Source organism: Parabacteroides hominis (assembly GCF_014287585.1).
GTDB classification, from domain to species: domain Bacteria; phylum Bacteroidota; class Bacteroidia; order Bacteroidales; family Tannerellaceae; genus Parabacteroides; species Parabacteroides hominis.
The window spans coordinates 1-57,671 of sequence record NZ_JACOOJ010000009.1 but is presented as its reverse complement, the minus strand read 5'-3'; the positions used below and the strand labels follow the sequence as shown (position 1 = coordinate 57,671).

Annotated in this window: 47 protein-coding genes, 2 tRNA genes and 1 pseudogene (1 of these 50 running past the window's edge); 17 read left to right on the top strand and 33 right to left on the bottom strand. The window is 45.5% G+C overall.

Annotated features, from left to right (window positions below):
* Both H8S65_RS07240 and H8S65_RS07235 read left to right on the top strand, forming a co-directional pair.
* Positions 1-288, top strand: the 3' portion of a protein-coding gene (locus H8S65_RS07240; protein ID WP_186929319.1) for an RNA polymerase sigma factor. Its footprint begins 249 nt before the window's first position; the window shows 288 of its 537 coding nt (coding positions 250-537); the start codon falls outside the window, past its left edge; it ends in the stop codon at positions 286-288.
* 16 nt (positions 289-304) lie between these two features.
* On the top strand, positions 305-631 hold the full coding sequence (locus tag H8S65_RS07235; RefSeq protein ID WP_186929318.1) for a DUF5056 domain-containing protein: 327 nt from the start codon (positions 305-307) through the stop codon (positions 629-631).
* 504 nt (positions 632-1,135) lie between these two features.
* Here H8S65_RS07235 and H8S65_RS07230 read toward each other — a convergent pair.
* From H8S65_RS07230 to H8S65_RS07165, 14 genes are all read right to left on the bottom strand, one after another.
* Positions 1,136-1,208: transfer RNA gene (locus H8S65_RS07230), tRNA-Thr, on the bottom strand.
* 39 nt (positions 1,209-1,247) lie between these two features.
* The gene (locus tag H8S65_RS07225) at positions 1,248-1,709 is read right to left on the bottom strand and encodes a hypothetical protein (RefSeq protein ID WP_186929317.1); all 462 of its coding nucleotides are present in this window, start codon (positions 1,707-1,709) and stop codon (positions 1,248-1,250) included.
* 68 nt (positions 1,710-1,777) lie between these two features.
* The gene (locus H8S65_RS07220; protein WP_186929316.1) at positions 1,778-2,809 is read right to left on the bottom strand and encodes a DUF6340 family protein; all 1,032 of its coding nucleotides are present in this window, start codon (positions 2,807-2,809) and stop codon (positions 1,778-1,780) included.
* Between the two features lie 90 nt (positions 2,810-2,899).
* Positions 2,900-3,751, bottom strand: coding sequence for a sugar phosphate isomerase/epimerase family protein (locus tag H8S65_RS07215; protein ID WP_186929315.1), 852 nt, complete (start codon positions 3,749-3,751; stop codon positions 2,900-2,902).
* A 184-nt stretch (positions 3,752-3,935) separates the two neighbouring features.
* On the bottom strand, positions 3,936-5,915 hold the full coding sequence (locus H8S65_RS07210) for a tetratricopeptide repeat-containing sensor histidine kinase (RefSeq protein WP_186929314.1): 1,980 nt from the start codon (positions 5,913-5,915) through the stop codon (positions 3,936-3,938).
* A 19-nt stretch (positions 5,916-5,934) separates the two neighbouring features.
* A complete protein-coding gene (locus H8S65_RS07205; protein WP_186929313.1) occupies positions 5,935-8,562 on the bottom strand; it encodes a valine--tRNA ligase in 2,628 nt (875 codons plus the stop codon).
* 129 nt (positions 8,563-8,691) lie between these two features.
* Positions 8,692-11,349: a glycoside hydrolase family 2 TIM barrel-domain containing protein gene (locus tag H8S65_RS07200; RefSeq protein WP_186929312.1), complete on the bottom strand. Its 2,658-nt coding sequence runs from the start codon at positions 11,347-11,349 to the stop codon at positions 8,692-8,694.
* A 92-nt stretch (positions 11,350-11,441) separates the two neighbouring features.
* Positions 11,442-13,049, bottom strand: a complete 1,608-nt coding sequence (locus H8S65_RS07195; protein WP_186929311.1) for a RagB/SusD family nutrient uptake outer membrane protein — start codon at positions 13,047-13,049, stop codon at positions 11,442-11,444.
* 12 nt (positions 13,050-13,061) lie between these two features.
* Positions 13,062-16,382: a TonB-dependent receptor gene (locus tag H8S65_RS07190; protein WP_186929310.1), complete on the bottom strand. Its 3,321-nt coding sequence runs from the start codon at positions 16,380-16,382 to the stop codon at positions 13,062-13,064.
* A 383-nt stretch (positions 16,383-16,765) separates the two neighbouring features.
* Positions 16,766-17,746, bottom strand: a complete 981-nt coding sequence (locus H8S65_RS07185) for a FecR family protein (RefSeq protein ID WP_255489064.1) — start codon at positions 17,744-17,746, stop codon at positions 16,766-16,768.
* A 58-nt stretch (positions 17,747-17,804) separates the two neighbouring features.
* Positions 17,805-18,347, bottom strand: coding sequence for an RNA polymerase sigma-70 factor (locus tag H8S65_RS07180; RefSeq protein WP_186929309.1), 543 nt, complete (start codon positions 18,345-18,347; stop codon positions 17,805-17,807).
* Positions 18,348-18,452: 105 nt separating this feature from the next.
* The gene (locus H8S65_RS07175) at positions 18,453-18,848 is read right to left on the bottom strand and encodes a hypothetical protein (protein WP_186929308.1); all 396 of its coding nucleotides are present in this window, start codon (positions 18,846-18,848) and stop codon (positions 18,453-18,455) included.
* Between the two features lie 429 nt (positions 18,849-19,277).
* Positions 19,278-19,880, bottom strand: a complete 603-nt coding sequence (locus H8S65_RS07170) for an HU family DNA-binding protein (protein ID WP_186929307.1) — start codon at positions 19,878-19,880, stop codon at positions 19,278-19,280.
* 70 nt (positions 19,881-19,950) lie between these two features.
* Entirely contained in the window at positions 19,951-20,202 is a 252-nt protein-coding gene (locus H8S65_RS07165) for a hypothetical protein (protein WP_186929306.1), read from the bottom strand.
* Between the two features lie 84 nt (positions 20,203-20,286).
* Between H8S65_RS07165 and H8S65_RS07160 the strand changes: the two genes are divergently transcribed.
* The 4 genes from H8S65_RS07160 (at position 20,287) to mazG (ending at position 25,215) form a co-directional block, all read left to right on the top strand.
* The gene (locus H8S65_RS07160; protein ID WP_222616254.1) at positions 20,287-21,222 is read left to right on the top strand and encodes an Abi family protein; all 936 of its coding nucleotides are present in this window, start codon (positions 20,287-20,289) and stop codon (positions 21,220-21,222) included.
* Positions 21,223-21,325: 103 nt separating this feature from the next.
* Positions 21,326-22,237, top strand: coding sequence for an RluA family pseudouridine synthase (locus tag H8S65_RS07155; RefSeq protein ID WP_186929305.1), 912 nt, complete (start codon positions 21,326-21,328; stop codon positions 22,235-22,237).
* 17 nt (positions 22,238-22,254) lie between these two features.
* Positions 22,255-24,345, top strand: coding sequence for a protein-disulfide reductase DsbD family protein (locus tag H8S65_RS07150; protein WP_186929304.1), 2,091 nt, complete (start codon positions 22,255-22,257; stop codon positions 24,343-24,345).
* A gap of 84 nt (positions 24,346-24,429) precedes the next feature.
* On the top strand, positions 24,430-25,215 hold the full coding sequence (mazG, locus tag H8S65_RS07145) for a nucleoside triphosphate pyrophosphohydrolase (protein ID WP_186929303.1): 786 nt from the start codon (positions 24,430-24,432) through the stop codon (positions 25,213-25,215).
* 95 nt (positions 25,216-25,310) lie between these two features.
* Here mazG and H8S65_RS07140 read toward each other — a convergent pair whose 3' ends face one another.
* Genes H8S65_RS07140 through H8S65_RS07130 form a run of 3 tightly spaced genes read right to left on the bottom strand, consistent with a single transcriptional unit; the run spans position 25,311 to position 26,817 of the window.
* Positions 25,311-25,781 carry a hypothetical protein gene (locus tag H8S65_RS07140; RefSeq protein ID WP_186929302.1) on the bottom strand — a complete coding sequence of 157 codons (471 nt, stop codon included), beginning with the start codon at positions 25,779-25,781 and terminating at the stop codon, positions 25,311-25,313.
* A gap of 48 nt (positions 25,782-25,829) precedes the next feature.
* Positions 25,830-26,219 carry a hypothetical protein gene (locus tag H8S65_RS07135; protein ID WP_186929301.1) on the bottom strand — a complete coding sequence of 130 codons (390 nt, stop codon included), beginning with the start codon at positions 26,217-26,219 and terminating at the stop codon, positions 25,830-25,832.
* A 46-nt stretch (positions 26,220-26,265) separates the two neighbouring features.
* Entirely contained in the window at positions 26,266-26,817 is a 552-nt protein-coding gene (locus H8S65_RS07130) for an RNA polymerase sigma factor (RefSeq protein ID WP_186929300.1), read from the bottom strand.
* Between the two features lie 487 nt (positions 26,818-27,304).
* Between H8S65_RS07130 and H8S65_RS07125 the strand changes: the two genes are divergently transcribed.
* Positions 27,305-28,432 carry a hypothetical protein gene (locus tag H8S65_RS07125; RefSeq protein ID WP_186929299.1) on the top strand — a complete coding sequence of 376 codons (1,128 nt, stop codon included), beginning with the start codon at positions 27,305-27,307 and terminating at the stop codon, positions 28,430-28,432.
* 53 nt (positions 28,433-28,485) lie between these two features.
* Here the strand turns inward: H8S65_RS07125 and H8S65_RS07120 are convergent.
* From H8S65_RS07120 to H8S65_RS07110, 3 genes are all read right to left on the bottom strand, one after another.
* A tRNA-Leu gene (locus tag H8S65_RS07120) sits at positions 28,486-28,567 on the bottom strand.
* 367 nt (positions 28,568-28,934) lie between these two features.
* Positions 28,935-29,510 (bottom strand): hypothetical protein, encoded by a 576-nt coding sequence (locus tag H8S65_RS07115; RefSeq protein ID WP_186929298.1) that lies wholly within the window; start codon positions 29,508-29,510, stop codon positions 28,935-28,937.
* A gap of 159 nt (positions 29,511-29,669) precedes the next feature.
* Entirely contained in the window at positions 29,670-31,484 is a 1,815-nt protein-coding gene (locus tag H8S65_RS07110; RefSeq protein WP_186929297.1) for a helix-turn-helix domain-containing protein, read from the bottom strand.
* Between the two features lie 227 nt (positions 31,485-31,711).
* Between H8S65_RS07110 and H8S65_RS21315 the strand changes: the two are divergent.
* Positions 31,712-32,017 (top strand): annotated as a pseudogene (locus H8S65_RS21315) (transposase); the annotation flags it as partial.
* 116 nt (positions 32,018-32,133) lie between these two features.
* On the opposite strand, the gene groL reads toward H8S65_RS21315, so the two are convergent.
* From groL to H8S65_RS07060, 9 genes are all read right to left on the bottom strand, one after another.
* On the bottom strand, positions 32,134-33,771 hold the full coding sequence (groL, locus tag H8S65_RS07100; protein ID WP_186929296.1) for a chaperonin GroEL: 1,638 nt from the start codon (positions 33,769-33,771) through the stop codon (positions 32,134-32,136).
* Between the two features lie 41 nt (positions 33,772-33,812).
* On the bottom strand, positions 33,813-34,082 hold the full coding sequence (locus H8S65_RS07095) for a co-chaperone GroES (RefSeq protein ID WP_186929295.1): 270 nt from the start codon (positions 34,080-34,082) through the stop codon (positions 33,813-33,815).
* Positions 34,083-34,305: 223 nt separating this feature from the next.
* On the bottom strand, positions 34,306-35,736 hold the full coding sequence (locus H8S65_RS07090; protein ID WP_186929294.1) for a glycoside hydrolase family 30 protein: 1,431 nt from the start codon (positions 35,734-35,736) through the stop codon (positions 34,306-34,308).
* Positions 35,737-35,798: 62 nt separating this feature from the next.
* Positions 35,799-37,154: a histidine--tRNA ligase gene (hisS, locus tag H8S65_RS07085; RefSeq protein WP_186929293.1), complete on the bottom strand. Its 1,356-nt coding sequence runs from the start codon at positions 37,152-37,154 to the stop codon at positions 35,799-35,801.
* A gap of 46 nt (positions 37,155-37,200) precedes the next feature.
* On the bottom strand, positions 37,201-37,887 hold the full coding sequence (locus tag H8S65_RS07080; protein WP_186929292.1) for a zinc metallopeptidase: 687 nt from the start codon (positions 37,885-37,887) through the stop codon (positions 37,201-37,203).
* A gap of 123 nt (positions 37,888-38,010) precedes the next feature.
* On the bottom strand, positions 38,011-39,282 hold the full coding sequence (locus H8S65_RS07075; RefSeq protein ID WP_186929404.1) for an adenylosuccinate synthase: 1,272 nt from the start codon (positions 39,280-39,282) through the stop codon (positions 38,011-38,013).
* Between the two features lie 28 nt (positions 39,283-39,310).
* Positions 39,311-39,769 carry a Fur family transcriptional regulator gene (locus H8S65_RS07070; RefSeq protein ID WP_186929291.1) on the bottom strand — a complete coding sequence of 153 codons (459 nt, stop codon included), beginning with the start codon at positions 39,767-39,769 and terminating at the stop codon, positions 39,311-39,313.
* A gap of 105 nt (positions 39,770-39,874) precedes the next feature.
* A complete protein-coding gene (locus H8S65_RS07065) occupies positions 39,875-40,558 on the bottom strand; it encodes a DNA alkylation repair protein (protein WP_186929290.1) in 684 nt (227 codons plus the stop codon).
* Between the two features lie 8 nt (positions 40,559-40,566).
* Positions 40,567-42,630, bottom strand: coding sequence for a dipeptidyl-peptidase 3 family protein (locus H8S65_RS07060; protein ID WP_186929289.1), 2,064 nt, complete (start codon positions 42,628-42,630; stop codon positions 40,567-40,569).
* A gap of 545 nt (positions 42,631-43,175) precedes the next feature.
* Here H8S65_RS07060 and H8S65_RS07055 point away from each other — a divergent pair.
* From H8S65_RS07055 to H8S65_RS07020, 8 genes are read left to right on the top strand one after another with little or no spacing between them, the layout of a single operon-like run.
* Positions 43,176-43,400 carry a 2TM domain-containing protein gene (locus H8S65_RS07055; protein WP_186929288.1) on the top strand — a complete coding sequence of 75 codons (225 nt, stop codon included), beginning with the start codon at positions 43,176-43,178 and terminating at the stop codon, positions 43,398-43,400.
* Positions 43,397-43,771: a DUF2141 domain-containing protein gene (locus tag H8S65_RS07050; RefSeq protein WP_186929287.1), complete on the top strand. Its 375-nt coding sequence runs from the start codon at positions 43,397-43,399 to the stop codon at positions 43,769-43,771. The genes H8S65_RS07055 and H8S65_RS07050 overlap by 4 nt, the downstream gene beginning before the upstream one ends.
* Positions 43,772-43,775: 4 nt before the next feature.
* Positions 43,776-46,154 carry an outer membrane beta-barrel family protein gene (locus tag H8S65_RS07045; RefSeq protein WP_186929286.1) on the top strand — a complete coding sequence of 793 codons (2,379 nt, stop codon included), beginning with the start codon at positions 43,776-43,778 and terminating at the stop codon, positions 46,152-46,154.
* Positions 46,155-46,206: 52 nt separating this feature from the next.
* Positions 46,207-46,797 carry a hypothetical protein gene (locus H8S65_RS07040; protein WP_186929285.1) on the top strand — a complete coding sequence of 197 codons (591 nt, stop codon included), beginning with the start codon at positions 46,207-46,209 and terminating at the stop codon, positions 46,795-46,797.
* Entirely contained in the window at positions 46,782-47,066 is a 285-nt protein-coding gene (locus H8S65_RS07035; protein ID WP_186929284.1) for a winged helix-turn-helix domain-containing protein, read from the top strand. Before H8S65_RS07040 ends, H8S65_RS07035 begins: the two co-directional genes overlap by 16 nt.
* A 43-nt stretch (positions 47,067-47,109) precedes the next feature.
* Positions 47,110-48,186, top strand: a complete 1,077-nt coding sequence (gene mnmA / locus H8S65_RS07030; protein WP_186929283.1) for a tRNA 2-thiouridine(34) synthase MnmA — start codon at positions 47,110-47,112, stop codon at positions 48,184-48,186.
* A gap of 59 nt (positions 48,187-48,245) precedes the next feature.
* Entirely contained in the window at positions 48,246-48,479 is a 234-nt protein-coding gene (locus tag H8S65_RS07025; RefSeq protein WP_186929282.1) for a hypothetical protein, read from the top strand.
* Positions 48,476-48,757 (top strand): type II toxin-antitoxin system YafQ family toxin, encoded by a 282-nt coding sequence (locus tag H8S65_RS07020; protein ID WP_186929281.1) that lies wholly within the window; start codon positions 48,476-48,478, stop codon positions 48,755-48,757. The genes H8S65_RS07025 and H8S65_RS07020 overlap by 4 nt, the downstream gene beginning before the upstream one ends.
* 3 nt (positions 48,758-48,760) lie before the next feature.
* Here the strand turns inward: H8S65_RS07020 and H8S65_RS07015 are convergent, their stop codons facing one another.
* From H8S65_RS07015 to H8S65_RS07000, 4 genes are all read right to left on the bottom strand, one after another.
* Complete coding sequence (locus H8S65_RS07015) at positions 48,761-51,358, bottom strand: DUF5916 domain-containing protein (protein WP_186929280.1); 2,598 nt, start codon at positions 51,356-51,358, stop codon at positions 48,761-48,763.
* 123 nt (positions 51,359-51,481) lie between these two features.
* Complete coding sequence (locus tag H8S65_RS07010; RefSeq protein ID WP_008152474.1) at positions 51,482-52,423, bottom strand: ribose-phosphate pyrophosphokinase; 942 nt, start codon at positions 52,421-52,423, stop codon at positions 51,482-51,484.
* A gap of 133 nt (positions 52,424-52,556) precedes the next feature.
* Positions 52,557-54,248: an alpha-amylase family protein gene (locus H8S65_RS07005; RefSeq protein ID WP_186929279.1), complete on the bottom strand. Its 1,692-nt coding sequence runs from the start codon at positions 54,246-54,248 to the stop codon at positions 52,557-52,559.
* Positions 54,249-54,305: 57 nt separating this feature from the next.
* A complete protein-coding gene (locus H8S65_RS07000) occupies positions 54,306-55,145 on the bottom strand; it encodes a patatin-like phospholipase family protein (RefSeq protein WP_186929403.1) in 840 nt (279 codons plus the stop codon).
* A 180-nt stretch (positions 55,146-55,325) separates the two neighbouring features.
* On the opposite strand from H8S65_RS07000, the gene H8S65_RS06995 reads away from it, so the two are divergent.
* A complete protein-coding gene (locus H8S65_RS06995; RefSeq protein WP_186929278.1) occupies positions 55,326-57,530 on the top strand; it encodes a sodium-translocating pyrophosphatase in 2,205 nt (734 codons plus the stop codon).
* The last annotated feature ends 141 nt before the right edge of the window (positions 57,531-57,671 follow it).

The following is a 57,671-nucleotide window of genomic DNA, read 5'->3' as shown; positions in this document are numbered from 1 at the left end:
GATTATGTCCGTAGCCGGAACCTGCCAGCCGAAGTAGATATCGAAACATTGGGTAACATCCATGCCGCCGAAGGGAAAGACAAAGATTTCGGAATCGACCTCACCCGTGCTCTTTTGCTGCTGCGGACGGATGAACGGACGGTTGTCCTTCTGTTCTATATGGAAGATAAATCAGTCGAAACGATTGCCGGAATCATGAACATTCCGCTTGGGACGATCAAATCGCACTTGTCACGGGGAAAGAAAAAGCTAACGGAATATTTTAAAAGTACGGAGTATAATATATAATGTAATAGTTTCAATCATGTCAGAGGATAAAAAATTATATGATTTTTTTCATGCGAACAAAGCAGAGTTCGCCGATACCGATTTTCCGGAACAGGTAATGAAGCGGCTTCCCAAACGAAACAGCTTGTTGCCCCCAATTATCATTTCCATTTGCCTGTTACTCGGAATACTCCTGACCGTCTGGCTGCAAGGAGGATCTTTGCTTTTTGAAGGAATACAAAGCTTGGGAATCTCGTTCGCTCATGCACAGCTCCCTCCCGTTTCGGCAATCATCGACTACCTGATATTTTTATTGTTAGCCGGCAGCATCAGTATCAGTACGTTTTATTTTTATGAAAGATAAAAGCGAGCCTGCAGGAAAGGGCTTGCAGGGATATTCCGCGATGCTTTCCTGTCGGAAAAAGAATCGTTATTCGTTTGGAAAAAGATAGGGACTCCTTCTGGAAAAAGTATGCACCTTTTCACCAATGGGTCGGCATCTTTTCCTGAATAGCCTATAGGCTGTAAAAACATGCTTATAAGAGGTTTTACATAAATTGGATTCACCTTCACATCGCTTATAACCTGCTAAATATCTGTCAGTTGCTGTGAACCCTGTGAAAGCATCGGCTAATTTTTGGAGTAAGCATCCCTCACAAGCCCCTTACACAAGCCGCATTCACAGGGTTCACAGCAAATCATTGTATATAAGTCATTTACAAACATTGTGAACGTGAACCTCAACTTTGCATTATAGGTACACAGGTAGATGATAAGGCGTTTCATCCGGTATTCGGCAGCGGTTACGCAGTCTGAAAATAGCAATAAAAAAGGCAACCATCGTAAAGATGATTGCCTTTTGTTTGTGAGCCGAAAGCCGGACTTGAACCGGCGACCTACGCATTACGAATGCGTTGCTCTACCAACTGAGCTATTTCGGCAACATTTACTTCCTGAATGCGGGCGCAAATATAAGAACTCTATTTGACATCTGAAAGAAGTTTTGCTAAAAAATCATCTAAATCTGCATCCAAATCTTTTAAAAGAGGATCATCCAAACGAAGATTTTCATCATCCAGGAACAGAAGTTCCTCAATAACAGAGAAATCCTCGTCAGTCAGGCTTACCGAGAACGGTTTCAGAAAACAAGGGTTATCAAAAACTTTTTTTGTAACCAGAACGGCAAGCACGGCTTTCAAAGTTGCAGAAACCTGCTGAGTGAACTTATCGTCATCACATGTCGTATTCACCCAATCGAAAATGATAGTCTTTTCAACCAGCGCATCCTCTTCATCATAAATAAGCAGCTCTCCGCTTTCAGCATCTACCTGCACGTATAAATCGCTGTAACAGTTGCCAGCTTCGTTCGCAGCAAGTTTATTGATGGCCGAATTGAAAGTCGTTTCTATGACAGCCTGAATCTTTGCATTATTTGCACTCATATTTTATTATTTATTCTTTATTCGAAACGTCTGCCAAAAGTAATAATAATTCAGAGAATATAAGATTATTATTCTCCAAATTGCTTATTTAGTTTTTGATCTGAACGGATACGCTTGCTAAGGGCCTCTACATACAGCCGTTGCATTTTCGTGTAATTGTAGTCTTCTCCTTTTTTATTATTAAAAATCTCGTAAGATTTAGCAGCCCAGTTGTAGGCATCCTTCAACTGAGTATTCATTTCACAATACAAAGCCAAGTTCGATGCTGCCTTTGCCCGCTCTTTCCAGCGCGAAGAATTGTGATAGACATCTTTCCAGCGCGAGGCCGCTTCCTCCCATTTGTCGGACAAGGCATAGGCGGTCGCTTCTTTCCAACGCGCTCCTTCTCCTTTGTAGAACCAGCGGCTCTCATTATCCCAGTGAGGAACAAAGTTCGGAGTAACCTTCGTACCGATATACTGCCCGGCAGCCCGCAAAGCTTCATCCGGCGACGGCAGGTAAAGTTTCAATTGCTCCATATTGTCCGCGCTTTCAGACCAGAAAATGCTATCCTGCACGTAGACGGTGGCCAACGGCCTGTCGCGTCCGGGAAGATATCCGCGGACGACTCCCGTAATTTCAACATCGACACCTCCTACGACAAAACCTTCGGCAAAAGCGACGACATTCTTTTCCATCCGGAACAGCAGGCGATCGAGCGAAATAATAGCGTCCGTCCCTGTCTCCCGGCACAATTCTTTCACCGCTTCGGGCGTCAACTGTACATCCACCAGATATTTCGCATCCTGACGGGTTCCGTCATGATAGAGAAGGACATCATTGAAGAAAGAAACATCCACTATCGATTTGCCTAAGGAGTGGCAGGCATCATACAAGGCGCTATCCGCATGGGCGCGGGCCGTATCTTGCACAGTCCCGTATAAATTATAGGTATAGCCGACATCGCCGGGCTGGGGAACGGCGTTATTAACGATCAAAACCTTGCCGACATTCTTCGGGAAAGTAATCTCGGCAGGGTTGTAAGTTTCTATTCCGATATACTCAATGGTGCTGCACGCCGAAAACAGGCAGGCCATTAACAGATACAACGTTGTTCTCATCTTTACATTTATGATTTATAATTTATGAATTATGCTTCACAACTTGTGCTTCATAAATCATAAATCACAAATCATAAATCATAATTCTTATCATGCCATATCGCTAACGGCTTTGAAATAGCCGATAGACTCTGCGATACCGAGGAAAGGATCTTTCATATCCTTTTCGAATTCAAGACTGCACATTCCTGTATAGTTCACTTCGCGCATCATACGAATCAATGCGGGGAAGTCTATCTTTCCGCGCCCGATCTCGATACCGCGTCCGGCTTTGGAAGAATCCGTCACATCCTTAATGTGCATATCGAACACACGGGTATGATATTTCTTCAAGTCGGCAACAGGATCGCAACCGTTACGCAAGTCGTGACCGACATCCAGGCACATACCGATACGCGGGTCCAGATCTTTCGTATGTTCCCAAACATCCGTCGCATCCGGATAAGTCTTGATATCAGGCCCGTGCAAATGAATTGCATAATTGAAGTCGTACTCTTTTACTTTCTTGTCCACATAGGGCAAAAGTTCGTAATTCGGCACGCCGACAATCGTTTTCACGCCTACTCGCTTCGCATATTCAAAACCACGATCGATTTCAGCCTCGCTCTTCATATAGATAGGACCGACTGCATATCCGGTCACGCCATAAGAAGCGCATTTGTCGTGGAAAGCCTTGATCTGTTCTTCATTGCTATCCAACGGCAGGTGGAAATCCTTGATACAAAGATAATGAATATCCAGACGCTGCAAAGTTTTTAACGTAGTTTCCAAGTCAAAGTTCACAAATGTGTACCCGGCCATACCCAAATGAAAAGGATTTACAGCCTTGGCTGCCTTAGGCTTCACGGGATCGGGCAATCCGGCCTTAGCTACGCTTGCCGTACCCAGCAGAATAGCTCCTGCCAGCCCCTTCTTAAAAAAGGATCTTCTTGATTTCTCCATGATATTAAATTAAAATGATGTGTTTGTATTATTATGACAGCAAATATAATCTTTTTTCAGTGTGTACGATAACATTTGAAAAGAAAATAGAAGACTTTGCTGTAATTAATCCATTTATACACGAGGCAGCTTCACATAGAAGACGGAACCTTCACCGACTTTCGAAGTCACACGGACGGTTCCATTATGCCTTCTGAATGGGTAGAGTAACGTAAAAGACAGAGCCAACTCCCAATTTGGAAGTAACGGCAATCGTTCCTCCCATTTTTGAAATCAGTCCCTTGCAGATAGCGAGCCCCAATCCGACTCCTTTGCTCCAGTCGCTCAACTGTACAAAACGGCTGAAAATGCTTTCCAGCTTATCCTCCGGTATGCCCTCGCCTGTATCTTCGACAAAGAACTTTATCTCCGTCTCCAATATATCATACCCAAAACGGATAAATCCTTTTTCCGTATGCTTTATCGCATTGTTCAGCAAGTTAGTAATGATTTGCGTAAGACGCATGCGATCCGTATAAAAATTTATCGCGGGACATTCTTTTAACTCCAAAACGACGCCTTCAGGCATACGGAGCTGTGTCGAACGAAAGATCTCATCCATCATTTCCGGCAAGTAGATGTTGAAAAAGGAGAATGTCATCGAGTTGGATTCTATCTTCGACAAATCCAACACATCATTTACCAGCCGTTGCAACAGCTCATTATTGTTTTGGATTATTTTCAAGTATTCCAGACGGACTTCCGCATCATCCTCATCCACCAATACTTGCGAAAAACCGACTATGGCATTCAGCGGCGTACGGATTTCGTGGTTCATATTGGCGAGGAACGCCGATTTCATCCGGTCGGCTTCTTCCGCCTTCTCTTTGGCCAACTTCAACTGTTTGCTATACTGATGGCGCGAATAGGAAATGATAGCAAGTGTGCCGCAAGCCAGCAAAAGGAGAATCAACCCGCCTCCCATCAATAAGATTTGCGCGTGTGTTTCAGAAGCTTCCAGCGCCATCTGCTTATTTTTCAGTTCCAGCTTATCCACATCGTGCTGGGTACGCCAATAGGCAAGTTCATCGTAATACTTGGCGGATGTGACCGAGTCTTTCAGTGCAATAAACTCTTCATACGTTTCGGCAGCCTTCATTCCGGCCCCCAACCGGATATAGGTTTTCGCTTTTTGTTCCAATATGTCCAGGTAACCGACCGGTCGGTTTGAATCCTTGAAGTTTTTCAACAATTTTTCAATTATAGCGAGAGCGCCCTCATTATCCCCGACCAACCGGTAATAATAGAGCCGGATATTATCCAAAGTCATCTCTTCCCTGGACATATTATTCTTTTTCACCAACGCTTCCGCCTTTGCCAAGTATTCTTTTGCCTCTTCGGGATTTTCATTGATGCAAGCATCCGCAGCCAACGTCCGGTAATAAACATACCAGCAATAATCGATAGAGATTTCCGCATCCAACATCGTAATGCCTTTTTCCGTGCATTCCGTCAGGCAAGCCTTCATCCTTTCCAAAGCCCGCATGTGGGCTTCATTGGGAATCGAACTGTTCAACAGTGACCGCAGGATATTGAACCGTTTGATGATCGGCGCGTTCCGTTTCTCCATGTGGTTCAATACTTCTTCATATAAATCCGCCCCTTCTTTCTTCAACCCGTGACTCAGATAATAATTAGCCAATGCCTGGTTCGCCATTTCTTCCCCTTCGGGAAAATCCAGTCGACGGGCCAGTTCCACCAATTCACGGGTAGCCGGCAAAATGGCATCCTGCGCTCCTTCGGAAGACAACATGTAAATATTCCAGGCTTTCATCCGGAACAATTCTTCATATCGTTTCTCTTTCAGGAACAGAGGTTCTGCTTCGGCCAGATAATAGCGCATGCTGTCCGGTTTCTTGGCATAATAATAACGGACGAGGTGAAAAAGAGCATTCGGCAGATATTCTTCATTCTGCTGTTCCGTCACTTCCTTGTAAAACCACTTGGGATACATCCCTCCACCTTGGTCATAATACACACTTGCCAGTTCATTCAGCCTGGCGAGCCTCTCCTCTGCCGGAAGGGCTTTCAAGACAAGACGCAAACTATCCGTTCCGGTTTCTGCCTTCACCGGAACAGTAGCTTGCGTCAATAATAATAAGGTTAACCAGAAGAGCTGCTTCATCTGATTATATTTTGGAAGCCTACTTCTTCAAAGCTGCGATACTTTCTTCGATAGACTTGATTTTACTTTCTGCATCAGCCTGTTTCTTGCGTTCCATTTCAATGACTTTGGCCGGTGCTTTACTTACAAAACTTTCATTACTTAGTTTTTTCATCACAGAAGTCAGGAAGCCTTGCTGGTATTTCAGTTCGTCCTGAAGTTTAGCCAACTCCTCTTCCACGTTGATCATATTACCCAATGGGACAGCATATTCCGTCGTACGCACCAGGAAGGAAGCAGAACCGGCTGCTTTTTCTTCCGTACGGATGATGGACGACAGGTTGCACATCTTGGCGATTACGGCATTGAAGTGATCGTTATGCTCACCCAAAACCTGTAAATCCAATGTTTCCTTATTCGGTATATTTTTCTGGAGACGTATCGTACGCACTCCACCCACTATTTCTTTTGCAATTTCGAAGTCTTCCAGATATGCGTTATCAACAGGTGCAACCTCCGGTATCAATGCGACCATCAGGCTCTCGCCTTCCTTACGCGGCTCCAATGCTTGCCACAATTCCTCTGTAATAAAGGGCATAAACGGATGGAGCAGGCGGAGCAGGGCATCGAAGAAGCCAAGTGTCGATAAGTAGGTAGACTTATCAACAGGTTGTTGATAACCCGGTTTAACCATCTCCAAGTACCAGGAAGAGAACTCATCCCAGAAGAGTTTGTAAACAGCCATCATCGCTTCGCTCAGGCGGTATTTGCCGAACAGGTCGTCCATTTCGGCGATCGTCTTGTCCAACTGCATCTTAAACCATTTGACGGCTGTAGCTGCCGCTTCGGGCTGGCCGATATTTTCGTCGACCGTCCATCCTTTGATCAGACGGAAGGCATTCCAAATCTTATTGTTGAAGTTACGTCCCTGTTCGCACAACGCATCGTCGAAAGGAATGTCGTTTCCGGCAGGCGCCGCCATCATCAATCCCATACGCACGCCGTCGGCGCCATATTGTTCGATAAGTTGCAGCGGGTCGGGAGAGTTTCCTAACGACTTTGACATCTTACGGCCCAGTTTGTCACGCACGATACCGGTGAAATAAACGTTCTTGAACGGCATCTTGCCGCGATATTCGTAACCGGCCATAATCATGCGGGCTACCCAGAAGAAGATGATATCCGGTCCCGTCACCAGGTCGCTCGTCGGATAGTAGTAGTCGATCTCCTCGTTGTCCGGATCGTTGATGCCATTGAACAGAGAGATCGGCCACAACCAGGAAGAGAACCAGGTATCCAGCACGTCTTCGTCCTGGCGCAGATCGGCCATCGTCAGAGAGGCGTTGCCGGTCTTTTCCTTTGCCATTTCCAATGCTTTCTCCGGTGTTTCGGCCACGACATAACCGCCTTCGGGCAGGAAGTAAGCCGGAATACGGTGTCCCCACCACAACTGGCGGCTGATACACCAGTCCTTGATGTTTTCCATCCAGTGGCGATAGGTATTCTTGAACTTCGGAGGATAGAACTTGATGTCGTCCTTCATCACCGGTTCCAAAGCGATCTGCGCGAGATGCTCCATCTTCAGGAACCATTGCATGGACAGCTTCGGTTCGATAGGCACATTGGTACGTTCGGAGAAACCGACTTTGTTTTCATAGGCTTCCACCTTTTCTATCAGTCCGGCTGCTACCAAGTCTTTCTCGATCTGTTCGCGCACATCGAAACGGTCCATGCCGACATACAGGCCGCCCGCCTCGCTGATCGTACCGTTATCGTTGAAAATATCGATAGAAGGCAAGTTGTATTTCTCACCCAACATATAGTCGTTCACATCGTGTGCCGGAGTCACTTTCAGGCAACCGGTTCCGAACTCGATATCCACATAATCGTCTTCGATCACAGGGATCACGCGGTTTACCAGCGGAACGATCACTTTCTTCCCTTTCAACCAAGTGTTCTTCGGGTCGTTCGGATTGATACACATAGCCGTATCTCCCATGATCGTCTCCGGTCGGGTTGTCGCGACAACCGCATAGCGGCCTTCCGGATCTCCCTCCACCTTGTAGCGAAGGTAATAGAGCTTGCTGTGCTCTTCCTTATATATAACTTCCTCATCGGACAGGGCTGTCAATGCTTTCGGGTCCCAGTTTACCATACGGACACCGCGATAGATCAGTCCTTTTTCGAACAGGTCTACAAAAACTTTGATTACGCTTTCGGAACGCAGTTCATCCATTGTGAAAGCCGTACGGTCCCAGTCGCAGGACGCTCCTAACTTACGCAACTGTTTCAGAATGATGCCTCCGTGTTCTTCCTTCCATTCCCAAGCATGTTTCAGGAAGTCTTCACGTGTCAGGTCAGTCTTCTTAATCCCCTGCTGTGCAAGGCGATTCACAACTTTTGCTTCGGTTGCAATAGAAGCGTGGTCCGTTCCCGGAACCCAGCAAGCGTTCTTCCCCTGCATACGGGCACGGCGGATCAGAATATCCTGAATGGTATTGTTAAGCATGTGTCCCATATGAAGCACGCCAGTGACGTTTGGGGGCGGAATGACGATTGTGTACGGCTCACGGCCGTCGGGTTTCGACTTGAAAAAGCCGTTATCCAACCAATACTGATACCACTTACCCTCTACTTCTGCGGGATTGTACTTACTTGCAATTTCCATATCGTTTCGTTATAATTATATCTATGTTCGGCACAGACAAAAGAAGTCCGCCATTTTCAGACGCAAAAGTACAAAAATAATATAGATAAGTACATAAGAGCTAAATTTTATATTACTTTGCATTTAAACTCAATCATTAATGCCAACCCCGAACTGCGTCTGTTGCTTTTCTACTTCTCTTACTTTTAATTGATTCAATTCTTTACGCAAACGTTCGTTTTCCCTCTCCAAATCGTTCTTATTTACAACACTTTTCATCTTGGATCGTGACTTACCACCAATTAACAATTCTTCTTGTGAAAAGATTTCTTTTTGATCGTTTGCCACCGTCTCAAACTCCAAGACGCCTTCCAACGGACGAGATTGTCCCGGATTTTGCATAGACGCAATAATTCTCACCTTGCCTGGCTTTGTCGTCGATTGCACCAAAACAGGCGCCGATCCCCAAATTACCGGAACCGGATTCGCACCTACGGAAGCATCTCCCAGCAGTCTGCCTTCTCCCTGAATGTCAAAACGGACGTGCGAATTATTCAACCGTTTCACCGTTCCGCGCTTGTCCACCACTTCGGCAATGACGGTCACCACATCGGAACCATCCGCTTTCAAAGATACATGCTCGTCATCCAGGCGGACGATCAGATGATCGGCTTGTCCGGAAGGGTAGCGTTTATGGCTGACAACGACTTTCCCGCCGATCAACCCCTCCGCCAGTAAATAAGCATCATCCTGCTTTCCGGCACGCGCCATCGCTTTCCATTCCATAAAATGATAAGCGTCTTTAAAGGTGACGATCGGCGAAGGCATACCTTTATGGCTCGGATCTTTCTTATAGACATATTCTTTTCCGCCTTTAAACACGGTCAGACGGACTTCTTCGCAATTCGAATAGACTGTCACGTCCGCCGGCGAGAAAGGCGTGATCTCATGGGCGATGTGAATCATAGGCCCATTGTCGGCAATCAAGTCACTCTTTTCGGGAGAACGTTGCGCCATAAACATATAATAAGATGTTTTTGGCTGGCGGAAGGCATCCATGATTCCTCCATAGAAAGGATCGGCATGATAGCCGCGCTGATGGTCAAAAGAGTGCCAGAAGCAAGCACCGACTATTTGCTTCGGCTTATTGCAAATCGTCTCATAGCACAAAATCGGATGTTCTTTTATATATGAAGGATTTGCATAATGCTCAGCCTGGATCAACATAGGAACTTCTCCCCAACCGCGTGCCACACGGCTATCGGAGTTCTGCGCGTTCCAATCGTCTACATTGTCTCCCCATTCGCGAATGAAATAAGTCTTATCGTCGCGCAGATCCGATTCGATCGGACGCAACAATAAGGAATAATAATGATCGCCCGCTGCTCCGTGATCACAGGCCGCGATGCTATAAGGATAGGGATATTCTTCTTTACAAATATCCAATGCCTTCTTCGCAAATTCATCCGGATAGCGTGTTTCATTCAAGACAGGTTCCCAGAAAAACAAAGAGGCATGATTTCTATGTATGCGGATCATATTGCGGATATCCGAATAAACGCGTTCGCCAAAAACCGGCTCATTGTTCCAAAACTGCCATCCGGGGACTTCTACCAGCGCAAACAATCCCAGTTCGTCACAAGCATCCATAAAAGCCGGATCAATCACATAATGAGTACGGATCACCTTCATCCCGGCATCGCGCAGCTTCTTGGCATCTCTCCATTGCATGGAATTAGGCAAGGCATTTCCTAAAATAGCGAAATCCTGGTGACGGTTCGTGCCCATCAATTTTCCATCGTATGGCTTACCGTTTATCCAAAGTCCTTCGGTCTGCTTGAACTCGATGCTTCTGATGCCGACACGTTGACGATATCCATCGACCACAGCCCCGTCGTCTGTTGTCACCATCACGTCCAAATCATACAAATAAGGATTTTCCGGACTCCATAAAAGAGGCGAATCGACCCCAATGGAAGCAACCGCATAACCTGCTTTTCCTTTTCTGACCGACACTTTCTTTGAAACTTGTTTGACTGTTTCACCCGACTTCTTTTTCAAATTGAAGATTACCGTTACTTGTTCATTCTTTTCCGAGTTATTGCGGATATGCGCTTTCAGATTCACGGTCGCATTTCTTTCTGAAACTTCGGCAAACGAAACAAACAATCCTCCACCAGCTACTTCATTCTCATAATTCGCATTCGTAATAAACACCTTGTTATGCGCCACCAACCAGCAATCCCGATAGATACCGCCAAAATAGGTAAAGTCAAGCAGGTTTTGGGGTTTTCCAACGGGATAAAGCGGATCGTTACTATTATCAGCCTTTACTGCGATAACATTCTCCTTTTCCCAATCTAAAACATCCGTAACATCTAAAATAACAGGCAAATAACCTCCATAGTGTTCTTTCAAGAGTCTTCCATTTACATATACTTTACTTTTACCCATTATGGCTTCAAAATGAATAAACAACTGTTTCCCTTTCAACCGAGAATCCGGTGTAAAGCGTTTCCGACACCACACTATCCCCTGATAGTTCGCACAACCGCTTGCCTCAACCGGCAAATATTCCAGACCATGCGGTATAGAAACTACTTCCCAGCCGGAATCGTCAAAATCAGTAGCATATGGACTTCCCTCAACATCACCTTTGATGAATCTCCAAGCCAAATTCATAGAATAGACTTCACGTCCTGTATTCGGCAACTCATAAAATCCAGCAGTAGAAAACTTTGGAAAATCCATTGCTAACAAACTGGATGTCCAAATCAAAAATATAGCGATTAATAAATTCTTTTTCATACAATATACTTTAATTACTTATTCATAAGAATCCCCGAATCCTCATTCAAAGAACTCAGATTCGGGGATCATAACGTGAATTACAATCTATTTTACCAATCTGGGTTCTGAACTAAATTACCATTATTATCCATAGCCTCTTGCGGAATCGGGAAAAGATACATTTTATCTTCCCAAAAACGTTCTTCCACATATTTATGATCCATGTTTTCATTAACCGCCTTCAAACGAGCACCATAAACTTTCCCTTTTTTCACTTTATCCGCAATACGCCAGCGAATAATATCAAAATAACGTAATCCTTCAAACGCAGTCTCAATTCTTCTTTCATGACGAAGTTTTTCTCTCAATACCGATTGAGATGCGACATCTATATTAGGCATTCCGACTCGAGCACGGATTTGATTGATCAAGGAAACTGCTTCAGGCAAATTTTGAGATAATTCAATCAAAGCCTCCGCACGCATTAGTAAGACATCGGCATAACGTAAAATCGTCATATTTTTATCAGCCAACGTACGATCCGCATACTCACCTCGCAAGTCAATCCATTTTTCACACATATAACCTGTCATGTGTGTCTCTTTCTGCACATAATCACCACTGTTAGGATCATCCACCCCATAACGGCAACGTACGTTTCCATCTACAACCCATTCCTTGTACGGCCAAGTGATAGTTGTATTCAAGCGAGGATCACGAAAATCAAATTCCCCCCGGTGGATTTCCGTTTCAGCATCTTTCCTTTTTTGAGCATACTCACAACCTAAAGATTCACATTCTGAAACGGGATGTCCGTTCAGACATTCATAGTCGTCAACCAACTCATTTAAAGCAAGCACATTTGACCATCCAGAATAAACACCAGAAACATACGACAAATTCCTGTTTAAATCGTGAACAACCAACGGCGAAGTATATTGACGTTCAAAGATTACCTCCTTGTTGTTTCCATCCGACTGTGGACGGAACAATTCATCATAATCGGCATATAATTCGTAATCACCAGACTTTATTACCTTATCGGTATATTCTAAAACCTTTTCATAATTTTTTTCATACAAATAGATACGAGAAAGATATGCATTGACTGTCTGCTCGTTTACTCGTCCACTCTCTTTAATTTCCTGTGCATTTATATTGGGGAGAACAAAATCTTCCAATTCGCTCAATATAAAATCCAAAACTTCCTGACGAGGCTGGCGAGAAGTCTCACGAGACTCCGCAACAGTCAGCGTTTTGGTGATCAGTGGAATATCGCCGAAATAGAATATCATATCATAATAAACAAAAGCCCGGATAAAACGCACCTCCGCACTAAATCTCAAATATTCCGCTTCCGTAATTTTATCTTTAGCTTTCTCCAAACCTTCCATTATATAATTCAACTTGGCAATAGAAGAATATCTCCATTCGCTTTTCACAGCACTATTCTGAGTTGTATAAGTTCCATTACCTATTTCTGTTTGAGCGGAACTTCTACGCATTCCATTATCACTGAAACAATCCCGATATGCAACTTCTTCCGTACCATAAATATACTGATAAGCTCCTTTCACCATCATCTCTGTCTGGCTTTTATCATTCCACCACTGATCTTCCGAAATTTGATCCAGCGGCGGAGTTGTTAAAAAACTATCACACGAAAATAAACTCAGTGAAAAAGCAATCGCATATATATATTTTTTTAATGTTTTCATTTTTCCTCACTTTTAAAATTGAACATTCAAACCAAAAGAATAAGTGCGTGCAAACGGATAGGCCCACGCGCTGGATGCTTCAGGATCCATACCCGGCACAAAGTCCGAAATTGTAAACAGATTATTCGCCGTAAAATAAACTCGTAAACGACTTAAGCCAATAGGAGATAAAAACTTACGCGGAACAGTATAACCGACTGAAAGGTTCTTCATGCGTAAGTAACCTGCATTGATCATCCAAAAATCTGAGGTCTCATAATTATGATTAGCATCAGTTTTATTCAAGATACGAGGATATTTGGCATCCGTATTCTGAGAAGTCCAATAATCAAGCTGATGCGCAAATATAGTAGCATCATTCAAAGGTCTTACAAAATTGTCATTCACTATTCGATCCATCTGTCCTACACCTTGGAAAAACATTCCCAAATCGAAGTTTTTATAATCGAATGCCAAATTCAAACCATACAGAAAATGAGGATTAGGATCCCCTAATACTACACGGTCATTTGCATCAACCTTGTTATCCCCATTCTGATCTTTATAACGAATATCTCCTGCCGCCGTTTTCGAATTTTGGAATGGAGCATCCGCCACCTCCTTATCAGATTGGAATAATCCCATCGATTCATATCCGTAAATCGAATTGAATGGCAAGCCGACTTCTGTATAGGTATTAGATCCCTTCCAGGGTCCTGTATCTCCCAAATCAATCACTTCATTCCGGTTATCTGACAAATTAGCCGAAATGCTATATCCGAAATCGTTGATTCGGTCACTCCAGCCCAAAGATAATTCCCAACCTTTATTACGTACTTGACCAATATTCATATTAGGTTTGCCAAAACCATATTCCAACGGTACCGGAACAGCCAATAAAATATCTCTCGTATTCTTGACATAATATTCACCCGTGAAATTCAGACGGCTATTTAAAAATTTAGCATCCAAACCAACATTGAACATATCTGAATGTTCCCAAGTCAAATCCTGATTTCCGATTGTTTTCAATTGAGCCATTTGTTGGTAGCTATTATTCAAGATTAAGCCACCGGTAGAAACCAAAGTATAGCTCGGATACAATCCCAAACCAGTCGCATTACCCGTTTGTCCCCAAGACACTCTAAGTTTCAAATCATCCAAATACTCCTTTGTTCCTTCCATAAATGATTCTTGCGAAACTCTCCATGCTGCAGCGACAGAAGGAAACGAAGACCAACGACTGCCTTTTGCAAAGCGAGAAGAAGCATCCGAACGTATACTCAACGACAGAATGTATTTATTGTCATAATCATAATTGATACGACCGATAAAAGAGGCCAATGCCCAATGTTCACCATTTCCGTCATTACTCCAATTATCTTTCGGTCCTGGATTCAGTTCCCAAATCAAATCCGTCGGATAACCGGAACGGGCACCTTTCAGCCAGTCACTACTTTCATTTTCCTGCTGATACCCCGCCAAAATATCGAAGTTATTAACCCCGAAACTTTTCTTGTAATTCAACAAAGCCTGCAAATTATAGTAAGCATTATAATCACGACGATCCGAAAAACTATTTTCCCCCTTTTCGATCAATTCTTGTGTGAAATAGTTTTTATAAACTAACTTACGACTCCTGGACTCTTCATTTTTAAACGTATATTTCACATTCGCGATCCCCGTAATAGTCAACCCTTCTATAATTTCATAATTCAGTTTAAATATACCGGAAGCCTCATGTCTATTTGTAAATTTCTGTCCTCCTTCATACAAAGCTACTAACGGATTCGTAAAAAAGCCAGCATTATAGCCATACGTTCCATCCGTATAATAAGCGACCATCGTTGGATCCGCTGCGATTACCTGTTTATAAATATCTTGCTGGTTATTCAAAGCCTCCATATCCCGCAACTGGTAACGTATATCAAAAGACATATCAAACTTCTTACTGATTGCAATATCCGTGCTTGATCTCACATTAAATACATTCTGTTGTGTTTGAGGGAAAATCCCGGTCTGATGATCAACACCAGCACTCACCAAATATTTAACTTTCTCTGTTCCACCGGAAGCCTCTATTCCATGACGGGTTGTAATACTATTCTGAATCGCTAAATCCAACCAATCCGTATTAGGATATCGATTCAGATCAGTTCCTTTTGCATAGTTTGCAATCTCATCTTCTGTATAAACCGGATCCCCATTCATATTTCTTACCGCTTCATTCATAATCCGAGCATAATCCGCTGAACCGATTGATTTTGGCATATGCATCGGCGTATTTACTCCAACCGAACCATTATATCGAAAAGTAGGCTTTCCTTCCTTACCTCGTTTCGTCGTAATCAAAAGAACACCATTGGCTGCCCGTGAACCATAAATTGCAGCAGAAGCAGCATCCTTTAACACATTAATACTTTCAATATCTTCCGGATTCAAAAAGTTAAAATCAGCCGGTACCCCATCCACTAAAATCAATGGGGCAGACGAGTTATCCGCATTCAAAACAGAAGAACCGCGCAATCGAAGTGTGGGAGACTCTCCCGGAGCACCTTTAGCTGTCACACTCAAACCTGGTATTTGTCCCTGTAAAGCTTCACCAACGGTCTGAACCGGACGGTTCTGTAATGTTTCTGCTTTTATAGTAGTTACCGCCGTTGCAATATTTCCTTTACGCTGTGTTCCATATCCGACAACCACCACTTCATCCAGGCTTTGTGAATCTTCCTTCAACACGATCGCCCAGTTTTTTTGCTTTTTCACAGAAATCTGTTGTTCCATATAACCGATATAGGAAATGACGAGGATGGCATCGTCAGAAGGGACTTCTACAGAAAACTTACCATCAACATCCGTTACCGTACCGATAGTAGTGCCTTTCACGAACACATTGGCACCGATCACCGACAAACCTGTTTCGTCCGTAATGACTCCTTGGATGACTTTTCCGGATTGCTGGGCAACGGCATTATCCTGTGCCTGCACACGTTTCGTCAACACGATATAATCATCTTCAAAAACATATGACACACCCGAACCTTCAAAAATACGGTTCAGGCAATCTACTACCGTATTCGTACCTTTTTGCAAAGAGACTGTTTTGTTTGCGTCAATATCTTTTTTATTATAAACAAACATATAACCTGTTTCCTTTTCAACCTTCTTGATAAAGGTCCCGATAGTCATACGTTCGTTCGTAATATTCACTTTTGCTGTCTGGGAACTTGCATTCGACGCATAAGATGCAAAAATGCAGACGAACAACAATAATGCAGATATTCTCATAATACTAAAAAACTTCTTTAAGCGTTTTCTTTGACATAATAAGACTGACAAAGTATATTTTTCCATACCTTTGTAAAATTAATTGTTTAATACTTTTTTCGACTAAGAGTGTTAGATATTACGGTTGGCAGGTGCTGTAACACCTGCCAACTTTTTTATATAAAAAAGACTGTTCTAAACCATAGGCATACTATTTTTTAAGGTTACACATGTTTTTCCTGATATTTATAAGTTTGACCCTTCACACCTGAAACACCACTATAGGCATCACTAAATTAAACATTATTTAATTTTTCAAATTCCAACCACTACTATCAAAATATCACTACTATCCCATCAAAACCGGATTTTTATAGCGGATAATTGAAATTACTATAGCGGGTAATATTTTTTAACAATACGGATTATACCACATTACCCTATTTTCCTGTCAAAATGATAATGTGATTTTATTGCAATACGATCAAGTTCTTATCATCATCTTTCGTATACTTGAACGGATATACGATCTGGAGTTTCCGCAAAACGCTTTCCACTCCATCCCGTTGCCTGAATTTACCGGTATAGCGGAAGTTTTCGAGTTTCGTGTTTTTTACGATGATCGAGACATCATAATAGAGTTCCAGCTTCTTAATGATATCCGTCATCAACATATCGTCAAAGATAAACACGCCTTCCTTCCATGCCATAAAATCAGTATTCTCGAATGGGGAGACTTTGGAAGAATGGTCTGAGACAACGATCTGCTGCCGGGGTAATAAAGCATAGCTGTTACTCCTGTCATGCGCACAGGAGACGGAGACAGCTCCTTCGACCAGTGAAGCTACAAAATATTCTTCCGTGTCGTAAGCATTCACATTGAACTTCGTTCCGGTGACCTTAATGTCCATTTTGTTTGTTTTGACCACGAAAGGCTTCCCTGCGGCTTTTTCCACTTCGAAGAAGGCTTCGCCATGCAGTTCGACCTCCCGCCTTTTCGGGTCGAAACGTTCGGGATAACGCAAGGTGGTGTTGGCGTTCAACCAGACTTCTGTGCCATCGGCAAGCAAGACTTTAGCACGCTGTCCCGCCGGAGTCGAAAACTCCTGATAACGGACAAGCTCATCCTCCTTATCCCCGGCATAATTCATCAACAGATAAGTCGACAGGACGGAAAAGAGCACGATCGCAGCATAGCCCGCCGCTTTACGCAGGCTGAATAGCAACGCGCGTTTCTTCCGCATGCCGACAAACGAGCGATATTGCCTGTCCGAAGCTGCTCCATCTTCATTCGCCATAGAAACAAGCGCGGACAGATTTTGTATTCCGGCTGCCTCTTTCCTAAGCTCTTCATCTTCTTTCAACTGCTGAAAAAGTATTTGTTTTTCTTCCGCTGAAATATCCCCTGTCAAATATTTTGATAACAGATCGTACATACTTTCTTTTGTCATTATATAAATTAAACCCTCATCGCGGAACGTACCACTATGGCTCAGTCCAAAATAAACATTAATTAACCAGGAACAGCAGTAACGGCAAATAGTCTTTCAGTGCCACACGTAATTTTTTGAGAGCTGTAACCATTTGGTTCTCTACCGTATTCACAGAGATTCCGAGTTCGTCCGATATTTCCTTGTATTTGAGTCCTTCGATGCGGCTTTTGATAAAGACTTCGCGGCAACGTTCCGGCAACGTGTCAAGAGCACGCCGGATAATCTCCTGCAACTCCTCTTCCGACTGGTAGGAATAGTCGAACGCCTCCAAAGCATACAGTTTGAATCCTAACTCTTCTTTCATCTGGCTGTTATACTCTTCTTCGATCAGCTTGTGGCGCAGGAAATTCAGGCAGCGGTTTTTCACCAGCGTAAACAAATAGGTCGTAAGCGTAAAAGATATCTCGATTTCCTCTTTTCTTTCCCAAAGTGTAAGAAACACATCTTGCACTATATTCTCCGCATCTTCGTTTGCCGGAACATAGTTTTTGGCAAAAGCGAACATCTTCGGATAATACAGCTTATATAGCTTCTCAAAATCTCCTTTAAGGTATAACATACCAGTTTGATTTAATCTTTTTAGCAAAAATAGTATATTATTTCAGAGTTTAAACATCTGCCCGCAAAATAATCTCATTCATACCGGCAAGTTCCGAAACAGATTCTACCAGTCCAACAACGATTCTTTCAATACCCACAAACGCAATCCGATTTCAGTGCAGGCAAGACGGAAAAACGTTTGGTGGCAAAGATGTATCCGTTTGCGGGACGAACTTTGACCGGACAACAGGCAGGCATCCCCGTTACGGAGTAAAAGCATCAACACGCCTCGCCGGCTGCTCGATAGAGCGAGTACGTCATCCGAATAGATAACTTCAGGGGAACTGCCGGAAGAAAGGGCAGGAAGAATAATGCCACGATCCGTCAGTTTGATCTCGTGGGACGCCATATAAGGGCGAAGTTCCCAAAAAAGATCGGCAACATGAACCGGAGTCAAAGCACCCTCCAAACAAGCTGCTATCCGGCGTCGAAGTTTAGTAACCAAGAAAAATTCCATCATTGCATTTGGCATGTTTTTACATTCAACAGTTCCCGATTGAATGTTTATAAATAAAAGAGGCGTGGAAACTGTTGACATATTAAATAGAGGCTCTGGACGGCCCTCCCAACAATATATACAACAGCGCCACGCCCTTTATCTGAAATACACAAATATAAAATACATCATATCTGTATGTGTATTAACAAATGAAAGGACGTTAGCGTTGTGACTACCTGTTTGGGAAGAAATTGTCCAGATTTCTATTTAAGTAGTATCTTTAAACGCCTACGTTTTCTAAAACAAAATTATGCTGGCAACGCTTTGCCCCTTACGCACGAAACAAAGGTAAGAATATTTTAGATAAATTATATACCGTGCAGCCAATACAAATCGCCACACTATTATTTTTCTGCTAAATCAAACCTATTTGCCGTGTCTTTAAGCTGTTCATGCCTCGTCCACCGGAACGCGGAACAAATACGCATTCCCGACGAATATCCGCACCAACTTTCCCGCCTGCATCATCCTTTTCAGATCCGTAGCGGCCTTCGTCTTCCCACAACGGCAAAGGCCGCGATAAACTTTGCCGGTTATATAAGGATGCGTCTTCAGGTATTCCATCGTCCGCTGTTCGCACATTTCCGGGGTGAAACCGACAGGGTCTTTTTCCGGCGAACGTTCCAGTTGTATCGTGCACAGACGGTCACGCAACTCCTTCGACGAGCGGAACGTCACATCCTGGAAACGGATCGACTCGGCGCGTATCTCCTTCTCTTCCATGACCGGACGGGATTTCAGGGAGAGGCCGAACGTGCCGATTCCTTCCAATTCGATACATTGACCGTACTCCAAAGCATCTACGATCAAATCCTGAAGCAACTGCAACATCCCCTTGATATCCGCCGATGAAAAAGAAGAACGCCCTTGCGCCATCCTCGCCAAATCGTCCAGACGGACAGTCCTCCAGGGAACAAAACAGGGGTAAAGCGGTTGTTTTACAGCCGTTTTATACGGGTTCGGGCGACGCACTAACTTGTATTCTGCTGACATATTTTCTAATGATTAAATGTTTTTACATGATATATTAACTCAATCCAGCCTATCCGTTAAGATTTTCTCTTCATTCGCCAAGTTGTCCGCCGGCCGGCGGACGATCGTTCACTGGCCGGCGGTCGATCGTTCGCCAGCCAGCGGACAATCGTTCGCCAGCCAGCGGACAATCGTTCGCCAGCCAGCGGACAATCGACCGCCAGCCAGCGAACGACTTATGAATAGCATCTAAAGATACAACAAATAGGGAGGAAATTCCTAATAAATAGAAAGAAAAAACGTAATGCTTCAAATTATTTTCGTGAGAGCCTTGCAGATTCATATACAATGTATTACCTTTGCACACAATATGACCTCCCACGCTTCCCATAGAACAGCGCACCCGGGGAGGTCTTCGAGTTTTTACATGGTAGCTTCTGATAAAATTGATTATACAAAGAAGCCGTTGACCCTCGCCGAGCAAGTTGCACGGCTAAAACAACGAGGGCTTGTTTTCGATGATGAAAGCGAGGCAACCGCCTATCTTTTCAATATTAGTTACTATCGGCTTCGTGCTTACACTTATCCGTTCCAAGAAAACGATGAAGATACCGACCATAACTTCACCCGTACAGACATACACTTTAAGGACATCATTGCCCTTTATTGCTTTGACCGCAGACTGCGTTCGCTTATTTTCAATGCAATTGAGAAGATTGAAGTGGCAGTGCGCACAAAGATCGTACAGGTCTATGCCGAAAGCACAGGTGATAGCCATTGGTATGATGATGAAAGTTTGTATCGTTTCGACTATGATAATTTAATGGAACATATCGAAGCTGACGTAAACCGTAGCAACGAGGATTTTATCAAGCATTACAGTTCCAAATACAATGCCCCACCAATGCCACCAAGTTGGATGGCACTCGAAGTGGTGTCGTTTGCCACATTAAGCCGATTGTTCCAATCCTTAAGATTAGATACTCGCAAAGAGTACATTACTGATCAATTCGGCTTGAAAAAAGTAGCTATATTGGAGAATTGGCTACACGCAATATCCAATCTACGCAACTGTTGCGCCCACCACAGTCGCATTTGGAATCGTCGATTTATGGTCAGCATAACCTTGCCATACAACACTCCTTATCCGTTTATGGATAGAACGACTATCGAACAAATACGCACAAACAAATTGTTTGCCGTACTTTCTTGTATAGCCTATATCCTTGATATGATTAGTCCCGGTAACGACTTTAAAATTCATATCAAGGAACTGCTTAAATCCGATTGCAGTCTACTCGAACTTAAAGATATGGGATTTCCGAAGTATTGGCAATTCCTCCCGGTTTGGCAAGAAAAATAGCAAACTATGCATCCGGTCACGCAACCAAATAGTTTACCCCTTCCACGTTCTTCCGTATATCAAGAAATTGTAGTACTTTTGTAGACTATATATAATCAGGAATATGACAAGACGCTCAGAATACAGAGGCACAGATAGATCCAGGGCCCCTCGCGGACGTAAAGTTACAGTGAAAGAGGAGAATACGTTACTCACTTTCCTGTTCGGCCTTTTAAACGAACAAAGTAAAAGTTCCGTCAAGGCACTGCTCGCCCACGGACAGATTTCAGTCAATGGTACGGTAACCTCACAGTTCGACATGCCGCTCGCACCGGGCGACGAGGTGTTAATCAGCTACGAACGGGGGAAAGTCGAGTTCAACAATCCGCTGCTCACGATTGTTTGGGAAGATGACGACCTGATAGTCGTAAACAAGAAAGAAGGCTTGCTTTCGGTTTCCAGCGCGCGCGTGAAGGAACGGACCGCTTTCCACCTGCTTAGCGAATATGTCAAGAAGACGGACCCGCGCAACAAGATATTCGTGCTCCACCGCCTGGACCGCGATACTTCGGGACTGATGATGTTCGCCAAGAACCAGCAAGTGCAAAAAGCATTGCAATCGAACTGGAACTCCGCCATCACGGCACGCACATACGTGGCCGTAGTGGAAGGACGACCGGAGAAAGATTCCGACCTGATCATCTCCAACCTGACCGAAAACACCAAGATGCAGGTCTACGTGACAGTCGAAGGAGACGGGAAAGAGGCGATCACCCGCTACCGCCTGCTGCACAGCAACGGGGCTTATTCGCTGTTGGAACTCGATCTGGAGACAGGACGCAAGAACCAGATACGCGCACAGATGCAATCGATCGGCCACTCCATCGCTGGCGATTTCAAGTACGGGGCGGAGACAGATCCCACCGGACGGCTGATGCTTCACGCCCGACGGCTCGACTTCATTCATCCGGTAACGGGCGAAGAGATGCATTTCGAAACACGCATTCCTGATAAATTTTCCTCTTTAGCTAAATAAACAAAAATAAGAATAATATGAAGAAGCTCTTTAGTACCTTGATGTTGGTGCTCGTCGCACTGACCGTACAGGCACAGATTCTCCAGCCTGTGAAATGGAAGATACAACTGAATGATTCCGGTTCCGCAGAGAAAGAGATCGTGTTTACCGCTACTGCCGATAAAGGCTGGCATTTGTATGACCAGGACCTGCCGGAAGGCGGCCCAGTCTCCACTTCGTTCACATTCGAGACACTGAAAGGAGCCGAGCTGATCGGCAAACCGACACCGTCTGTCAAACCGACTACCGTGTATGACGAACTGTTTGCCATGAACCTGCGTTGGTATCCGGGAACTGTCTCGTTCACCCAGAAGATTAAAGTGACCGATCCGGCCAAGTTCAAAGCCGAGGGTGAAGTGGAATTTATGGCTTGTAACGACGAGACTTGCCTGCCGCCAGACCGCGTCGGTTTCTCGTTCGACAAAAAGAATATAAAGATGACGGCTGCCGCCGAAACGGTTGCCGAAACCCCGGAAGTCGACCAAAACGATGTGACAGCCGTGCAACCGGATACCGAAATAATAGAAGAACTGCCCAGTCCGGGAATCCCCGAACCTGACACCAACAAGGACAAAGCTGAAAATAAGCCGGTCCGCGTTTCCAACGAACTGACTGACAACACTGCCCTTTGGACTCCTGTTATCGACCAGTTGAAGGCTTTCGGCGACACGACGGTTTCCGCAACCGACACGTCCTGGTTGTTCATCTTCTTCGCCGGTTTCTTAGGCGGATTGATCGCCCTGCTGACACCTTGCGTATGGCCGATGATCCCGATGACGGTCAGCTTCTTCCTCAAACGGACGAAGGACCGCAAGAAGGCGATCCGCGATGCGGTGACGTACGGACTTTCGATCATTGTGATTTATCTGGTGATGGGATTGCTGATCACGGGTATATTCGGGGCAAGCGCGCTGAACGACTTGTCGACGAATGCGATCTTCAATATCATATTCTTCCTGCTGTTAGTTGTCTTTGCCATCTCTTTCTTCGGGGCGTTCGAAATGGTATTGCCTTCGTCCTGGACGAATAAGCTGGACACGAAGGCGGATTCGACAACAGGGATTATCAGTATTTTCTTCATGTCGTTTACGCTGGTGCTGGTGTCTTTCTCTTGCACGGGTCCGATTATCGGGACTTTGCTGGTGCAGGCTGCTTCGATGGGGACGGCGGTTGGACCGGCTATCGGTATGTTTGGTTTTGCTTTGGCGCTGTCTATTCCGTTCAGCCTTTTCGCTATCTTCCCGAATATGTTGCAAAGTATGCCGAAGTCCGGCGGCTGGCTCAACTCTGTCAAGGTGGTGTTAGGTTTCCTTGAATTGGCTTTAGCGCTGAAGTTCCTCTCTGTCGCCGACTTAGCTTACGGATGGCGGTTGCTGGATCGCGAGGTGTTTATCGTGCTTTGGATCGTGATCTTTATCATGCTGGGAGTTTACCTGTTAGGCAAAATCAAGTTCAGCCACGACAGCGACCTGCCGTATGTATCCGTGCCGCGCCTGTTCATGGCGATCATTTCTTTCTCTTTTGCCGTTTACATGGTTCCGGGGCTTTGGGGAGCTCCATTGAAAGCGATCAGTGCTTTCGCGCCTCCTCTGTATACTCAGGATTTCAACCTGTACAATAGTGAAGTGCACGCTGCTTTTGACGATTACGAAACCGGTATGGCTTATGCCAAGAAGGTGAACAAGCCGGTCATGATCGACTTCTCCGGCTTCGGTTGTGTAAACTGCCGTAAGATGGAAGCATCTGTTTGGACCGACCCGAAAGTAAAACAGATATTGGAAAACGATTATGTCCTGATCACCCTGATGGTCGACGACAAGACGAAGCTGCCGCAGCCGATCACAATCGAAGAGCACGGCAAGACTCGTAAGTTGAAAACAATCGGCGACAAATGGAGTTATTTGCAGCGCAGCAAATTCGGTGCAAACGCCCAACCGTTCTACATCTTGCTGAACGACGAGGGCGAACCGCTCGGCCCTTCGTATGCATTCAACGAAAGTGTTCCCGACTATATCAAATTCCTGGAAAACGGGTTGAAAGTCTTCAAGCAACAAGAAAAAAACAAATAATATCTCATAGGCTGTGTGTTAAAGAGATAGAGAAATCAATCTCTTTAACACACAGCCTTCCTCCCCAATCATAACAACTAAAAAATGGCAACTAAACAAGAAAAGATGGAAGCCTTCGGACAATTGCTCGACATTCTGGACGAGCTTCGTGTTAAATGTCCGTGGGACCGTAAACAAACAAACGAAAGCCTTCGCACGAATACGATCGAAGAAACTTACGAATTGTGCGATGCCATCATGAAAGATGACAACAATAACATTAAAAAAGAATTGGGCGACCTGCTCCTGCACATTGTCTTCTATGCCAAGATCGGTGAAGAAAAGGCGGCGTTCGACATCAAAGATGTATGCGACAGCCTTTGCCAAAAACTGATCTATCGCCATCCGCACGTTTTCGGAAGTGCACAGGCCGATACAGCCGGCAAAGTGGAACAGAGCTGGGAACAACTCAAACTAAAGGAAAAAGGCGGCAACAAGACAGTTCTCGAAGGCGTCCCCGCTTCACTCCCTTCCGTGGTCAAAGCTCATCGCATCCAGGACAAAGCCCGCAACGTTGGCTTCGACTGGGAACAGCGCGACCAAGTCTGGGATAAGGTGCACGAAGAGTTTACCGAACTGAAAACCGAAATCGACAAGATGGATGCAGACAAGATGGAAGCCGAGTTCGGAGACCTGTTCTTCAGCCTGATCAACGCTGCCCGCCTCTATAAGATCAATCCGGATAATGCTTTGGAACGCACGAACCAGAAATTCACCCGCCGTTTCAACTATTTAGAAGAGCATACCATCAAAGAAGGCAAGTCATTAAAAGAAATGTCTTTGGAAGAAATGGATCGGATCTGGGACGAAGCCAAATCGAAAGGTTTATAAAAAACAAAAGGGGAACCGACATCACGTCGCCACCCCTCCCTTAACTTAAACGCCAAAACTAAATCTAAACAAAAAACACAAATAATGATAATATTTTATTTCTTTTTATTCTCTTCTTTTCTATCATCTCCTCCTCTCATAAACTCCCGCGCGAACTTTCCTTCCGCACGTTTGTATTTGTAAAGTTTCTTTGGAGACAATATCTTTTTAAACTTTTCATAATACTCCTTTTCCAACTGTGCCTGCTTCATGTTCACGCTCACACACTCATCGATTACCTTTAGGTAGTCAGCATCGGTTGCACTTTCATTGCGCTTTAAATCTTTGGATAGTTTACGACATTCACGACCGGCCTCAAACATCTTTTCTTGCAGTTCGTTACAAAGAGGTATAAATGATGCAGCCTCTTCCGGGGTCAACCCCATTTCTGCCGTAATGAAAGCATTCTTTTTAGCAAGGAACGCTTCTCTATCAAAATTTCGATGCTGTTTCCCACTTTGAGCGTGAGCACTGAATGAGAACACAACTAAACACGCCACAAATGTAATAAAAAATATTTTATTCATACAAGTATTCTTTCAAAAATATTTCGTCAAACTTTATTTTTTTTCAATTTATTCGGTTTCCCCTATTTCTTCTGCCAATATATAACCGGCATACTGATCTTCCAGGTACTCCAGGTATTCTTCGTCCTCGGCCGCTTGCAGAGCGGAAACCGTGTTAGGAGACACTTCTGTTTTCACGAGTAATGAATCCGTTTTTGCCGTTTTATCTTCCGGCCCGACCAAAACTTTAAAAAACAAACCCAGTCCGGCAAAAACGGCTGCCATATATAACCAGGGACGAACACGATCCATCAAGGAAACTTTTTTTGCTTCCTTCTCAGGCTCTCTATCGGGAAGCTGACTCATAATGTTTGCCGTCAATCCTTCCATATACCCTTCGGGCACAGTAAAAGGATTTTTCCCTTTAAGACGGTCCAGATTGTTTTGTTCTGTTTTCATATCATCTCTCTTTTATGCTCTTTTGACAAATGGTAACACGAAAGGTTTAAATGTCTTTTGTTAAAAACTCCTCCACTTTCTTCACCGCATGGTGATAGGAGGCTTTTAAAGCGCCTACGGAAGTCCCGAAAATCTCAGACATATCTTCATATTTCATATCGTCAAAATATTTCATATTAAAAACGGCACGTTGTTTCTCCGGCAATGTTAGGATCGCTTCCTGCAACTTCATCTGGGCAGCATCTCCGTCGAAATACTCGTCTCCTTTCAGGCGCTCCAGCAAAAACACGTCCGTATCGTCAATCGAGACATTGTTCTGCGCACGCTGGCGGTTCAGAAAGGTTATACATTCGTTAATCGCGATCTTATACAACCAGGTCGACAACTTCGCTTCTCCCCGGAAATAGTCGATGTTCGTCCAGGCTTTCAGGAATGTATTCTGCAATAAGTCGTTGGCATCATCATGGTCCAACACCATCTTTCGTATCTGCCAATACAACTTCTCCCCGTAGAAATTGACAACCTGCGCGAAGGCATCACGTTGATGCGCCGGATCACGTAATTGTTTTATTATCTCTTCCTCTATATATTGTTGCATTCCTACTCACTAATTTGGGGTAAATATAAGAAAATAATCATTACTCTCTTCCTTTTCCTGTCTATTCAGACGAAAAAATATCCACAAAGGTTTAATCCGGTCTTTGAAAATAATTGGTCCGTCTGAAGAATAATCAACACTTCAACTCTCAATTTTCCAAGACATTTGTTTATCTTTATTGCTCAATTAATATTAAAAGAATCAACATGAAGAACAACAACTCGACGATCGAAAAATTGATTACCATTCTTGATAAAAACAGATAGGAGATTTTATCAAAAAGGAATGTTCCAATGACAGACAGTTCCGGGACCGTTTCCTTGCATTAGGAACAGGCACCTTATTTACCCCAACCCCATCCTCTTATTCAAATCGTATCAATGAACTCATAACAGCTTACCAAGGGCGGTATGGATATATAGAATACCACAGCACCTTTGGCTTCAACAGTGCCGTTTCAAGAATCTTGGAGGAAGCAGACGAGGCTATGGAGAATAAGAAATGGGACGTAGTTTTTGCCTTATTAAGCGGGTTTGCCGATTCAGCCGAAGAAATACTGAACTGCGGTGATGACAGCAATGGAAATCTCGGTTCCATCATTAGCGACTGCTTTGAAAAATGGGACATCCTTACTCAGCAAAAACTGCCGCATGAAATAGAAAGCAAAATATTCAATTTCGTCCTTACTCGCTTCAAAAACAAAGATCTCGATGGATGGGACTGGAAATGGGACTGGAAATGGGACTGGATGGGAATAGCCATCAAGCTCGCCAACACTCAGGAAAGACAAAATTCAGTGTTCGCAGCACTCGATGAGATCAAGCCAACAGGCGACAACTGGAATTCAAAGTATGCATATAACAAAGCCCGTTCTTATCGCGTCAAACTAATGGCACGTTGCGGAACCCCGGAAGAGCAACGTAAATTCATGTATGACAATGTAGACAACAGCGATTTCCGAAAACAACTTCTTCAGATGGCATGGGACGAAGGCGACCTTGACGAAGTACTCAAGCTTGCACAGCAAGGAATAATCGCTGATGCCCGATATGCCGGCCTTGTCAATGACTGGAAGACATGGGAAATGGACGTATATCGCAAAAAAAATGATGTGGATAATATCCTTCGCCTTGCACGTTATTTCTTTTTTAACGGAAATCTCTGGAGAAATAAAGATTACTCTTATACAAACATGTATTCTCTGATCAAATCCAATGTGTCAAAAGAGGACTGGACAAAATGGCGTGACTCTTTGATCGAAGAAGCCATCGACAAACAAAACAGGAATATCCTGACATACATATTCACCCAAGAGGAGATGTGGGACAGATATATAAATTATATAAAGAAGAACCCCGACCAATATCTTCTGGAAGACACTCCAAAGGCTGTGCGTAACCTCTATCAAGATGAATTTATTAAGCTGTACGGAAATTGCGCACGTCAGCATTTTCAAAACGCATCCAATCGCGACGCTTATCAGGACGGAGCCAATATGCTCCGTAAGCTCATTGAATATGGAGGAAAAAAAGAAGCAGATGTTATCATTGAAGAGCAGAAGGCTCGCCGCCCCCGTCGCCCCGCACTTATCGAAGAACTCTCAAAAATCAAATAAACCGAAAACAAAAAAACGGCTTAACACACATTGATGTTAAGCCGTTTTTGAAGTGCCCAGAACAGGACTCGAACCTGCATGCCTCTCGACACACGCACCTGAAACGTGCGCGTCTACCAATTCCGCCACCTGGGCAATTCAGCACTTTTCAGTGAAGCAATCTCTCTCGATTGCGGTTGCAAAGGTAGCAACATTTTTGAAACTGCCAAACAGTAATCATACTTTTTTATGCAACAAATGCAGATTTGAAATAACTTATTGAAGATAAGCCATAGAGTATGATTTTGAAATAAGGTAGTTTATGCTTTGGCGAGATGGTGAGTGAAATCCAAGCTCTACGGGAGCGTTGTACATTCCTGTTCCACTTCCTTCTTATTCTGTTTTATCTTTTGTTTCTTGTGCCACCGCTCCCTGCGAAAGGAGCGGTTACACCTTATTACTTGAAGGGGCATCCTCCGTGCTTACGCCATGTTGCACGGTGGTGGCTGTCATTCAGAATACCTCAGTTGTTGGTTATCACTACGTTGCTTTTATCTTCGTTCAGGCTGATGGTGAACGAGATATTGTGATCCTCTCTTTTTTTCTCGGCATACTGTTCTATCTTGTCGGCTCCGAGTGAATATGCAGGATTGTTGTCACTTCCAGACAACTTATTGTAAGCTTCACTTCCGTCTGCATACAATACTTTCACCGTCTCTATCTTCTTAGATCCGATTTTGTAACTCTCCTTCGTCAGTTCCACACCCTCTTTCAGTTTTTGCGTGACAACCAAGGTAAAGGTGGAAGGGAACGCATCGAATTTCACCGTCTTGCTCCATTCCTTCGTAATGGGTTCCGTTACCTTTTCGCCCTTCGGGGAAGTGTATTCAGCGGAGATGTCGAACAATGCCAACTGGTCTTCGGTGTATGACAAATCGAGTGTATAGGAGGCGGAAGCTACAACTTTATCGCTGATAATGTCATCGCCATTATCGTCATCGTCATTCGAACAGCCAGTCGCGATGGCAACGGCAGCGATTGCCAAGAATCCATAAATTAGATTCTGTAGTTTGTCCTTTGTAACATTCATGATCTTCATAATTAACTTGTTTTTATATTTGAATTATAACATGGACCAAATGTAATGTAAGTGCTATAAAAAAGAGTGGATTTTAAGTGAGTAGGTGTCCCAAAAAATTATATTAGGTGTCCCCAAAAAACACACTTTATATTTAATATTCTAATTATCAGGTATTTATCAATGAGAGAATAATTCCGTCTTTATATAATTGGACGGATTCATGCCGTATTTCTCTTGGAATTGTCTGTAAAAGGAAGTTTTTGACATTTGTGCTTCCTTGGCAACAGCTTCCATGCTCCACTGCGGATGCTTGCGCATCAGGCCGATGGCATAGTCCATCCGACAGTCCCGCAGGTATTGTGAGAAACCACATCCGGCAAATGTCTTGAACAATGCGGCAAACTTGTAATCCGGAATGTGAATCTCTTTTATCAGTTCACTCTTGTTGAAGCCGGGACGCAGGTAGAGCTTGCGGCTGATAATCTCATGGCTGATGCGGTCGTATAGCACACGGTCTTTTTCCGTCAGCTTGATGACCGGAACCTCTGTTCCTTCATCTTCTTCGTCCGGCAGGTTTTGCTCTTTTTCGGATAACTCCGACATCTCGCTGTCAGGTTCCTCCTGCGTATTGTAGAACTGCTGCAACTCATCTCGCAAACGTATGTTCTCTGCCTGCCGGATGAAAAACTCGCTCTTATAGGTCATCAGTTCATCGATGGTGCCTTTCATGGCCTCGTTCTTTCGCAGTATAATCTGCTTGTCATGCAGGATGCAGATAATGAATCCTATCGCCACGGCCAGCAATATGGCGGTGGAAAGAAAGACTATGGTACGTATGCGTATCGCGCTCTCGTCTTCTTTCAACTGTGCCGCCTGCTCGTTGGTCTTGTATATCTCGGCCAGTTCGAGTGCAGCACTCTGCTGTTCCCGTGCTTTCAGACTATCGCGAAGTACGGAGAGCCGCTCGAAATAGACGGAGGAATTCTTATGGTTGCCCACGTCACGGTAGGCATAGCCAAGGAATTTCAGTATGGAAGCCATGTAGTAGTTAACCGTGTCTTTCTGCCCGATAAGGAAACGCTCGCGCGGCAGGTTGATACGGAATATCTCGTCATACTGTTTAGTGTCGAACAGATAAGGCATTACGAGGTAGTTGTTTCGGCCAAGCTCTTTGTCGAGTTCCCTGAATTTTCGGTAACACTCCGCTGCTTCCGTTTCGTATCCTGTGCGTGAGAGAGTTACGGTGCGCATAGCGAGGAGATCTTTCAGCTCGCTTTCTGCCAGTCCGTCTATGGCGGGTTCATCTCCAGTGGACTCGGAAACGATATCTTCCCACCCGTCCAATATGCGAAGCACGTTATCATAACGCCCGTCACGCTGGTAGAACAAGGCAAGCGTCTTATATTCATAGCGCAGGTTGTCGTATTTCAGGCGGTAGTCCGTATCGTCCATCATCGCCGCCCCCTGTTCCATATATTCGTAGCCCCGTTCCTTGTCGCCCTGATGGAACAGACTCTTGCCCATATTGAACAGGGCAATGCTTTCCATAGACTTGTCTTTCAGTTTTTTGGCCAAAGCCATGAGCCGATTGATGCAACTCATCTTGTTCACCTCGTCGTGCAGACCGTCGTAGCAGGAAATCTGGCGGTGCAACAATTCCATGCAGAGGGTGTCATTGCCTTTCACGTGGGAACTTTCCAGAGCGCCTTTATAGTGTTTCAATGCCTCACGATTGCGTCCTGTGTTGTAGTTCAGGTCGCCCTCGATGTAATCAAGTTCCCATGCCGGGCAGGTCTTGCGGCGGCGCATCTCCGTCATTATCCGATCCGACTTGCTCCGGTCAGTATAGAGATACTTGTAGATATGGTCTTCGTTCAGGATGCTGTCGGGCAGGGACACGCTTGCCGGTTCGTTTCCTGCAAAAGTAAAACCGGAGAAAATCAGTGTCGCTAACAAAGGGATTATAAGGTCTTTCAGTTTCATCTGTTTCATATATACACAGCCGTCAATACATTCTTTATGCAAATCTAAGTGAAACTATTTTTATAAGACGAATGAATTATACAAAAATATGTTTTTCTGTTAATATTTTCCGTTTGCATTACAAATACAGTAGAATATTTTTCATCAAACTCTTCCAATATGCAACTAAACTATTATAGTATATTTTCTAATAGGCCTTTGCTATACTCCTTTTGTGAAGAGGAGATTGTACCGGATGCCCATTAACTGAGCAATGCGGAAATAAACGGCAACAGGGGAACTACAGAACGATACAAATAAATCAAAAACTGGAGGAGTACAAGCAACAAATACGCCGGAAACTACTGACGGATGAAGAAAAAAGGCTAATGAAAAATCGGGCACATGATATTGAAACATGTTTTGGAGACATAAAACAAAATATGTTGTTCCGCAGAGTGCATTTGAGGGGACTACAAAAAGTAGAAACAGAATGTATTATCATCTCAATAGCCCATAATTTAAGAAAAATGAATCGTGCTAATGCAAAGGAGATTGCATGAAGAGCTTAGGGGGAGAAAACAAGGCTGTTGATACAATAAAGAATATTGCAAATAAAAAAACGGCCACCTCCCTTTCAGGAAGCAGCCGTTTCCGATTTTATGCTTTATGGGAAGAATTACATCATACCGCCCATGCCGCCCATACCAGGGTTCATGGCAGGAGCCGCCGGAGCTTCTTCTTTCTTTTCAGCGATCACACATTCAGTAGTCAGGAACATACCAGCGATAGAAGCGGCATTTTCCAAAGCTACACGTGTTACCTTAGCAGGGTCGATTACACCGGCAGCACACAAGTTTTCATACTTGTCTGTACGGGCATTGTAACCGAAGTCGCCTTTACCTTCTTTTACTTTCTGAACGACTACTGCACCTTCTTTGCCGGCGTTGGCAACGATCTGGCGCAACGGTTCTTCGATAGCGCGTTTAACGATTTCGATACCGGTTGTTTCGTCTTCGTTTTCACCCTTCATGCCTTCCAATGCATCGATAGCACGGATGTAAGCTACACCACCGCCAGGAACCGTACCTTCTTCAATAGCGGCACGAGTTGCATGCAGAGCATCGTCAACACGGTCTTTCTTTTCTTTCATTTCAACTTCTGAAGGAGCACCGACATACAGTACGGCAACACCACCGGCCATCTTAGCCAAACGTTCCTGCAGTTTTTCTTTGTCGTAGTCGGAAGTCGTGTTTTCGATCTGAGTCTTGATCTGGCCGATACGAGCCTGGATAGCTTCCTTATCGCCTGCGCCGTTTACGATAGTAGTCGTGTCTTTGTCTACCGTAATCTTTTCAGCAGTACCCAGCATATCCATTGTTGCGCCTTCCAGTTTCAAGCCTTTTTCTTCGGAGATCACAACGCCACCTGTCAGGACAGCGATATCTTCCAGCATGGCTTTACGACGGTCACCGAAGCCCGGAGCCTTAACAGCACAGATCTTCAAAGAACCACGCAGACGGTTTACAACCAAAGTTGCCAATGCTTCGCTATCGATATCTTCAGCGATGATCAACAGAGGACGACCGCTCTGAACTGCCGGTTCAAGGATAGGCAGCAGGTCTTTCAATACAGAGATCTTCTTGTCGTAGATCAGGATATACGGATTTTCCATCTCGCATTCCATCTTTTCCGTGTTGGTTACGAAATACGGAGAGATATAACCACGGTCGAACTGCATACCTTCTACTACGTCTACCGTTGTTTCCGTACCTTTAGCTTCTTCTACAGTGATAACACCTTCGGTTTTTACTCTCTGCATAGCTTCAGCGATCAGTTTACCGATGGCTTCGTCACCGTTAGCAGAAATCTTGGCTACGTGTTCGATCTTTTCGAACTGGTCGCCTACAGCTTCAGACTGGGCAGCGATGCTTTCCACTACTTTAGCCACAGCTTTGTCGATACCACGTTTCAGGTCCATAGGGTTGGCACCTGCCGTTACGTTCTTCAGACCGACACCGATAATAGATTGTGCCAGAACTGTTGCAGTCGTCGTACCGTCACCGGCATTGTCGTTAGTCTTGGAAGCGACTTCCTTAACCAACTGAGCACCCATGTTTTCGAACGGGCAAGCAATTTCTACTTCTTTAGCTACCGTTACGCCGTCTTTTGTGATGTGAGGAGCACCGAATTTCTTTTCGATGATCACGTTACGTCCCTTCGGGCCCAGTGTTACTTTTACTGCGTTAGCCAGTTCATCCACGCCTTTCTTCAGAAGGTCGCGGGCATCCATATCGTATTTAATCTCTTTTGCCATAGTAATATATATCTTATATTTTTATTGTTTTTAATAATGAATTAGATAATAGCCAAAATATCAGCCTGACGCATGATAAGATATTTCTCACCATCCAGTTCGATTTCCGTACCGGCATATTTGCCATACAGTACAGTATCACCATTCTTTACAACCATTTCTTCATCCTTTGTTCCGTTACCTACGGCGACAACTTCACCTTTTAAAGGTTTTTCTTTTGCTGAATCGGGAATAATGATTCCGCCAAGTGTCTTTTCTTCTGCTGCAGCCGGCTTAATCAGCACTCTGTCTGCTAATGGTCTAATGTTCATCGTTGTATATTTTTTAGTTGTTAATAATATTACGTTAATCTTGTGCTTTCTTTTCGCACGTAAATGCCTATGCGAATACTGTGCCAAAACTGTTGTCAGGGAAAAGACTGACAATTTTGCACTTCGGACAGGCAGACAATGCAAATATGTCTGACAGGATGACCATCCTGCCACAAAAGAACTTCCCCATTACAACAAGAGAGTAAACGAGGAAGTTCAACTATCAGTCTATTAAAATAGTGGAAACGGATTGTGCCGGAAGCAACGGCCGATACACGCGGTTTCCGATACGGATTGAAACGGTACGGCTGTCAGGCCCTTCGTTAGCCAGTGCGATCACGATACTTTTATCCGGATTGACAAAAGCAAGCAGATCGGTAAACGTACCGTCTGTTTCCACCTTACGGGAACCGGGTTGGACATAATGGCTCAAATGCTTCATTATATAATATTCGGGAGTAAAAGAATAAGTTTTATCAACAGGGTCAACAACCACCAGCGAGTTCTGCGCCCATCCCCAACGGCTGATCCCTCCTTTCTCAAGGGAGATATTCCAATACATATAGGCAGAAGCGCCATTATCCAGGTAATGCCGCATCAGGTTCCAGGAATAGACTGCGCCTTTCCAATCGTTCAAGCCGTCGCCACACTCCTGTTCCGTCTGGTAAAGTTTCAAATCCGGATAGCGTTCGTGTATTCCTTTTATCGCTCCCTTGCCAGCCCATTGGAAACCGACACCTTTTATATAAGGGCGGCAAGCGGGATCTGACAGGATCGTATCAACCAGTGCTTCGTTCCTGCGCTCGACAGTGCCAAACATGACATCTACCTGCTGCTCCGCCATTGCCGGACCTAAATAATTGCCGATAAAGTTTGCCAGCGAGACCGCCGTCCAGCAACAGCTTGGAAAGATTTGTGCGGAATTAAATTCATTCTGCGGCATAACGGCAAATATGTTTATTCCCTGCTCTTTATAGGCCCGGACGAATTTGGAAAAATATAAAGCGTATGCCTGCAAATAGAGCGAATCCTGAATAAACATATCCTCCCCTTCGTGTCCGACCTTATCTGCCGCCAAGCCGTTCCGGTATTTTTCATCATAAGCCTCTCCGGTATAAGCCGAAGCATAGTGCTTGTTGGACTTCATCCAGGAAGGCGGACACCAGGGGGACGCCCAGATTCGCAAGTCCGCATTATATTTCCGGGCATTCCGGATAAAAGGGATTAAGGTTTGCTGATCATTTGCGATAGTAAAATTCTTCATTTCAAAATCGCCATCCGTTTCATCATAAGAATACCAATCACGTGAAAAGTCATTTGCCCCGACCGGCATACGGCAGATTGTGAAATTAGCTCCATATTCCGGGAAGAAAAGTTCTTCCATTATGTTTTCACGGTCAACCGGGTCAAGGCGACTCAAAGAAATCCAGCCCAACTCATTAAAACAGGCGCCGAATCCGTCGATCTCTTGCTGGGGCTTATCCTTATATACAGTCACATCGATTGTCCGGACCGTATCTGCCGAAGCGGAAAGCAAATCGGGTTGTTCCTGCCAGAAAGCCTTCTCCGTAGTCGTCACCCAGGAGGCGCGGGGTTGGAAGGTGCAGGATGACAGATATAAAGCAATCGAGAGAATAAGACAAGGTATCTTCATAAGGATATGTATATAAAGAAGAAGTGCCGCAATAGAATCGCAGCACTTCCTTTACTTTTTTGTTAGAATCTTTCGATCAGTTCTTCTAACGTGACAAGAGACTGTTCGCCCGTCAGCATGTTTTTCAGATTGATCTTGCCTTCGTTTATTTCGTTTTCACCGACAATCGCCACAAACGGAATCTTCTTTGTATCGGCATATCCCATCTGCTTCTTCATTTTGGCAGATTCAGGATACAACTCCGTGCGGATACCGGCAGCACGCACTTTCGAGATCAGAGGCAATAAATAGTTTTCTTCCTTCTCGCCGAAGTTCACGAACAGCAGTTGCGTGGTCTTCAAAGAATCGGCCGGATAAAGTTCCAACTGGTTCAGGACATCGAAGATACGATCGGCTCCGAAGGAGATTCCGACACCAGACACGCCGTCCATGCCAAACACACCGGTCAAATTGTCATAGCGTCCGCCCCCCGTGATACTTCCTATCTGGACATCCAACGCTTTCACTTCGAAGATGGCCCCTGTATAGTAGTTCAGGCCACGTGCCAACGTCAGGTCCAGTTCCAGCTCTGCTTTCAGTTCCAACTTATCGATACGGTCCAGGATAAATTCCATTTCAGCAATACCTTTCATCGCTATTTCCGATGCGGCCAGTTCCTTTTTCAGAACAGCTAACTTTTCACGGTTCGCGCCTTTCAGCATAATGACAGGCTGCAAACGAGCGATCGCGTCTTCGGACAATTCCTTGGAACGTAGCTCTTCATTCACATTATCCAGACCAATCTTATCCAACTTGTCGATAGCAACCGTGATATCAACAATCTTGTCGGCTTCACCTATTATCTCGGCAATACCGGAAAGGATTTTACGGTTGTTCATCTTAATACAGACACGAATGCCGAAACGACGAAAAACCTCATCCATAATCTGGATCAGTTCGACTTCGTTCACCAGCGAATCAGAACCTACGACATCGCCGTCACACTGGTAAAACTCGCGGTAACGTCCTTTCTGCGGACGGTCGGCACGCCATACCGGCTGTATCTGGTAACGCTTGAACGGAAACGTGATATCATTACGGTGCTGCACCACGTAACGGGCAAAAGGGACTGTCAGGTCATAACGCAACCCTTTTTCGCAGGCTTTCACCCCGAATCTCACGGCGTTGCGTTCCAGCAATTCTTCATCCGTTATTCCGGAAAAACAATTACCGGAATTTAATATCTTGAAAAGCAACTTATCGCCTTCTTCTCCATATTTACCCATCAGTGTAGACAGGTTTTCCATAGCCGGCGTTTCGATCTGCTGAAATCCGTACAGATGGTACACTTCGCGAATAGTATTGAATATATAATTACGCTTCGCCATTTCTTCTGGCGAAAAATCTCTTGTTCCTTTAGGGATAGACGGCTTTTGCATGATTCACTAATTTATTTATTCAAGCTGCAAAGGTAATGCTTTCTATTTAATCCCGGCTTCTTCCGCCCAGGAAGATCATGATATAATATAATAATGTAGCAAGCGAGCCCAAAGCAGCTACTACATATGTATAAGCGGCAGAACGCAAAGCATCTTCAGCCTTGTCATGCGTATAAGCATTTGTGATACCGGCATTGCTTAACCAAGCCAAAGCCCGCTGGCTTGCATTGATCTCGACCGGCAGCGTAATAAAACTGAACAAAGTAGTCATTGCAAACAGGATAATACCGAAAAGCAACAATTGCGGAAATGTATGCAGCAACAACATACCGCCCAACAACACCCATGTCATAATGTTAGAAGCAAAGCTGACGACCGGAACCAAAGCCGAACGCATCCGGAGAGGCGCATAGGCCGTAGCATGCTGGACAGCGTGCCCGCATTCGTGGGCTGCAACGGCGGCGGCGGCAATACTGTTACTGTAATAAACCGATTCACTCAGATTGACGGTTTGGTTTGCCGGATTATAATGGTCAGTCAAATGTCCGGGAGTCGAAATAACCTTTACGTCATAAATACCGTTATCATGCAACATCTTTTCTGCCACATCCTTTCCTGTCATGCCATTCGGCATAGGTATCTTCGAATATTTCTCAAACTTGTTCTGGAGTCTGGAAGAAACCAGCCAGCTAAGAAGGGCAAAACCGATAAATATAATCCAATACATACTCATATTCTTCTAATTTATAATAGTTATACTAAATCATAAACGACAAAAAGTCTGCCAAAAACAAAAATGGCAGGAGATCATCCTTCCGGGATGTGGTCTTCTGCCATTTTGTATTATTTCCAGGTTTTATTCTTCGGTATATCTGACAATTGTTTGCTCACGGTCAGGACCGACAGAAACAATTTTGATCGGAACTTCCAGTTCTTCTTCAAGGAAAGAGATGTAAGCATTGAACTCTTCGGGAAATTCGTCCTCGCTCTGCATCTTCGTCATGTCGACATTCCAACCCGGCATTTCCACATATACAGGTTCGATGCCTTCGTTGATTTCAAACGGGAACTCTGTTGTTTCCTCGCCATCGACTTTATAAGCGACACAAGCCTTAACCGTATCGAAACCATCCAGCACGTCGCTCTTCATCATGATCAGTTTCGTCACACCGTTAATCATGATCGCATATTTCAACGCTACCAGGTCGATCCAGCCGCAACGGCGTTCACGTCCGGTCACCGCACCATATTCGTGGCCGATCTGGCGGATCTTGCTGCCTGTCTCGTCGAACAGTTCTGTCGGGAACGGACCGCTACCGACACGCGTGCAATAGGCTTTGAAGATACCATACACTTCGCCGATGTTGCGCGGAGAAACGCCTAAACCTGTACAGCAGCCTGCACAAATGGTGTTGGAAGAAGTCACGAACGGATACGAACCGAAGTCGATATCCAACATCGTGCCCTGTGCGCCTTCGGCCAAAACAGACTTGCCTTCTTTCAGATAATTATTGATCACATGTTCGCTGTCGATCAGACGGAACTGTTTCAGATAGTCTAAAGCCTTGAACCACTGCGCTTCCAATTCGGTAATATCATATTCATAATTCAGAGAACGCAGAATTGCTTCATGTCTTGCTTTTGCAGCTGCATACTTTTCGTCGAAATTATGCAACAGGTCACCTACGCGCAGACCGTTACGGCTGATCTTATCGGTGTAAGTCGGGCCGATGCCTTTACCGGTCGTACCGATTTTACCGGAACCTTTTGCAGCTTCGTAAGCGGCATCCAGGATACGGTGGGTAGGCAGGATCAAATGAGCTTTCTTAGAGATACACAGTTGCTTAGTCAGATCGTGTCCGCTGGCAGCGAGTGCTTCCGCTTCCTGCTGGAACAATAACGGATCCAGTACGACACCGTTACCGATAACGTTTACCTTTCCTCCCTGGAAAATACCGGAAGGGATGGAACGCAATACATACTTTTCACCGTTAAATTCCAAAGTATGTCCGGCATTGGGACCTCCCTGAAAACGAGTTATCACATCGTAATTCGGAGTCAAAACATCGACAACTTTACCTTTGCCTTCGTCACCCCACTGCAATCCTAATAGTACGTCAACTTTCATCATTTATATATTATAGATGTTAATATTCTTATTTCTTCCGCTGAAGCCGGTATTTACATTTACTGCACAAGCCGTAAATATAAAGCGCATGATATTCCGGAGTGAAACGTGTCACCTTCAAATTGTCTACATCTTTTTTCAAAGTTGCATCCTTCAGCTCCCGGATCGCTCCGCATTTCGTACAGATCAGATGCGAATGGGTCTCCGCTAACATCCGCAATTCATACTGTACAGCCTGGGAAGTCAACTGATGGCGCACAATCATACCGCTGTCTACCAATACATCAAGCGTATTATAAACAGTAGCCCGACTGACATGAAAATTCATTTCCTCCAGTTTCTGATGAAGCAAACATATATCGAAATGACCGGGGAAACTGCATATACATTCCAATATAGCATATCGTTCCTCAGTCTTCCGTAGTTTTTTCTCGGCAAGATACCTGGTGAACAGGTCTTGCATCTCTGTGTACTTTTTTGCATCCATCTTCAAGTTGCGACTCCACGCGACCGACAAAGTTAGCGCATTTATTTTAAACGCAAAGCCTTAGAGCCTGTTTAAATTTTCCCGAGCTAATTTTCACATAGGCTCTTAACGGCAATATTCAAATTCAAATTTTAAATCATTATATATTTCCTGCCCTTCGGGCGTCTTCATGAATTCAGGGAATTCTTCGAACCCTCCCAACATTTGCCGCGCCCGTTCAGCCGACTGCCTTCCATAAAATTTCATGGCTTTTACCGCAGCCTGCTTTTCTTTGAAGGACGCCCCGAAATCAGGCCAGGCAATCGTCCGCATACATTCCACGATAAATGCGGCCCTCACCGGTGCAATCAGTTCTTTTCCTTCCTTAAACAGTTCAGCCCAGACAAGATAAGCCACCGTACGTGCATATTCGTCTTCCACATTAAAAATCAGCCCAAGCAGCAGGTTCTCCACATCCGGCAACTTATAAAACAAATTATGGCTGCACTGCTCCGCAATTTCCAAATAAGGTATTTCCTTCACCCATTGCCCCGCCTTTTGTGACGAGAACTCGTCCACCGGCTGCAAGAGAGAAGCCAGTATCTTGAATTCACGAATATCTTCTTTCCATAAGGCGGCAGCCAACTCGGAATCCGGTTTATGAGTGGCGGCAATCTGCTTGATTTCAGGCAGAGAAACACCGAAATTCAATTTATAGACGATGCCTTTCTCGCGCATGCTGGTAGAGATCACACCATTCATCGCCAAGCGGAGCTGGGTTCGTATTTCTTTTAATTCATCCTGTAACATACGCTTTATTATTCATTATAAGAGGGTAAAAACGAATACTCCTTGCTGTAGCGCAGCATCTGATCGGCATAGCCTTCGGTATAATCCAGCACGATATCCGTCACTTCTCCCTTGTCATTCTTCACTTCCTTCATCACCGGATTCACAAATCCCTTATACGGAGCCAGGTTCAGCTTGGCATAACGTTCAAGCACTTCGGCATGAAGAGCCGGATCGACCTTTACGGCATATTCTTCCACCAGTTTCTTTCCGGCGGCAAAATCGCCTTCGCTCTTGATACGCTGCACTTCCGCCAGCAAAGTTCCGAACAGTTCGCGCAGCTTGGCATAGTCACCCACAACCACGTATGTCTTGCCATCCCGCTGTTTCAGTTCGATCACGTTATCGGCCTTTCCTTTTTCATATACCCATTTGGCAATCAGTTGGCGGTTACGCATGTGGGCTTCTTCGACATTCTTGCCTTGCTCGATCCGGACCAGCTGCGTCATCAGGCCATTCATTATATATTTATAGTATTCGGCCTTATAAGCCTCCGCATCCGGCACAAGTCCGAGCTCCACCAGCTTGGCATCTCCGAGATAGTACAAACCGAAGAGATCGGCACGTGCCTCTTCCAATGTCGAACTGTATGCCTTCAAAGCATCCGGATCGGTATCGGGAAGCAATCTGCCGGAACCATGTCCCAGACATTCATGCAAATCGGTATGCAGATTATCGGTGATAAATCCGTATTTCTTCAATCCCTCGCGCTCCTTGTCGCTCCAGACAAATTCTTCATTGAAGCCATTGCCCTGCGAAGCTCTGTCGTATGCCTCGGTGATATTCTCGATCGTAACGGATTTCGAACCATGATCGCGTCGGATCCAGTCGGCATTCGGCAGGTTTATGCCGATCGGGGTTGCCGGATAGCAATCGCCTCCCAACATGGAAACCGTAATCACTTTGGCACTGACTCCTTTTACCTTTTCTTTCTTAAACCGTTTATCTACCGGAGAATGATCTTCGAACCATTGTGCATTGTCGCTGATCACTTTCGTCCGCTTCGTCGCCTCCTTGTTTATAAAGTTCACGGTCGATTCCCAGCTTGCTTTCATCCCTAACGGATCACCGTATGTTTCGATAAAGCCGTTTACAAAGTCGACATCCGAAGCCGTATCTTCCACCCACAGGATCGAATAGGCATCAAAGGTTTTCAGGTCGCCGGTCTGATAATAATCGATCAGTTTCCCGATGATTGCTTTTTGTGCATCGTTCTCGGCAAAAGCCACGGCTTTCTGCAATTCCGACACGATCTTTTCGATTGCCGGAGAATACAGGCCGCCTACTTTCCACACTTTTTCGACCAGCTTGCCGTTCTCTTTTACCAGACGACTGTTCAAGCCGTACGAGATCGGAGAAATCGTATCTTTCCCAGCTTTCATCCGGGCATAGAAATCCTCGACTTCTTCCTGGGTAACTCCTTCGCCATAATAATTGTTGGCCGAAGCCCGGATCAGGTCGACATCGCCACTTTGCACCGTACGTTTCGCCATCACACCCGGATCAAAAATCACAGGGCTGATCTCGGCGACAAACTGTTCCACCGTCTGCCCTTCACGGAGCGGAAGTGCAGAAGCCTCAACCCCGGAGACGCAAGTCCGGAAAAATTCGGGAGTAAAGCCGGGGACGAATTTATCTTCCGCATAATGGTGATGGATGCCGTTGGCAAACCAAACCCGTTTCAGATAGGTTTCCAAAGCTATAAACTGCGGATCTGTGCGATCTCCCTTATAGCCGATATAAACAGCCTCCAGCGTACGGCGGATCGGCAGGTTATAACGACAGTTCTGGTCGAACAGGATATCCCGGCCCATCTGGGCGGCTTCCGACAAATGATATAATAATTGTTTCTGCTTCAAAGAAAGGGATTCGAATCCCGGAACCTGATAACGCAGTATCTGAAGATCAGCAAACTGATCCACGACATAATTGAAATCATCCTGTAGAGACGCACGGTCGTGTGTCTCTACCTTCTGCCCCGTACAGGCAGTCATAGCCATTGCAGTCATAAGCGATAACATTATATTTCTCATATACTAACTCTTAGCTTTTCCTATATTATTATTAAAAAGGCCGTTTCGCAAAGGTACAGATATTTCGGGAAATGTATCGAATTATTTTGTATATTCGCATCAGAGCGGCTGCCTGCCGACAATTGTCGACAAGCCTGCCGATAGTTGTGAGCAAACCTGCCGACAATTGTGGGCAGGCCTGCCGATGATTATCGACAAACGATTATCTGCCGGCAAAATCCGGATTTACCTGCCGGGTAAAAGAAAATACATGCCGGCAAAATCCTATTTGAACGATATCGGATTTTGAATCAGCTTCCCATGCGGTAAACCTTTATAAAACATTTCGCCATTATTCTATTATGGTTACGATCGGTTACTAAAACTACACGTTTTTTTCAGAACGGAAAAAATAAAAAGTTTTTCCCATTTTATTTGGTTTATACTATAAACCATTTTATATTTGCAGCGTGCAAGTGAGAAACGCGCAGCTCCTTGCACTTTTTTAATCCATATATGGTTTACAATATAAACTTATTTACATCAAACTTAAAAAGAAGTCAAAAATGGAAGCAACAGCAGAGACAAACAAAAGAGACTGTTCATTATCAGCACAGATGAAAATGAATATCCTGAGATATATCGTAGTATGCAGTTTCCTTGCAGTAGTCAACTATATCACAAATCCATCTTACTGGTGGTTTGTATGGGTAGTCGCCGGCTGGGGATTGGATCTGAGTTTAAACATCATTAGTCAGTATTTTATCAAACAAGAGGAGGAAAAAAAATGAAACGTATTATTATAACAAGCATATTGGCCCTGATTTTCAGTTGCAGTTCGGTAATAGCCCGCACCATCATCGTGAAGGTCAGCAATATCCGGGGTGAAAAAGGGAACATCCTGGTGATGGCTCAACAGGGAAAAGAAAGCAAACCGGTTTATGGAATGGCTAAAGCCGAAAAGGGAACCGCTGTCATCAAACTGGAAAATGTGGAATGGGATGAATTCGACCTGTCTGTTTTTCATGACGAAAACGACAATTGGAAAATGGATTTCTCTGAAGATAAAAAGCCAGTCGAGGGTTACGCGATGAAAAGCTGTAAACCTAAACAGGACGAAGAGACCGTCAGCCTGAAATTGTACTACCCGACTCACGAATAAAGTCATGAAACGGGTATCAGTCCTGATCCTGCTAACGGTGGCGACTCTCTCCGTTCACGTATATGGCCAGACGAATACGACAGTATACGGCGGCCATATACAAAACCATCAAGGGGAAGCGGTGGACTATGCGACCGTCGTTCTACTGCGGAACGGCGATCAAATAGCCGGAGGCGTAACCGACAGTATCGGAAACTTTGCATTGAAAGCCGACACAGGAGCCTACACACTCATTATTCAATGTATAGGCTTTGAAACGATACACAAGTCAATCCGGCTATCTGCCGACACACGCGAGGCATTTATATTGGAGACTTCAACCTATGCATTGAAAGAAGTGGTAGTGCAAGCTCCTAACATCGAGCGGAAAGCAGACCGCTTTGTCGTCAACGTCTCCCCTGCCAGCGGTAAAGACGGGACGGAATTGTTATCGCAAGCACCGGGCGTATGGCTGACCGACGAGAACATTTCCATCAATGGAGCATCGGGGACCAAGGTGTTTGTGGACAACCGGGAAATCAAGTTGAGCGGAGAAGAACTGCTTTCCTACCTGCGTTCACTGAAATCCGAGGATATCAGGCGGATCGAAGTGATCCCGATTGCCGGAGCGGAATATGATGCCAATATGCGGGGCGGAGTTATCCGGATCGCCCTCCGGCGCAGGCTGGATAACGGCGTACAGGGAAATATCTCGATGGGAACGGTTTTGGCTCCTTCATTAACCCGGTATTTACCTTCCGCCGGCCTTCATGCACGTATTGGGAAATGGAGCATCCAGGCAGCGGCTTCAGGCATATTCACACCGAATGACAGAAGCAAGATGAGTTCGGAAAGGGAATACCCGGAGGAAGCTGTTCATTTTTCGAGCCTTTCAGGATTCGACACCCGCTCCGGTTACGGGACGGGACGTTTAGGGGCGATCTTTGAAATAGATACGGCCAATAGTGTCGGGGGAGAAATCGAATACATCCGGCAAACGGCCAAAGGACCGTCTTGGAGCCGGACGAATCTCACGAAAGGAGAATTCATGCTGAACAGTAACGGGAAATACGGACAGAGAAGCCAATACCAGACTGTCACCGCCACGATGAATTATCTGCATAAAATTGACAATCGAGGTTCAGCGATCAAACTGATCGTCGATTATGCAAATAAAAAATCGAAAGGCGATAATGACTACAGCGTCACCCAAAAGACGGAAATGCTGAAACACGACAGCCTCTACAGAAGCCATGCGGATGCGACTTACGAAATTGTCACATCCGACCTGTCGGGATTGAAATATTTCAACAAAAACCTGTCGCTGAACGCCGGACTGAAATACACGCATACTTCTATGGACGACTATTCCCGCTATGACGGCCTGTCGCAACAGCAGGAATGGGAAGAAAACCCAGTCTACGGGCACAGCCTGAAATACAAGGAGAACATCATGGGTGCGTATGCTTCTTTTTCGGCCGAGGCAGGCAAGTGGTCGCTTATCGCCGGCCTGAGGGGAGAATACACACAGACGGACGACCGGAGCGACCGCATCAAACGTGACTATTTCGACTTCTTCCCCAACCTGAGTGCCACGTATGCATTCGACCGGATGAAAAAGTGGATGCTGGTCGGCCAATATGCCCGCAACATCGAGCGTCCGGCATTCTACACCTTGAACCCGAACCGGTTGCAAACGTCCGACTACAGTTACCAGATCGGGAACCCCTATCTGCGTCCGACTTATATCAACAGGTTCAGTGCGACATTGGTCTATAACTACCGCTATACGTTGACCGTCGGCGGAAACCTCCACCACGACCTGATCCGGGAGTTTTGCAAACAGGATGCGGGGAATCCGGATATCTCCTACATCACCTACGAGAACCATCATTCGGAAAACCACTGGTTCGTAGCCATCAACCTGCCGATGCAACCGACCGCATGGTGCAACCTGACGGCAAACTTCGTAGGCGTGCGGCAGGATATCCGGATGACGGAAGAGGCAGCTTTCAAAGCGCATTATCTGGCCTTTGCCAATGCCAATGCAACGTTTCTGCTGCCGGCGGATTTCACGGCAGAGGTCCAGTACAGCGGGACAAGCCGTCTCTATTCCGGAAACAGCGAGGTCGCTCCCCGCCATACGGTCAATCTGGCCGTGCGCAAGAAGTTTGCCGATAACCGTTTCCTTCTGACGGCTTCCGCCAACAATATTTTCGACCGCCAACAGTCCTTCGTCAGCCGTATCGATGCCTACACAACTTACAGCCGGTACGAAAGCGCCCTTTCGGGACGGACTTTCAAAATATCCCTGACATGGAACTTCAACAGCGGGAAGAAAGTGAAAAAGAGCAAGATCGAAAGAAGTTCGGCCGACGAAAGAAGCCGGCTCAATGAAAAATAATTATCTTTGAATCAACAAAATACATACGAACAAAATAAAAACAAATAAAGTCATGGAAGACAGAAAATTAAACGAGAAAGAAAGTCTGGAGCTCATTACCCGGATGATCAGGGAAACCCAAGAAAATGTAGCCCGTTATGCCGCCTACCCACTTCTGGCATGGGGATACACAACGGTTATAGTAGCGATTGTCATCTGGTATGCTTTCCTGCAGACCGGTTCTTACAAGGTGAATTATTTATGGTTCGCACTGCCCGCCATTGCCGGTCCGATCACCCTCTATTTCGCCCGCAAAAACGGGAAAAGAGGAGTTAAAAACTATATAGACCGCATCACCGGCCAGATATGGCTCGTGTTCGGTGTTGTCGGCTGGGCCCTATCGCTTGTCGCTTTCGACGGAAAGGTGGACATTCTGTTCATCATCCCGTTGCTAATGGGGATGGCAACTACGCTCTCCGGATGTGTCAGCAAATATAAGCCGATGGTCATAGCCGGATCTGTCAGCATTGCACTCTCCTTTTCCATCTTATTTATACACGGGGCCGACCGGTTATTAGCTTTCGCCGCGATCTTTGTCGTCATGATGATTATACCGGGCCATATCCTGAATAAACAAATGAAGCAGCTATGTTCAAAGAATTAGATCCATTATTACATTCCCAGCTCCGGCTTGCGGTCATGTCCATTCTCTTGTCGGTTGATGAAGCCGATTTCGTCTACCTGAAAGAAAAGACACAAGCGACCGCCGGCAACCTGAGTGTGCAGATAGACAAATTGAGTGAAGCCGGATATATCGAAGTCGAGAAGAGCTTCGTCGGGAAAAAGCCTCGTACGGCCTGCAGGATCACGCCTGTAGGCAAGCAGGCGTTCGAGGATTATGTGAATGCGCTGAAAGGGTATATCGGGATCTAAAAATTTACCGTACCTTTGTACAATTCTTATTCATCGTAAAAATATGGAAATTGCAGCATTAGTATCGGGAGGAGTCGACAGCTCCGTAGTAGTCCACCAGTTGAAAGAGGCAGGATATGATCCTACCATTTTCTATATCCGTATCGGCATGGAAGACAAAGACGGATATATAGACTGCCCCGCCGAAGAAGATATCGAGATCACCTCTTATATAGCCAAGAAGTACGGATGCCGGTTCGAGATCGTCTCCATGCACGACGAGTATTGGGATCGTGTGGTGAGTTACACCATCGATTCCGTAAAGCGCGGCCTCACTCCTAACCCGGATATGATGTGCAACAAATACATCAAGTTCGGCTGTTTCGAGGAGAAATGGGGCAAAGACTTCGACAAGATAGCAACCGGCCATTATGCCACCACGACCGAGATCGACGGCAAAGTTTGGCTCTCCACTGCCAAAGACCCGGTGAAGGACCAGACCGACTTCCTCGGCCAGATCACCCGTTTGCAGATACAGAAGTTGATGTTCCCGATCGGACACCTGATGAAAAGCGAAGTGCGCGCCATCGCCGAACAGCAAAAGCTGCCGAGTGCCAAACGGAAAGACAGCCAGGGAATCTGTTTCTTAGGCAAGATCAATTATAATGACTTCATCGAGCGCTACCTGGGTAAACGGACCGGAAAGATCGTCGAGCTGGAAACCGGCAAGGTGCTTGGCAAGCACAACGGCTATTGGTTCCACACCATCGGGCAACGCAAGGGTTTGGGATTGAGCGGCGGACCGTGGTTTGTCATCAAGAAAGACATCAAACGGAACATCATCTACGTCTCCAACGGTTATGATCCGGAAACACAATACGGCAAGATTATCAACCTGCACGGCTTCGATTTTATCACCGAAGACCCCTGGGGAGAGTTTGAGGACGAGAAAGAGATCACTTTCAAGATCCGCCACACGCCGGACTTCACACATGGCCGCATCCGCCGCATCGGTGACCTCTACCGCATCGAATCCGACAACAAAATCCAGGGAATCGCCCCCGGACAGTACGGAGTGGTCTACGACAAAGACCACCATCTTTGCCTCGGCAGCGGTATGATTATTGATGAAGAGAAATAGGCCAATTGCCGATTATTATGTATCTTTGTTTCAAGTTGTAATATTCAAACTAAGTAAAAATGGAAGCAACAAGTATAAAAAAAGAAACGATAAAAACATTAAAGACATTCGAGATAGCCATTCCCGAAGAGTACGCTGCAACAATCCGTAAACTAATTCAAGGATTAGGAGGCAAGATCAAGGTCCGCAAAGAAAAAAAATGCGGACTGGATGAGGCATTGGAAGATGTGAAGGCGGGGAGAGTATATCATGCAGAAAGTACAGAAGACCTTATGAAACAAATTTTCGGATGAATAAGAAATATTCAATAGACTACACTGGCAAATTCAAAAGAGATTTGAAGCTTTGCAAAAAAAGAGGTTATGATATATCTCTATTCGAAAAGGTTTCTAAACTCCTCGAAAAGACCGGCACACTCCCGCCCGAATACCGTCCACACAAACTGAGTGGTAAGTATGATGGCCTATGGGAATGCCACATACAATCAGACTGGTTATTAGTCTGGAGCCAAAACGAAACAGAACTCGTACTTCTTTTTACCGATACCGGTACGCATGCCGATCTATTCTGACCGTTACAGATTAAACCAGTAATTCATTTTAATCATAAACGTATTCGTTGCGGGAAGGCCGAACATCCGGTCCAGGTTATTCCCCCAGCCGGAAAGATAACGGCTGTCACGGTTAGACATCCTGTGTTCCCATACCAAGTATAAAGTAGAACCCGGCAGATATTCCCAGCGTGCCACCAGATTGGAACGAAACTCATTAAAACTGAAGTCCGACTTCTCCTTTATAAAAGACATTTCATCCTCCGACAACGGGCTGAAACGATCTTCATAAGTACGCGAAGTCGTATTTGTCATGGACTTGAAATCACTGAACCGGGCAGTCGAGGTAAAAGGCGAGCCATAGAACTGAACCGAAATATCCGGTGTCACGTTTACCTGCAACTTCATGGTCAACCCGTATGTTTTCTGATCCATATGCGCTGTCATATAAGGAACCGTACTGCTTTCCGGCGCAACCTGCACAAACTGCATATTGTCCGTGTTCCAGGCATAGTTGACCTGCCCGGAAAGATAAACATGATTACCCAGACGGAAGGTAAGCCCCGGCATAAAGGAGTTGAAACGGTTATATCCGTCTAAATTATGATTCCCTTCATATTGCAACGTCAACATAACCCGCTTTGCCTTATCCGTATTAAATTTGACCGATGTAAGGAAATAAGGATCAAACCGCACATCCGGGCCACCCCTCAACAAACGGCTGTCCAGGCTGTTCCAACAGAACGTTTCCGACCAGATCAGTTCATAACGGCTCATCGTCATTGTCTGCCATTTCAAAGCCGCATCGTTATAAAAAGGAGTCCCGCCATAATTCCATTGGTTCCGCTGCGTCAGGGTAAAAGCATTATACCGGAACATCTTCCAAATATCCGTCTGCCGATACGCAACCTCCGTTTCATTCGATAAATTATCCGTTTGCTTCAGATACCCGATATCATTCAGGTCGAAACCGGGAGACGACCAGCTGAATGTCTCCGAAAAAGCCCATTTCGCATTTCCCTTCCGTCCCAATTTCAGATAGCCACCCGTTCCGCTCAACGAACGACGGTCCGGATCGACTCCCAAATAACCGGCGGAAGACGACCGCTGATAATAATGCACCGCATTTTCCTGCAATGCCCGGATCGCCTCCTTCGTGCCACTCAGGGAACTGACCATTGCCTTCGCCTCGATATAATACAAGCGATTCTTAAAATACTGCGTAAAATCAATCCCTGCCGTAAACGCATTACGCACCATGAAATCCTCTAAATACGGTTCATCCAAAGCACGGTTCACAGAAGTGGCCATTCCTCCCAACAACGTGTTTCCTTCCCAGTTTTTCTGTACGCGGGCTACAGTATAATTAGTCAACGGTTCCACGACAACCTTGTCCTCCATTCCGTTAATCGTCACTTTGGAAGACGACTGTGCCGTCAAGCTTTGCACCACTCCGATCGTCACCCCTTTACGGTTCGTCCCGGTCAACTTCAACGCTCCGATTATAGGGATATTTTCTTTCCGGCTGGCAAAGCTGTTGACATTATCGATGCCCGGAGCGGTGTAGGAAGGGACAGCACCGATACGGCGCGTGTAAAACATCATATCATTGCCATTGGCAAAATCCAGAATATGCTTGCCTTCTAAGAAGAAAGGACGCTTTTCGTCATAAAAAGTCTCGTAGGCCGTCAGGTTCATCACCGAAGGGTCCAACTCCACCTGTCCATAATCAGGATTGATCGTCAGGTCCAACGTAAAATCCGACAAAGCGAATTTGGCATCCAGTCCCACATTTTCACCCCAGCTATGCCCCTTCTGATACGGACTGCCTGGAATCTTCGGTTCGTTTCTGTATTTACCCATCACATACGGCAGGAACTCTATGCCGCGGGGTTTCGGCAATTCATCCATCCCGTGCATCTCTCCGAACGAAAAGACATGCCCGTTATTCTTCAGCGGGATCATGCTCCAGTTCTGTACCTCATTGTTCCGCCGGATGATACGTCGCACATGAAGCCCCCAGATGCCATCCTCCGACTTCTGATTATAACGAAGCTGGCTGAACGGGATACGCAATTCCGCCGTCCAACTCGAATCCGGCAGATTGACCTGTGTCCTCCCTTCCCAAACAGCATTCCAACTCAGGTTCACATTCAGTTTATCCGTCACGATCAAATCGGTCTTGTTCCCGCCTAAATTAATATTGAATTCCGGAGCCGCCCGGTAATCATGATAAGTATCGAAAGCCACACTGATCAGATCCCCCATACTGTTATCGTCCCGGTTACCGATAAAACGGTTCATCTTCCCCGGAACCCTATCTTTACAATAAACCCCTACATAAATATATTTATCATCATAAAAAAGTTTGACCCGCGTAGGCGAAGAAGAGACAATCCGCTCATAAGGAATAATCTGCACAAAGCGGTCGGACCACTCGCCTTGCCCCGTCCAGAAAGGCTCGTCCAGCTTTCCGTCTATCACCGGCTTGCTTCCCGACACCTTCGTTACATTATAAATACGCTTGTAAGCATCCTTGAAAGGAACAATGGAATCCTGCTGCCCATAGCAAAACGTACAGGCCGACAGAAAGAGGAGATTTAAGAGATAGCGGTATTTCATGGTCAGACGAATCGAGCGAGAAGGTTATCGCTTTTTTCATGCAGGCAAAGTTAAGAATTATATGGAAATAAAAAAGGCTGCCCACCCCGTAGGATTGCAGCCTTTTCTTTATATGTAAATTAATTAAATAGCATACAGAGAGCTGATAGACTCACCGCTACATACACGACGGATGGCTTCGGCAAACATATCGGCTACAGACAGCACTTTCACCTTTTCGCATTTCTTTGCATAAGGGATGGAGTCTGTAAAGATCATTTCAGTCAAAGCAGACTGGTCTACACGTGTAGAAGCCGGGTCGGACATAACAGCATGGCTGGCGATGGCACGCACGGACTTTGCACCGTTTTCAAGCATCAGGTTGGCTGCCTTCGTAATAGTACCGGCCGTATCCACCATATCGTCGATCAAAAGGACATCCAAACCTTCCACATCACCGATGATACGCATTTCTGCTACTTCATTGGCACGCAGACGGGACTTATGACAGATAACCATCGGCAAGCCCAGGTATTTGGAATAACTGCTGGCACGTTTCGTACCTCCGACGTCCGGCGTAGCGATACACAGGTTATCCAGAGGCAAAGATGTTTTAATGTAATCCAGGAAAATGGAAGATGCATACAAGTGGTCGACCGGAACATTAAAGAATCCCTGGATCTGATCGGCATGCAAGTCCATCGTGATCAAGCGGTCGATACCGGCGGTACTCAACATGTCTGCGATCAGCTTGGCGCCGATAGACACACGCGGTTTGTCTTTTCTATCCTGACGCGCCCAACCGAAATAAGGAATAACTGCGATTACAGAGTGTGCAGAAGCACGCTTGGCAGCATCGATCATCAGGAGAAGTTCCATCAGATTATCAGAGTTAGGAAACGTTGATTGAACCAGGAAAACATCGCGACCGCGGATAGACTCTTCGTAAGAAACGGAGAATTCTCCATCAGCAAAGTGTTGAATATTCATCTGTCCCAGCGGACAACCAAGACTATTGCAAATTTTCTCTGCAAGATACCGGGAGTTGGTTCCCGAAAACACCAAGAAAGGAGTTTGTGCACTCATTATTCCGAATATTTATCTTAAGTAAATAGATTTGAATTGTGGGTGCAAAGGTATAAAAGAATTGACAATTGACAATGGACAATTGACAATTACCGAAAAACTAATTGTCTATTGTCCATTATCCATTGTCAATTTAATAAGCAAACTTCAGTAAACGACCGGAATAAGCAGGTATGACGACCTGATAAGGCCAAGCTGCCGTCAGCGTACTGATACTGGTTTCCCCGGTCATCAGATCGGTCAAAACCGCCGCTTTATTGTCTCCGAAGCCAAGAGTTTTGAAAACTCCGTCGGGTATCTGGATACGTACCGTCTGCTCCGCCTTGTCAAAATTGACTACCGCCAGCAGGACTTCATTCTTATATTTACGCATAAACACGAATTGGCGATGCGGATTAAAATAAGGATTGCTCAGATTCGCATACATCAAATCATAGAAAACCCCTTCCGTGATAACCGGTTCGGACTTGGATATATTCAGAATCTTTGCATACGTCTCACGTAGCTGCCTCTGTCCGGCAGTCAGTTTGCCACCATCGAAAGAGCCATCGTTTATCCAGTTGCGGAGGCTGGCAAGACTCCAATAATCAAAGATCGTCGTACGTCCGTCACGCCCGCTGAAACCTTCGTCGTCCATGCCCGGCTCTCCTAACTCCTGACCGCTATAGATCATCACCGGATTGGTGTTCATCATGGCCGATACGATCATTCCCGGAATTCCCGGACGCGGATCACCGGCAAAGAAACAAGAGGCGACACGCTGTTCGTCATGATTTTCGAGGAAGTTCAGCATATTATGCTGGATGCCTTCAAGCGACTGCCAGCACCCGGAAATATTACTCGCCGGAGCTTGGTTGCACATGACGGCCCGTACCGTATCGTAGAGTCCGACCTTATCGTACAAATAATCAAAATGTCCGTTTTGGATATAATTACGATATTCCGCCGGATTGTAAACTTCGGCAATAAAGCAAACCTCATAAGCCTGCTTCACCTTCGGGATCACCCAGTTCCAAAATTCAACCGGAACCATTTCCGCCATGTCGCACCGGAAACCGTCTACCCCTTTTCCCGCCCAGAAAAGCAAGATGTCCAACATCTTTACCCATGTATTGGGAATCGGATCAAAGTGCGGGGTACGGCCATCCAGATAATCGACCCCATAATTCAACTTGACTGTTTCGTACCAGTCATTTTGTCCCGGACGGGCGTCAAAACGGTCATTGCCGGTTACTTTAGCCGGAAATTCGCTGTATTCGAAATCTTCCTGCTGGGCCCCGAACGGCAAGGACAAAGGTTGTCCCGGTATATAATAAAAATTATTGTTAGGATCGAAAGCCTTCGATGTATTGTCTTTTTGTCCCAAATCTTCCACATATGCCATCTTGGCATCCGAATAATACTGGCGGGCAACATGATTAGGGACAAAATCAATAATCACTTTCATACCGGCTTCATGCGTCCTTCTGACCAGCGATTCAAATTCATTCATACGGTCAGGCACATTATCGGCCAGGTCCGGGTCTATATCATAATAATCCTTGATAGCATAAGGCGAGCCGGCGTTTCCCTTTACGACAGCCGCATGGTCTTTTCGTATCTGGTAAGCAGTATAATCGGTATTCGTCGCATGTTCGATCACTCCGGTATACCACACATGAGTGGTTCCCAACTCCTTGATTTTGGACAAAGCAACCGGAGTAAAATCAGAGAACTTTCCTACTCCGTTTTCGACTTTACTGCCATTCTTTACCAGGGATGACTTCATATTTCCAAACCAACGTGGAAAGACCTGATATATTACCATCTTATTTGTCTGTTTCATCGCGCTATTTGTCAACTTAGTTACTATTTAGGTGAACACCGGAACATCCGGAAAAAGCTATGGCATCAGGGCATTGTTTCTTCTTGCCATAATAGCGTTCACCAGGGTTTCATATTTATTTTCTTTTATCACGACCTCGAATGCCCGGATTGCCGCGGCATATCCGATACCAGCGATCTCGTCCACATTCTCCAGGTCGAATGTCTTATAGATGCCGAATTCCTCCGCTTCGATCAACACATCGCACATTTCGCGGTCTTCCAACGTGTTTGCCCGGAACATATAGTGATAAGAACGTTCTGCGATATGGAAAATCGTCTGCTTGTACTTTTGCGGGACAAGGGGACTGACATTCACACCGATGACACGTTCACACTCTTCGCGGATGATGGAAACCGGGAAATTATGGAAAAGACCTCCGTCGACATAATGCACTCCGTTTATCACGACCGGGCTAAAGATAATCGGAATACTACAGGAAGCAGTCACCGCCTCCACGATGGGACCGTTACGGAACTCATGGCTCTCCCCGTTGTCAAGATCGGTCGCCATGACAACTAAAGGGGTTTTCAGTTCTTCAAACGTTTTAGCCCTCAAATGACGACGGAGAAAATAGCGGAACCGCTTGCTGTCGAACAATCCCGATTTCGGGATTTGCAACTGGGCGAACTCGGAGAACTCGCGTCCGGTAAAGAGTTCCTTGATTTCGTCGGATGTATAACCATCGGCAAACAAAGCTCCCATTAACGAACCGACACTTGTACCTACAATGATATCCGGCTTCAGGCCGCATTCTTCCAGTAATTTAAAAACCCCGATATGGGCAAAGCCTTTCGCTCCTCCTCCGCTCAGAGCCAAGCCTAACTTATAGGTCTTATGGTTCGTTTCTTCCGTCATTTGCGTTTTCATTCTTATTCTGTGGCAAATATGCTGTTTTTTTTAGAATGAAACATTATTATTTACGAAAAAGTTTCTCTACGTCTTTATTTTCGTTATATTTACAGGTGAACAATAAAGGATCGTAAGGCACTAAGTGTCAAAACGATTAAATCCATATTAAATTTAAATCTCATTGCTATGATTACACCTATTTTTTGGATCATACCGGTAGCCTCTATCCTGGCACTGGTATTTGCCTGGTTCTTCTTCAGGCAAATGATGAAAGAGAGTGAAGGGACGGAGTTAATGGCAAAAATAGCCCAGCATGTACGCAAAGGGGCTATGTCGTACCTGAAACAACAATACAAGGTTGTTGCTTCGGTGTTTCTCGCCCTGGTGGTTCTGTTCTCCATCATGGCGTATGGATTCGGAGTACAGAACGAATGGGTTCCGATCGCCTTTCTGACCGGCGGTTTCTTCTCCGGCCTTGCCGGTTTCTTAGGAATGAAAACAGCCACTTATGCATCCGCCCGTACTGCCAATGCAGCCCGTTCATCCTTGAACAGCGGTTTGCAGGTCGCTTTCAGGAGCGGCGCCGTGATGGGACTGGTCGTCGTCGGCCTCGGTTTGCTGGACATCTCGTTCTGGTACATATTATTAAATATCTGCATCCCGGCGGAAGCGATGGATGCCACACATAAACTGACCATTATAACCACTACCATGCTGACCTTCGGAATGGGAGCTTCCACACAGGCGCTCTTCGCCCGTGTCGGCGGAGGTATCTACACAAAAGCAGCCGATGTCGGAGCCGACCTGGTCGGCAAAGTAGAAGCCGGTATTCCCGAAGACGACCCACGCAACCCGGCAACCATTGCCGACAATGTGGGAGACAATGTAGGCGACGTGGCCGGTATGGGTGCGGACCTGTACGAATCGTACTGCGGTTCGATCTTAGCAACTGCCGCACTGGGTGCAGCCGCATTCGTGGCGTCAGGTGACGTGGAGATGCAATATAAGGCGGTCGTGGCGCCGATGCTGATTGCTGCGGTCGGAATCGTATTGTCGATTATCGGTATTTTCGCCGTTCGCACGAAAGAGAATGCAACCATCCGCGAGTTGTTGAAAGCGCTTGCCATAGGGACAAACCTCAGTTCGGTATTGATCGCCCTTTCCACCTTCGGAATCCTTTATTTGTTGGACTTGGACAACTGGTTCTGGATCAGTTGTTCGGTTATCGTCGGATTGTTAGTAGGGATCGTGATCGGCCAATCGACGGAATACTATACTTCCCAGTCTTATAAGCCCACCCAGCGGGTTTCGGAGGCCGGACTGACCGGACCGGCAACGGTGATTATCTCAGGATTGGGACTGGGAATGCTGTCCACCGCAATTCCGGTACTGGCCGTAGTAGTCGGAATCATCTGTTCGTTCCTTTTTGCTTCCGGCTTCGATTTTAATAATGTAGGCATGGGGCTGTACGGCATCGGCATTGCCGCTGTCGGAATGCTTTCGACTTTGGGTATCACACTGGCGACGGATGCTTACGGACCGATTGCCGACAATGCCGGCGGCAACGCCGAAATGTCCGGCCTGGGCAAAGAGGTTCGTAAACGTACGGATGCACTCGACTCCTTAGGAAACACGACAGCCGCAACAGGCAAAGGGTTTGCGATCGGTTCGGCAGCCTTGACGGGCTTGGCATTACTGGCCTCTTATGTAGAAGAGATTAAAATAGGTTTGCTCCGGTTAGGCGAAACGGTTCTGCAATTTGCCGACGGCAGGGCGATCGAAGTGTCAAAAGCTTCTTTCTCCGATTTCATGATTTATTATGATGTCACGCTTATGAATCCGAAAGTGCTGGCCGGGATGTTCCTCGGTTCCATGATGGCTTTCATGTTCTGTGGGTTGACGATGAACGCAGTCGGACGGGCTGCCGGACACATGGTGGAAGAAGTACGCCGCCAGTTCCGCGAAATCCCCGGAATATTAACCGGAAAAGCCGAACCCGATTATGCCCGTTGCGTGGCAATCTCGACAAAAGGGGCGCAACATGAAATGGTTCTGCCTTCCCTGTTAGCCATCATTGCACCGATCGTTACCGGTCTGGTATTCGGAGTGACAGGTGTAGTCGGTTTGTTGATCGGCGGATTAAGTACCGGGTTCGTACTGGCAATCTTTATGGCCAATGCGGGAGGAGCCTGGGACAATGCCAAGAAACATATCGAAGAAGGGAACCACGGCGGCAAGGGCAGCGAGGCTCATAAAGCGACAGTCGTAGGCGACACGGTCGGCGACCCGTTCAAAGACACCTCCGGCCCCAGCCTCAACATCCTGATCAAACTGATGAGCATGGTGGCTATCGTCATGGCAGGACTGACGGTTGCCTGGAGCCTATTCTAATCAGGCTCATTTCTAAAAAGATACCTTAGTTTTGGCAGATAGGATTTCGATAAGATAAAAAAGATAGATTTGTAATATGTCAAACAATTGAAAGAAAGGAAGACAAAGAGTGAACCAGTAAAAAGATGGAATAAGATTCAT

Bases quoted from the DNA above. Each gene is read 5' to 3' on its own strand.
- H8S65_RS07065 (WP_186929290.1), bottom strand. From the start codon at position 40,558: ATGTTACAGGATGAATTAAAAGAAATACGAACCCAGCTCCGCTTGGCG.
- H8S65_RS07210 (WP_186929314.1), bottom strand. From the start codon at position 5,915: ATGAAGCAGCTCTTCTGGTTAACCTTATTATTATTGACGCAAGCTACT.
- H8S65_RS07175 (WP_186929308.1), bottom strand. From the start codon at position 18,848: ATGATGGAATTTTTCTTGGTTACTAAACTTCGACGCCGGATAGCAGCT.
- H8S65_RS07165 (WP_186929306.1), bottom strand. From the start codon at position 20,202: ATGAATCTGCAAGGCTCTCACGAAAATAATTTGAAGCATTACGTTTTT.
- H8S65_RS07020 (WP_186929281.1), top strand. From the start codon at position 48,476: ATGAATAAGAAATATTCAATAGACTACACTGGCAAATTCAAAAGAGAT.
- H8S65_RS07075 (WP_186929404.1), bottom strand. From the start codon at position 39,282: ATGAAAGTTGACGTACTATTAGGATTGCAGTGGGGTGACGAAGGCAAA.
- H8S65_RS07195 (WP_186929311.1), bottom strand. From the start codon at position 13,049: ATGAAAACATTAAAAAAATATATATATGCGATTGCTTTTTCACTGAGT.
- H8S65_RS07190 (WP_186929310.1), bottom strand. From the start codon at position 16,382: ATGGAAAAATATACTTTGTCAGTCTTATTATGTCAAAGAAAACGCTTA.
- H8S65_RS07125 (WP_186929299.1), top strand. From the start codon at position 27,305: ATGGAGAATAAGAAATGGGACGTAGTTTTTGCCTTATTAAGCGGGTTT.
- H8S65_RS07110 (WP_186929297.1), bottom strand. From the start codon at position 31,484: ATGAAACAGATGAAACTGAAAGACCTTATAATCCCTTTGTTAGCGACA.
- H8S65_RS07170 (WP_186929307.1), bottom strand. From the start codon at position 19,880: ATGTCAGCAGAATACAAGTTAGTGCGTCGCCCGAACCCGTATAAAACG.
- H8S65_RS07135 (WP_186929301.1), bottom strand. From the start codon at position 26,219: ATGAAAACAGAACAAAACAATCTGGACCGTCTTAAAGGGAAAAATCCT.
- H8S65_RS07115 (WP_186929298.1), bottom strand. From the start codon at position 29,510: ATGAAGATCATGAATGTTACAAAGGACAAACTACAGAATCTAATTTAT.
- H8S65_RS07070 (WP_186929291.1), bottom strand. From the start codon at position 39,769: ATGGATGCAAAAAAGTACACAGAGATGCAAGACCTGTTCACCAGGTAT.
- hisS (WP_186929293.1), bottom strand. From the start codon at position 37,154: ATGCAAAAGCCGTCTATCCCTAAAGGAACAAGAGATTTTTCGCCAGAA.
- H8S65_RS07185 (WP_255489064.1), bottom strand. From the start codon at position 17,746: ATGACAAAAGAAAGTATGTACGATCTGTTATCAAAATATTTGACAGGG.
- H8S65_RS07055 (WP_186929288.1), top strand. From the start codon at position 43,176: ATGGAAGCAACAGCAGAGACAAACAAAAGAGACTGTTCATTATCAGCA.
- H8S65_RS07050 (WP_186929287.1), top strand. From the start codon at position 43,397: ATGAAACGTATTATTATAACAAGCATATTGGCCCTGATTTTCAGTTGC.
- H8S65_RS07215 (WP_186929315.1), bottom strand. From the start codon at position 3,751: ATGGAGAAATCAAGAAGATCCTTTTTTAAGAAGGGGCTGGCAGGAGCT.
- H8S65_RS07010 (WP_008152474.1), bottom strand. From the start codon at position 52,423: ATGAGTGCACAAACTCCTTTCTTGGTGTTTTCGGGAACCAACTCCCGG.
- H8S65_RS07060 (WP_186929289.1), bottom strand. From the start codon at position 42,630: ATGAGAAATATAATGTTATCGCTTATGACTGCAATGGCTATGACTGCC.
- H8S65_RS07150 (WP_186929304.1), top strand. From the start codon at position 22,255: ATGAAGAAGCTCTTTAGTACCTTGATGTTGGTGCTCGTCGCACTGACC.
- H8S65_RS07205 (WP_186929313.1), bottom strand. From the start codon at position 8,562: ATGGAAATTGCAAGTAAGTACAATCCCGCAGAAGTAGAGGGTAAGTGG.
- H8S65_RS06995 (WP_186929278.1), top strand. From the start codon at position 55,326: ATGATTACACCTATTTTTTGGATCATACCGGTAGCCTCTATCCTGGCA.
- H8S65_RS07045 (WP_186929286.1), top strand. From the start codon at position 43,776: ATGAAACGGGTATCAGTCCTGATCCTGCTAACGGTGGCGACTCTCTCC.
- H8S65_RS07025 (WP_186929282.1), top strand. From the start codon at position 48,246: ATGGAAGCAACAAGTATAAAAAAAGAAACGATAAAAACATTAAAGACA.
- H8S65_RS07140 (WP_186929302.1), bottom strand. From the start codon at position 25,781: ATGAATAAAATATTTTTTATTACATTTGTGGCGTGTTTAGTTGTGTTC.
- H8S65_RS07130 (WP_186929300.1), bottom strand. From the start codon at position 26,817: ATGCAACAATATATAGAGGAAGAGATAATAAAACAATTACGTGATCCG.
- H8S65_RS07225 (WP_186929317.1), bottom strand. From the start codon at position 1,709: ATGAGTGCAAATAATGCAAAGATTCAGGCTGTCATAGAAACGACTTTC.
- H8S65_RS07220 (WP_186929316.1), bottom strand. From the start codon at position 2,809: ATGAGAACAACGTTGTATCTGTTAATGGCCTGCCTGTTTTCGGCGTGC.
- H8S65_RS07080 (WP_186929292.1), bottom strand. From the start codon at position 37,887: ATGAGTATGTATTGGATTATATTTATCGGTTTTGCCCTTCTTAGCTGG.
- H8S65_RS07160 (WP_222616254.1), top strand. From the start codon at position 20,287: ATGGTAGCTTCTGATAAAATTGATTATACAAAGAAGCCGTTGACCCTC.
- H8S65_RS07155 (WP_186929305.1), top strand. From the start codon at position 21,326: ATGACAAGACGCTCAGAATACAGAGGCACAGATAGATCCAGGGCCCCT.
- mnmA (WP_186929283.1), top strand. From the start codon at position 47,110: ATGGAAATTGCAGCATTAGTATCGGGAGGAGTCGACAGCTCCGTAGTA.
- mazG (WP_186929303.1), top strand. From the start codon at position 24,430: ATGGCAACTAAACAAGAAAAGATGGAAGCCTTCGGACAATTGCTCGAC.
- H8S65_RS07180 (WP_186929309.1), bottom strand. From the start codon at position 18,347: ATGTTATACCTTAAAGGAGATTTTGAGAAGCTATATAAGCTGTATTAT.
- H8S65_RS07005 (WP_186929279.1), bottom strand. From the start codon at position 54,248: ATGAAACAGACAAATAAGATGGTAATATATCAGGTCTTTCCACGTTGG.
- H8S65_RS07095 (WP_186929295.1), bottom strand. From the start codon at position 34,082: ATGAACATTAGACCATTAGCAGACAGAGTGCTGATTAAGCCGGCTGCA.
- H8S65_RS07000 (WP_186929403.1), bottom strand. From the start codon at position 55,145: ATGACGGAAGAAACGAACCATAAGACCTATAAGTTAGGCTTGGCTCTG.
- H8S65_RS07090 (WP_186929294.1), bottom strand. From the start codon at position 35,736: ATGAAGATACCTTGTCTTATTCTCTCGATTGCTTTATATCTGTCATCC.
- H8S65_RS07040 (WP_186929285.1), top strand. From the start codon at position 46,207: ATGGAAGACAGAAAATTAAACGAGAAAGAAAGTCTGGAGCTCATTACC.
- H8S65_RS07200 (WP_186929312.1), bottom strand. From the start codon at position 11,349: ATGAAAAAGAATTTATTAATCGCTATATTTTTGATTTGGACATCCAGT.
- groL (WP_186929296.1), bottom strand. From the start codon at position 33,771: ATGGCAAAAGAGATTAAATACGATATGGATGCCCGCGACCTTCTGAAG.
- H8S65_RS07035 (WP_186929284.1), top strand. From the start codon at position 46,782: ATGTTCAAAGAATTAGATCCATTATTACATTCCCAGCTCCGGCTTGCG.
- H8S65_RS07015 (WP_186929280.1), bottom strand. From the start codon at position 51,358: ATGAAATACCGCTATCTCTTAAATCTCCTCTTTCTGTCGGCCTGTACG.
- H8S65_RS07235 (WP_186929318.1), top strand. From the start codon at position 305: ATGTCAGAGGATAAAAAATTATATGATTTTTTTCATGCGAACAAAGCA.